Here is a 49872-nt window from a genome sequence, read left to right as displayed (position 1 = left end):
ACGGGGAAGAGAAGACATGGTCGGTCGCTGACACGGTCGTTGACCTGGGCTTGAACGCCACGAAGAAGACGGGGGAAGTCTTCAGTATCCGCCAGATTAGCCGGATCGTGGGCACCACTGGTGGTGGCACCCGGCAAATCCACATCCTCACCACCGATCATGACCTTCCCTCCGGCGAAGCCGTGTATCGGATGGGCAATAGGTGGCGGCAGGAAAATCAGTTCCGCTACGCCCGTATGCACTTCGCCCTGGACTCCCATGACTCCTACACCAGCACCGATGACAACGAGGACCGTTTGGTGCCTGAACCGGCGAAGGCCCGCGCTTACCAAAAGGTTGTTGCTGCCCGGCGCCATCACGCAGAAGCATCAGCCGTGGCTGATCTGAACCTGCTGGCGTTGAAAACCCCGGCCCAGGGCACGGATGAAGTCACGGTCACCAGCGCCATGCACAACCACGTCATGGCACCAGTATGGGAAGCAGAAACCGCTTTGGTTACTGCTGAAAAGATTCATCAGCGAATTCCGACGAAGATCCGCCTCGGTGACCTGAATCCCGGCCAGCAAGTCCTCGATACCGAGGTGAAGATGATCCACACCGGCATCCGTATGGCCGCCTACAACACAGCGATGACCCTCGCCCGCGAGATCCGCACCAACACCGGCTACAAACGCGCGAACCAGGAAGCCCACGCCCTCATGCGCCAGATGTTCCATCAGAGCGGCGACATCACCACCACCGAGCCCGGATACCTGACCATCACCTTGGACCCGCTACCGACCACAGCGAAAACTGCGGCCGCCGCCCAGCTATGCGAGCACCTCACCAACACCACTACCTACTATCCCGGAACCAACCTGATCCTCAAATACGCCATCAAAACCAAGACCCCGGCTCTTATCAATTAAATCGTGATGTCAGGAGTCCTGAGCCCTTTGACGCTCGAAATTATCGGCCGGCTGACAACGCTCAGTCAAAGCACTCACGAAGGCGGCGGTACGTGCCTCATCGAAAAAATGCTCGGGAAACCTGGCCCGCGATGTGCGCAAGAACCGGAGTTGCTCACCAATTCTCCGGATCCCACCTAGCCGGCATTCAACCTATCCGGGTGAGTACTGCCCCTGGCCCGCTAGCGGGGGCATTTAGCTGCGAGTTGACCTCCACGCTGCTTCTATTCCAATGGCGGAATAATAGTGTCAGCTTTCAGGAACGGTCTTCTGATTGCACATAGTCCAAAAATGGACCGTGAGCGTCTGTCAGGTGAACGTATTAGAGTTTCTAGCCCCTTCGGAGATCATTGAGGAGGGAAGCCAGCGAAGGGAATCCTTGTGATCAAGCGCCTCCTGCAGTAATCCAGGAAGCCGCAGAGTGGTGATTCGCATTGACTGCGATCATTCATTCCTCAGGGAGTCAGACACTTTTCATCACGTCGATGATGTACCCACCTAAGACGGGGCAGAAAACCCAACTCGCAGAGACGATCAGCACCAGAGGACCCCGTTCCCAAGGTCACCTAGAACGTTATTTGCTCTTCGACTTCCACATCTGAAACCGAGAACCAGTCTTTTCAGTGTGTTGATTTGCGGCCTTGCGCACACTACGGGTCTGCTTTGGCTGTGATTTTTCCCTAGAAGCTTTTAGGAACGCCTCTTTGTCGGCAACTATTTGAGCACGCCACCGCGGCATCATATGGCTGTTCGATGTTGACACTACCCTTTGCACCTCCGTTGTCGTTCTGGAACCATCGTCTCATACTCCCCTTGCTCATCGAGGTATCCACAGAGCAAATTTGCACTCTGTATCATCTGTGCGACGAGTTCGATGACATCGGCATCCACAGCAGTCAGCGCATTGGGGCGAGTCGCATTAATGGTCAAGAGCCCTGCTGGCTGATCATCTGAGCTGAAAATGGGAGTCGTCATAAATGTTGCATGCTTGTGTTTCGCAAACCGTCTCCAACCATATGGCTTGTCACCCCAAAGTGGAGCCCGCCACGTCAAATTCTTGTATGCTCGAGTCAAATTATGTTCTGCTGCTGTCCATACTTCGCCAGCGACAGGATCGGCAAAACCTCCATCAGCATTTTTCAAGTTCGAAAAGTGCTTCTTTGAACCTGGTTTCTTGTTGGAATAACGAGAGACAAAGTGACTGTGCCCATTGTGTCGGCAAGCAACAAATATCTGAGCTTCCACCACACCAGCCCTCCCCGCCAAACTTGCAATATAGTGAGGGACTTGGACGAGCATCGTTTGAAAACGCTCGAGCCGTTGTTTTTCGAGCCTCTCAGGGGAGCCCAGACTCTCGTCAATATTCTGATCTGAAGCCGAGTCTTGGATTACTGAAAACTCAAATACGTCGAGCAAATCATCGATAAGATAACGAATACCCTCTTCAAGAGTTTTCCGGAGCTCTTCCATATCTCTTTTGAGACTTCTAGCCAAGAAACCCTTCAAAAGAACTGCCAGGAACCACATGTAGGCGCCGTATTTTATCCACGGCAGGTCGTCCCAGTCCAAGCCCAACAGGGCCGGTAGGTTGACCCCCAATGCAAGCGGGAACAAATAGACATAGGCACCAAGCAGGCGAGCAACGACAATACCTCTGGGTTTTCTCCGTTCACGCGACATTGTGAGATTTTATCAGCCCAAATAAGATTCGTGACAATAATCTGCGAATATCATTCAAGACTACGCATACCGTCGCCGGAAACGGACTGGATCAGACCCATTTATTGTGAATTAGTGTTCCCCATGCGGAAATCGACACAACTACAATCCTAACCGGTCTTGTCAGCCATCGTGACTGGTTCAGATCGGTGCAGAACTCCCACACCTTGCTGCCCTAGCGTCCGGACTAAAGCAACCATTGCTGCCCTAGCGTCCGGAGAAAAGACACCATTGCTGCGCTAGCGTCCGAAGGTGCGGTGTGGGTTAGCGGAGGCCGACCTTGCGGTTTAGCGCCAGCTGCAGCAGCTCATCGATCAGGTCCGGGTAACTCAGTCCCGAGGCCTGCCACATCTGCGGGTACATGGAACTGGGCGTGAAACCGGGCATGGTGTTGATCTCGTTGATGATCAGCTCACCAGCTTCGGTGTAGAAGAAGTCCACGCGAGAAAGGCCCTCGGCACCGACAGCGTCAAACGCCACCCCTGCCAACTCACGGACCCGCTCAATATCAGCCGCCGGCATGTCCGCCGGGCAGCTCAAGTTCACGGCGTTGCCCTGAACGTACTTCGCCTCAAAGTCATAGAACGCGTGCTCGTCATTGGCCATGGCAATCTCTCCAGGCAGCGAGACGCGCGGAGCGTCACTCCCCTGGCCTTCAAGCACAGCAACTTCAATTTCCCGGCCTACGATCCCAGCCTCAATCACCAGCTTTAGATCATGCTCGCGGGCCTCAGCAATGGCGGCATCCAGCTCGGCCAGCGAATCCACCTTGGAGATGCCCATGGAAGAGCCGGCACGGGCCGGCTTCACAAACACGGGGAAACCCAATGCTGCAACGCGTTCGCGCACCTTCGCCGGGTCTACAGTCCACTCGCGATCGGTCACGGCAACATAAGGCCCAACAGCCAACCCAGCGGACTCAAAGACCACCTTCATGAAGTGCTTGTCCATGCCAATAGCGGATGCCAGCACACCTGCGCCAACGTAGCGGGTATCGCTGAGTTCCAGCATTCCCTGCAGAGTTCCGTCCTCACCCCACGGGCCGTGCAATAGCGGGAACACCACATCCACGGCGCCCAGTTCCTGCGGCAACTTGCCGGCCTCGGACAGCACCAGCTGGTGCCCGCCACCTAGGTGAGCCAGCGAAACAGTCTGCTCCCCAGGGGTTACCTCCGGCAGGGCACCGCCCGAAAGGGACCAGCCAGCGATGTCCTCAGCAGCCAAAACCCACTGGCCGTTTTTCGCAATACCCAAGGGAACGACGTCGTACTTGGTCCTGTCAATGGCACCCAGCACACCGGCTGCCGTCACACAGCTCACGGCATGCTCGCTGGAGCGCCCGCCGAAGAGGATGGCCACACGGATGGGCGCAGTTGTAGCGGGGGAATCGGTAGTCACGCGTTAATCGCCTTCGGATTTCAATTGGCGGGCCAGCAGCAGCGGCCCCAGTTCATCGACAGTCAGTTTACCTTCAAGGACGCCCACCACGGCGTTGGTGATGGGCATATCCACACCCATCTTCGCGGCGAGGTCCGAGACCGCGCGCCCGGACTTGATGCCCTCGGCGGTCTGCGTCATGCGGTTGTTGACCTCATCCAGGGTGAGGCCTTCGCCCAACATGCGCCCGGCGGTGTGGTTGCGGCTCAACGAGGACGAGCACGTAGCAACAAGGTCGCCCAGGCCCGCGAGCCCGGCCATGGTCTCGGCCTTACCGCCCAGAGCAAGAGCCAGCCGCGTGGTCTCGGCGAGCCCGCGCGTGATGACCGAGGCTTTGGTGTTGTCCCCCACCTTCTGGCCTTCACAAATACCCACGCACAGCGCGATCACATTCTTGACGATCCCGCCGATCTCCACGCCCACCACATCATCGACGGTGTACGGGCGGAAGTACTTGGGCTTGCACACGTTCGCAACCCACTTGGCCGTATTCTCATCCGCGCACGCCACCACCGAGGCAGTGGGTTCTTGGCGCGCAATTTCCATGGCCAGGTTCGGTCCGGAGACCACCACCACGCGGTCAGGCCCGATCCCCAATTCCTGCTCGATGACCTGGGACATGCGCTGGTCCGTGCCGAGCTCCAGCCCCTTCATCAAACTGACGACCACGGCATCCTTGGCTATGAACCCGGCCAGCCCACGCAGTTGCTCGCGCAAAGTCTGGGCGGGAACAGCCAGCACCACCAGTTCGGCGTCCTTGAGGACTTCTTGGACGTCTACGGAAGCGGAGATGTTCTTGGGGAGCTCAGTGGTGGAGAGGTAGCGCGGGTTGCGGTGGAGATTATTGATCTGATCCACCACTTCTTGGCGCCGGCCCCAGAGTACGATACTGCGGTCGGTGCCTGCTGCGGCGTCGCCGAGGATCTTGGCGAAGGTGGTTCCCCAGCTGCCAGCACCCAAGACGGCAATCTTTTCCGGCGCCAAACCATCCACAATACTCACGAAAGATCCCCTGTTTCTGTTGTGCCGGAAGCGTTCTTGGTGTCTTGGTTCTTTGGGTCTTGGTTCTTTGGGTCTTGGTTCTTGGTGCTGGCCGTAGATCCGCGCTCCACGAAACGGCCGTGGCTGGACTGCTGATGCGCGGAAGGATCCCAGCGCACGGCGGGGGCCTTTTCTCCACGGAGTTCCTCAACCATGCCGGTGATCGCCACCATAATGATTTCAGTCATGGCCTCGAGCGTGGCCTTATCGCCAGTGCGGCCCTTGAATTCGCTGAGGTCAATGGGATCGCCAACCACCACTTTGACACGCTTACGCGGGAAGATTTGGAAGCCCTTGCCGTAGCGGGGAAAGACCTCGTGGGCGCCCCAATGAACCACCGGAATGACCTTGGCACCGGTACCCAAGGCGAGCCTGGCCGCTCCGGTGCGGCCCTTCATGGGCCACAATTCGGGATCACGGGTGAGCGTTCCCTCGGGGTAGATTACTACCGCGCCGCCGCCGTCGAGCACGGTCTGAGCGGCAACGAGAGACTTGCCAGCACCGGCGCCACTGCGCTCCACGGGAATCTGCTGAGCACCCCGCAGGGCGGTGCCCACCACGGGAACTTTGAACAACCCATCCTTAGCCAAAAAGTGCGGCATGATGTTTTGGTTATACAGCAGATGGCCCACCACGATCGGGTCAATTTCCGTGGTGTGGTTGGGCACCACAATGAAGCCTTCGTCCCGGGGCAGCTTCTGTAGGCCGTGCCATTCCTTGCCGATAATGACGTTCATGACGGACCGGGCAATCCCTGCCACGAGCGTAAAGAACATGCGCGTCTTGTGGCTCATGCCACGGGGCTTGAAGGGCCGCTTGTGCGGGGGCTTGCCAGTCTCGTCAGCGCTCATGGCTCCTAGCCTACGAACTTATTGGAATCGTGCACGTCGAAGTCGGCGCCCAGTCCCTGCAGCTTGGTGGTAAAGCGTTCGTAGCCGCGGCTGATGACGTCAATGCCGGTCACGGTGGAGGTGCCCTCGGCGGCAAGAGCTGCGATCATGTGGCTGAATCCGCCGCGTAGATCGGGGACGTTAATTTTGGCGCCCTTTAGGGGCGTTGAGCCAGAAATAACGGCTGAGTGAACAAAGTTGCGCTGCCCGAAACGGCACGGAATGCTACCTAGGCATTCACGGTGGAGCTGAATGTTAGCGCCCATCCGATTCAGTGCCTTGGTGAAGCCGAAGCGGTTCTCATACACGGTTTCGTGGACGATCGAAACGCCCTCGGCCTGCGTGAGTGCCACCACCAGTGGCTGCTGCCAATCGGTCATGAAGCCGGGGTGAACATCGGTTTCCAGAACCAGCGGCTTCAGTTCCCCGCCTTTGTGGAAGAAGCGAATGCCGTCATCTTGAATGTCCATGCCGCCACCAATTTTGCGGAAGGTGTTCACGAACGTCATCATGTCGCGCTGGCTAGCGCCTTCAACGTAGATATCACCACCGGTGACGAGTGCTGCCGAGGCCCAGGAGGCGGATTCGTTGCGGTCCGGCAGAGCGGTGTGATCGTAGCCGGCGAGCTCGGCAACGCCCTCAATGCGGATTGTCCTATCCGTCTGCACGGAGATGATGGCACCCATTTTTTGCAAGATGGCGATCAAGTCAATGATCTCGGGCTCAGTAGCGGCACCCGAAAGTTCGGTGATTCCCTCGGCACGGGTGGCGGAAAGCAGTACCTGTTCGGTAGCACCTACGCTGGGGTACGGCAGGGAGATCTTGGTGCCTTGGAGTCCGTTGGGTGCGGTGATGGAGATGCCGCCTCCGGTCTTCTCAACAACAGCGCCAAACTTGCGCAGCACATCCAGGTGGTAGTCGATGGGACGGTCCCCGATCTTACAACCGCCCAGATCCGGAATGAAGGCGTGTCCGATCGAGTGAATCAAGGGTCCGCACAACAGGATCGGAATGCGTGAGTCACCGGCGTGAGTGTTGATCTCGGCGGTGTTGGCCTTTTTGGCGTTGGCCGGGTCCAGTGTCAGGTCCCCTGTGATGGGGTCCTTCTCCACCGTGATCCCGTGAATCTGGAGCAGCGAAGTGACAACTTCAACATCCTTGATTTCCGGCACGTTGCGTAGCGTTGAGGGACTGTTTCCCAGCAACGCGGCCACCATCGCCTTAGGCACAAGGTTCTTGGCACCGCGCACTTGTACGCGTCCCTTCAGCGGAACCCCGCCACGGACTGTCAGAATGCCGCTCATCTTCACCTAATCCTCTGTTACAACTTTTTTTCGCGCGGCGTCCGGGGTTGTCCCATACCAACCGGGCGCCTCCCGGTACACGCCGGGGCTTCAGTCAAGCATAGTTTCTTCGCTACGGATGCTGAAATGAGCGGTATCGCATTAGCTGCCCAGACTTGCTCGGCCACACCGAGTCACATCCACACGAGTTGGCGTTCTCGCACTGCTGGCCGCTGGTCACAGTGGCGGCCCAAATCTCGGCAATGTCCAACGAACAGAATCTCTCCCTGGATTTCGAAACCGTGGGAGTTGTTGCTCGATCCGGCCAGTCCGGAGACTCAGGAAGTCCAAGGACAGAACAATGGTCACCTGCTAGTGACATTTCACTAGCAGGTGACCATTGCTCTGTCCTGCAGAATTGGGCGGAAAGTTAGACCTTCGCCGGCAGCGTCCGCGGCTTAATGGCCGGGCGCTTAGCCTCGAATGCTGTGATGTCTGGCTCATTGCGCAGCGTCAGACCAATGTCGTCCAGACCTTCCAGCAGGCGCCAGCGGGTGTAATCGTCAATCTGGAACGGGGCCACCACAGTGCCGGCCGTGACCATCTTGGCCACCAGGTCAACAGTGACTTCGGTGCCCGGAGCGTTTTCCAGGACCTTCCAGATCAGCTCGATGTCATCCTGCGCAACCTCAGCGGCCACGAGCCCCTGCTTGCCGGAGTTGCCGCGGAAGATATCGGCGAACCGTGAGGACAGCACAGCCTTGAAGCCGTAGTCCTTCAGCGCCCAAACGGCGTGCTCACGCGAAGAACCCGTGCCGAAGTCGGCGCCAGCAACCAGCACAGAACCAGCCGAGTATGGCTCCTGGTTCAGGATGAATTCCGGGTCCTTGCGCCAGCTCGAGAACAACGCGTCCTCGAAGCCGGTGCGGGTGATCCGCTTGAGGTAAACGGCGGGGATGATCTGGTCCGTGTCAACGTTGCTCTGGCGCAGCGGGACACCAATACCGGTGTGGGTGGAGAACTTTTCCATGGTGTGAGCTCCTTACGCTACGGTGCTTGTGGCAACAGGTGAGAGGTCCGACGGTGAGCTGAGGGTTCCGCGAATAGCGGTAGCAGCTGCTACAACAGGAGAGACCAGGTGGGTGCGGCCACCCTTGCCCTGCCGGCCTTCGAAGTTACGGTTTGAGGTGGACGCGCAACGCTCCCCCGGTTCCAGCTGATCCGGGTTCATGCCCAAGCACATGGAGCAGCCGGCGAACCGCCACTCAGCACCGAAGTCCAAGAACACCTTGTCCAGTCCTTCAGCTTCGGCTTCCAAACGCACACGTGCGGAGCCGGGAACAACCAGCATGCGGATGTTCGGATCCTTTTCGCGGCCGCGGATAATGTCTGCGGCGATGCGCAGATCCTCGATGCGGGAGTTGGTGCAGGAACCCAGGAACACCGTGTCAACACGGATATCCTTCATGGGAGTGCCAGCTTCCAGATCCATATACGCCAATGCGCGCTCAGCGGCGGCCTTGGCGTTTTCGTCAGCGAAGTCCTCCGGGTTCGGAACGTTCTCACTCAAGGAAACGCCCTGGCCTGGGTTGGTACCCCAGGTGACGAATGGCTCCAGCGTGTTGGCGTCCAGGAAGACCTCGGCGTCGAATTCGGCGTCGTCCTCGGTGGGCAGCGACTTCCAGTACTCCAGGGCGTCATCCCAGTCCTGGCCGACAGGTGCGTGGGCACGGCCCTTGAGGTACTCGAAGGTGATCTCATCGGGGGCGATCATGCCTGCACGGGCGCCGGCCTCGATGGACATATTGCACACGGTCATACGTGCATCCATGGACAGTGCGCGAATGGCCGAGCCACGGTATTCCAGCACGTAGCCCTGGCCTCCACCGGTACCGATCTTGGCAATCACAGCCAAGATGATGTCCTTAGAGGTGACGCCGGGACGCAGCGTTCCTTCAACATTGATGGCCATCGTCTTGAACGGCTTCAGCGGCAATGTCTGGGTCGCCATGACGTGCTCAACCTCAGAGGTACCAATACCAAACGCCAAAGCACCCACGGCGCCATGGGTTGAAGTGTGGGAATCGCCGCACACCACTGTCATACCCGGCTGGGTCAGACCCAGCTGCGGGCCCACCACGTGAACAATGCCCTGTTCGGCGTCGCCCAGTGAGTGCAGCCGTACGCCAAACTCGGCGCAGTTATTGCGCAAGGTCTGGATCTGGGTACGGCTGGTGAGATCAGCGATCGGCTTATCGATGGCCAGCGTAGGAGTGTTGTGATCCTCCGTAGCGATGGTCAGATCGGGGCGACGCAGCGGCCGGCCAGCCAGGCGCAAACCCTCGAAGGCCTGCGGTGAGGTGACTTCGTGGATCAAGTGAAGGTCGATGTAGAGAAGGTCGGGCTGGGCAGCGTCGCCCTCACCTTCACCCTGACGAACAACATGGTCACGCCAGACTTTTTCCGCAAGCGTCTTTGCGGCCCGGCGCGGGGCAACCGGTGCCACCTCTACTGTCTCTACTCCTGTGCTGTCCACAGCTGTGGCATCCATGGCTGTTCCATCCACTGCGTGGGAGGTCATTGACTCGCTCACAGCAGCTCCCTTCACTTATTGAATCACGTGTTAATTCACTGGTTAATCCACTGGCCTAAGCCGTACCGAAGCGGTCCCTTCGCCTAGAATTGAAGGGAACTTCCAGTGGATTCGTAGCTTGTATACCTCTACTGTTCCAGCCCCATCCGGGCGGAAGCCAATTCTTCGATTGGCATCTCACATAATGAGACCGTAATATCATTACATGGACAATTCTAGCGGCGTTGGCGTCATCGACAAAGCGGCTCTTGTGCTTGATGCATTGGAAGCCGGCCCCACCACCTTGGCTCAACTTGTTGCAGCCACAGGTTTAGCACGACCCACAGTGCACAGGTTGGCACTTGCCTTGGTACATCACCGGCTGGTGAGCCGCGATATGCAAGGCCGATTTGTGCTCGGCAGCCGCCTTGTTGAGCTGGCCTCGGCCGCCGGCGAAGACCGGCTCATTGCCGCCGCTGGCCCGGTACTCCTGCAATTGCGCGACTCCACCGGGGAAAGTGCACAAATTTTCCGCCGCCAGGGCGATTCCCGCGTCTGCGTGGCATCGGCCGAACGTCCCATCGGCCTGCGCGACACCATTCCCGTCGGCACACAGCTGACAATGAAAGCCGGCTCCGCCGCTCAGGTGTTGCTGGCCTGGGAAGACCACGAACGCTTGCTCGAGGGCCTGCACAACGCGCGCTTCACACCCACGGTTTTGGCTGGTGTCAGACGCCGCGGTTGGGGCCAGTCCCTCGGCGAACGTGAGCCCGGTGTGGCCTCAGTGTCAGCTCCGGTGCGTGGCCCGTCCGGCCGCGTCATTGCCGCTGTCTCCATCTCCGGCCCGATCGAACGCCTCACCCGCCAGCCCGGCCGCCTGCACGCAGAAATCGTGTGCAACGCTTCCCGCATCCTGACCGAGGCACTGCGCAAGGGCTCTTCCTAGCCCTAACTGGCTGTGATCCGTGGCTTCTCGCTGCGCGTCCCACCACGCCTGCGTTCCATTACGTCCGAACGGGGCGCCACTTTGTGAGTGGCGCCCCGTTCTGCGTTAACCGTCCGCAGCTTCAGCGACATACCCGGGGGCGATAGGATCTGGCATCCTGGCATCTAACTCTCTAGCTCTCTAGCTCTCTAACTCTCTAGCTCTCTAGCTCTCCCCACGCAGGGTAGTGTTTGCGCATGAGCAATTATGCTGTGTTCCTTCGCGGGATTAACGTGGGCGGCGTCAAGGTGAAGATGGCCGAACTCCGCACAGCACTGGCCACCCTCCCCCTGTCAAAAGTCAGAACGCTGCTGGCCTCCGGCAATATTGTGTGCACCGCCGAGCTTGACGCCCCCGAGCTGAAAACCCTGGTAGAGGCCCTACTGCGCGAACGCTTCGGCTACGACGCCTGGGTGGTTGTCATCGCCCAGGCCACGCTGGAATCCATCATCGCCGCCTGCCCCTACCCGGCCGATGACGATTCCACCCACAGCTACATCACGCTCTCCTCGGACCCTGCCACCCTCGACGAACTGGCGCGGCAGGGTGGTGCGATTCCAGGCGTCGAACTTGCCAGGCTCAGCCCCGAAGCCCTCGCGTGGACAGCCGCCATCGGGGGAACTTTGGATAGCCCGTTCAGCAAACTTTCGGCCAAGCCGCGCTATAAAAGTACGACCACGACCCGCAATCTACGCACTCTCGAAAAGTGCCGCGACACCATGGCTGGGTGACAGCGCCACCGGCGGTCTCCCAACGCCTGCCTCCCAACGCCAGCCCCGTGACGAAATCGAGTTGCCACTTAACGTTGATGTTCCGCGAAAACATCAACGTTAAGTGGCAACTCGAAAAATGCCGCGGGGCAGAAATAGGCCCGGGTCGCTCAGCAAGGGCTCAGCGGGTCTGGGCCAGCGCCTCGTGGAAGGCGCGGAAGTGGGCAATCTCAGCCTCGGTAGGATCCACCACGAGCGTCTCCCCCGTGGCGGCAACACTCTCACGCAGCCGCCGCCTGGCCAGTGACGCCCTGCAACTAGCCCCCGCAGCGGCAAGGAACTTCGAGGTGATGGCCAGGAAAATACCCAGCACCACACCCGCGAGCACCATCAACGTGGGCAACGGCCACCCTTCCACCTGAGGCACCTCGGGAACAGGCATCTGGAAATAGGCCAGCGCGGCGAGCACGCCCAACCACACCAATCCGCCCACGGCTACGAGCAGCGCCAGCCACTGAATGACGGAGAACACCGGCCACCACCAAGCGCGAGTGTTCGCCTTCAGATCGGTGCTGGCCACGGCTTGATCCAAAGCATCGGGCAGCTCGGCACGGTTGCTGCGCGCGGCGGCGCGGATGGAAGCGCGCCATGGACCAGATGAGCCTGCACTGGCCGCATCGGCAAAGTCACGGACGCTGGAATCCAGTTGCGCTAATTCTGCAGCCCCGGCTGACGGCAACGAGGTCCGGTTCACCTCGGAGGTGCCCTCGCGGCGCAAACTCAAACGACGCAGCGGGTCCTTGCGGAAGCGTGAAATCCAGCGGGTCACCGGCCAGCCCGTCCGTTTGGTGGCATCCAACTTATAGGACACACGCACCGCTGAGACGACGTTTTCCACGTGGGCAGCGTTGGCAAGCCCGGCGGTCAGCGCCTTACGATCCTGCTGGTGCACCCCGGCTGCTTCGCCTTCACCGGATGCTTCAGCCAGGCGTTGTGCGGCCACGGAAACATCCGCGGCAAGCCGTGCAGATTTAGCAGCTTTCGCCTTGACGACGGTGGCGATACGGGTGCGCAGCTCCGGCACGCCCTGTCCCGTAGTGGCCGAGACGCCGGAGATTTTCACATTGGAAAGCCCATCGCGGTCAAGAATGGATGCCAGCGATTCCAGCACGGGTTTGGCCTCGGCGGGATCCAGCTTGTCGATCTGATTCAGAACCACCAACGTCACATCAGCGTGACTTGAGAAGGCCCGAATGAAATCATTGTGAATGGCTGCATCGGCGTACTTTTGCGGATCCAAGACCCACACCAGAACATCCACCTGCCCGGCCAACCGCTCCACAATGGCCCTGTTACTCAACTGCACCGAATCAAAATCCGGCAGGTCCAGCAGAACCAGTCCTCCGGCGTCGCCCACCAGAGAAGGGACGGGCTTACCTTCGCGACGATCGGCGATCTCCAGCCAGTCCAGCAGCGGCGCACTACCCTCCATTCCCCAGATCATGGCGAGCGGCTCACTGGTGGTGGGCCGGCGCACGGCGACCCGGGCCGCATCGGCGCCAGAGACGGCGTTGAACAACGAGGACTTCCCACTTCCGGTGGCGCCGAAGAAGCCCACCACCGTGTGATCGGCGCTCAGAGAACGCCGTGAGGTGGCGCGTTCCAGGACCCCATAGACGTTCTCCAAGGCTGCTTCATCGAGCCGCCCTTCACCCAATTCGCGGGCCTGATTCAGGGCGGCGAGTTTGCGGTCCAGCGTAGATTCGGTGCGACTTTCGCGGTGCCGACTCATGCCTTGCCCCCCTGCGTTCCGAGCTTTCCGAGCTGTTTGGCGAGTTCATTCAGGCGTTGCGCATCAGCTTGCGCCGGGGCGAGCCTGTCCAGAAAACGCTGTTGCTGCCCGTCCAGAAGGCTTGCGCAACGCCTTTCCAGGGCTGCTTTGGCTTCCTTGGCTAGACGGCGAACGGCGTCCTCGCCGAAGATCGCCTCCAGCAGTTTTTGACCCACGACAGCTGTGCCGCCGGCGATGCCCACCTCGGCTCCAGTCAGCCCCCCGGTGAAGGAGAAAACCACGATCATGAGAATGACGCCCAGCCCGTTGACGCCGAAGGAAAGCCACCGTGCTTGGGAGCGTTTGGAGGCCCCTTCGGAGCGAATGAGTGCCAGCACTTCGCCTTGCCACGCCCGGATTTCCGCCGCCACTTCTGCAGGGAATTCCTCGGTCACGCCGGAGAGATCATCCAGTCCAAGCAATTGGCGTCCGGCGGGATCTGCCCTCCAACGCTGATCTGCATCCTCCGCTGCACGGGCGGCCTGGTCCAGGATGACAGCTTGAAGTCCGGTTTCAATGGCAGTTTCAACCTTGACGGCCGGTGGCGGTTGGCCCTTGAAGAACGCGCCGATCCTGTCGCGGAAGCGGCCAATATTGCTTTCAATGGCTCTGAAGAATTCCCCGGTTCCCACGAAATCCTGCCAGCGGGCCAACACCTCTCCGCGCAGAAGTGTGCCGTCGCTGGTGGACTGGGCAATCCTCGTTGCGGCGTCCGCGAAGGCAGCGTGGACGTCTTCGCCCAACTGGTTGCCGGCGTCGTGCTGGTCTTCGACGGCTTGGGACAACACAGTGAGGCGCTCAGAGAGGGAACGGACGGTGCCGTTGAGCGTTCGGCGGACTATCTCCGCGCGGCCTGTTGCATCCTCGCTGATGTTGGCCAGCCAGGCGTTGATGGGCTGCACAGCCGCCGGCGGGAGCATGCCGAGCTCATTGAGGCTAGCCTCCGGAACCACGAATAGTTGCGCTCCGGCGAGCCCTTCACGGTTCAGCATGGCGTGGAGATCCTCGGCCACTTCTTCCTCGGCGCCGGCAGGGACACGGTCCAAGATGATGGCCACGGTGATGTCACGCGAGGCGGCGTCCAGAAGCAGTTTCCACGGCACCGCGTCGGCATAGCGATTGGCGGTGGTGACGAAGAGCCAAAGATCTGCCGCGGCCAGCAGCTGCCCGGCAAGTTGGCGGTTGTCATCGGAAATGGAGTCCACATCGGGTGCATCCAGGAGAGCCACGCCTTGCGGCACGGCCTGATCAGCAACGAGGACTAGGGACGTCATGGCGCGCGCATCCGGGGCAGCACCGGCGCGGGAGGCGGGTGTGTTCGCCTTGACCAGCTCACCCTGTACACGGCTCAAAGTGGGCAGCACCCTGTTGGAGGTGAACCAGTCAGCGTCCTGGGGATGGTGGAGCAAGATGGGCTGGCGCGTTGTGGGGCGAATGGCGCCGGATCGGGTCACGGGATGGCCCACCAGAGCGTTGACGAGCGTTGATTTTCCGGCGCCGGTGGAGCCACCCACCACTGCCAACAGCGGAGCGTCGAGGCTGCGCCACCGCGGCAGAATGTAGTCATCGAGCTGGCCGAGCGCGTTGGCTGCTGTGATGCGAGCTTCCAGGGCGCCAGGCAACTCAAGGGGTAGCTGCAATGCGGCCAGTTCAGCGCGGGCACTTTCAAGCAGCTCGATGGCTGCGTCCTGTTGCGCCGCGGCGGCTCCGTTGCGTGGGGCGCTCGTCTGTGCTTGGCTCGGGGCGTTGCTGGGAGCTTTGCTCGGGGCTTTGCCGGGGCCGGTGTTGGCGCCAGGGCTAGCAGCGCTATTGGCACCATTGCCATCAGAGCTGCTGCCGGGGTAACTCGAATCGGTGGGTTTCACAAGCCTTATCATGCCAGCCCGGCGCCTCTTTCCGGCACTTTGGCGGTGTTCCGCTACGAAATTGTTGTACGGGGCGTTGTATCAGTGAGGCGCGGAGGATCTTGGCACGCGATTAAGGCTCAACAGCCAAAATGTATATATCGAATCTGACCTTGCAACCTATGGCGAGGCGTGCGGCCGGGGCGGTGGCGATTGATCCGAAAGCTATGGTCGTTTACAGCTGGCAAAACGACTAAAGCTCACGGATGAATGGATGCCGGATCTAGGTTCGAACAGTCAGGCCCGCGGCAGCGTTTGAGACAGCAACTATGGCACTTCCGGGCCCATAGCGCAGGTTAAAACAGCAGATAAAGCGGTCTGCTGGAGCTCCGCCAATTCGAGACTGCGGATGATGCGGTAAAACTTGCCGATTTATCGCCTTAGCTGCAGTTTCGAAGTATCAGGGCTGGCAAAAAGGCGACGGCGCAGCGAAAAGGCCGGAAACCCGTAAGTTTCCGGCCTTGCTTGTGACCCCAGCGGGATTCGAACCCGCGTTACCGCCGTGAGAGGGCAGCGTACTAGGCCGCTATACGATGGGGCCCTAATACATTCGGTTTTTTGTGACCGAACCTCAAGAATAATACTCGAAGAACTTCTCACATGCCAACCGAAAAGCAGCTTATCTAATAAGCGCTGGGATACCAGGACTCGAACCTAGAATGTCGGTACCAGAAACCGATGTGTTGCCAATTACACCATATCCCAATGGCTACGTTCTGCCGTGAAATCCGCGGGTTTCCCCGGTCTTTCTGCGGCCCTCGCGCCGGGATAAAACTATACCTGAGAGTTTCCGGATCGCCAAAACGAAAAGGATCTTTTAGCGTGCGTCCTGCATCACATTGCCCGAACGGTCGACGGAAGCCCCAAAAACACTCCAACGTCAGCCAGTGTCAGCACTTCTTCAATACTGCCCAGAACGTCAGAGCCAACGCCAGGCGCCTCAGGAACCGGATTGGATTGCCTGTTCAACCACACACTGGACAGGCCCGCACTGGCGGAACCAACGCCGTCGATCATAAAGTTGTCCCCCACGTAAAGGGTTTCCTGCGGCGCGGTGCCCAGCTGGCGGCATCCCTCCAGGAAAATCGCGGGGTCTGGCTTGGCCACACCCACGGTATCGATGCCCACCAGAACTGCGATGCGAGCCAGCCCCGCCTGATCCAGCTTGGCGCGCTGATAGTCGTGCACGTTGTTGCTGACAGCGCCGTAGGGAATCCGGGCCGCGTCTAGAGTGTCGAGTAGCGGCACCACGTCGGCGAACGCCCGGATGGAGCGCGGCTGGGCCGATTCAAACTCAACGATCCACTGCGCCTCGGCTTCTGCGGAAAAGGCCACACCGAGCTTGTCGAAGACAACCCTGGCCCGCAGGCCCCGCTGCTCGTGGAACGTGAACTCGCCGGCAACATAACGATCGTAGTAGCGCTGCGGATCAGCCATATACAAGGCTGCGAAGTCATCCCACCCCGCGTCTGTGAAACCGGGCAACAGTGCGTAGGAGGCGAACTTCATGGCCTCCTTCATGGCCGCTACGAGGTCCACCAAAGTTTCATCGATATCAAACAAAACACCGCTGACCCGCCCAGCAAAACGGGCGGATTCAGCGGTGTGGTTTGCTGCACTGAGCGTCAAAGCGTTTAGCCCTTGAACGCGCGCAGGCGGGTCAGCGAGGACTCCTTGCCCAGAATCACCATGGATTCGAACAGCGGCGGAGAAATCTTGCGGCCGGACAGCGCCGTGCGGACAGGGCCGAAGGCGAAGCGCGGCTTGATACCAAGGCCCTCAACCAGCGCCGACTTCAACGCGATCTGGATGGACTCGGCATCCCAGACCGGAAGCGGTTCCAGAGCCGCAATGGCAGCGTCCAGAACCTCGGTGAGGTTCTCCGGCATGCCTTTGAGGGAATCCTCGGCGACGTCAACGGCGTCGTCCTTCTTGAAAAGGAAGGCGATCATCTCAGGCGCCTCGCCCAGCAAGGTGATGCGTTCTTGGACCAGAGGGGCGGCCTCGGTGAGGATTTCCTCCTCGCGTGGCGTCAACACATCCCCCACCAGACCGGCGGCCTGCAGGTACGGGACCAGGCGATTGCGGAAATCCGCGGCTTCCAAAAGGCGCACGTGCGTGCCGTTGATGGCCTCGGCTTTCTTGATGTCGAAGCGTGCCGGGTTACCCAGAACATCGTGGACATCAAACTTCTCCACAAGCGTTTCCACTGTGAAGATGTCCTCATCGGCCGAAAGTGACCAGCCCAGCAGCGACAGGTAGTTCAGCAGGCCCTCGGGGATGAATCCGCGGTCGCGGTGCAGGAACAGGCTCGACTCGGGATCGCGCTTGGAAAGCTTCTTGTTGCCGGCGCCCATGACGTAGGGGAGGTGGCCGAACAGCGGCATGTACTCAGCAACGCCCACCGCGTACAGGGCCTCATAGAGGGCCACCTGGCGGGGTGTGGAAGAGAGTAGATCTTCGCCGCGCAACACGTGCGTGACGCCCATGAGGGCATCATCGACGGGGTTCACCAGCGTGTACAACGGCGCACCGTTGGGGCGGACAATTGCGTAGTCCGGGACTGATCCTGCCTTAAAGGTGATCTCGCCCCGGACCAAGTCGTTGAACGTTATGTCGGTATCCGGCATACGCAAGCGCAGCGCCGGTTGGCGACCCTCGGCCTTGAAAGCAGCAATCTGCTCAGCGGTGAGGTCACGGTCAAAGTTGTCGTATCCAAGCTTAACGTCCCGGCCGGCAGCCTTGTGACGCTCTTCAACCTCTTCGGGTGTGGAATAGGACTCATATGCGTGCCCGCCAGCAACCAGCTTGGCAATGACGTCGGTGTAGATGTCCCCGCGCTGCGACTGGCGGTACGGCTCGTGCGGGCCACCCACTTCAACGCCTTCATCCCAGGTGATGCCGAGCCATTTCAGGGCATCGAGCAGCTGGTGGTAGCTCTCTTCGCTGTCGCGCTTGGCGTCGGTGTCTTCAATGCGGAAGATCATCTTGCCGCCGGTGTGGCGGGCGTAGGCCCAGTTGAACAGGGCCGTGCGGATCAGCCCAACGTGGGGCGTTCCGGTGGGCGACGGACAAAACCGTACCCGGACAGGGGTTTCAGCGGTGACAGTGGGGATCTCAGTGCGGATCGAGGCAGCATTAGTCATGATGGTTTCTAGTTTAGTCTTCCCCGGCGCCTACGCGAACTGAGTCCCATTGGCCCCGGTTTTGCGCCTTTCCACGTACGACGGCGGCAGCCCCGTTTCGCCGTCGCCCTCCCCTGGCGTGTGCGCGAGTGGGTGCACCGCAGGACGCTGGCTGCCGCTCTGCGAAAGTTGCACTTATTTGCGCGAAAAGACTCTTGACGCGTCATTCCGCCTAGGGGTAATCTACAACCAAATGGTTGTAGATCAGCTCAGTGCATCAGAAATGGACCGCGTATTTCAGGCTTTGGCCGATGCCACGCGGCGAGACATTGTGCACAAGGTGACTCTTGCCGAGTACACGGTCTCCGGGCTTGCCAACTACTACGCCATGAGTTTCGCAGCGGTCCAAAAGCATGTGGCCGTACTGGAGCGCGCCTCCCTGGTCACCAAGGAGAAACGCGGAAGGGAGCAGGTAGTGCGCGCCAATCACGATGGTTTGCACAAGGCACAGCGCCTGCTCGATCAATACGAGGCAATCTGGCGCCAGCGCGCCGACCGGATCGCCACCATCCTGGCCGAAGAATCCCTGGATGAACCATAAGGAAAGGCAGTCCCATGACAGTCACCGACACCACCACAAGCACCCAGAACCTCACCCTGCGCATCACCTCAGAGTTTGCCGCCGCCGTCGAACGCGTCTGGCAGATTTGGGCGGATCCGCGCCAGCTGGAACGCTGGTGGGGCCCGCCAACGTGGCCGGCAACGTTTGAGCAGTTCGATTTTGAACCCGGCGGCCAGGCTAGCTATTACATGACAGGACCAGACGGATCGAGGGGGCGAGGTTGGTGGGAGTTTATTACCATCACGGCCCCTAGCCACTTGGTTTTGCAGGACGGCTTTGCCGACGACAACGGTGATCGCGTGGTTGAGATGGGCGCCGCAACCATGACCGTCACACTAGAGGATCTCGGCGGGCGAACCCGCATGAGCGTGGAAACAACGTTCGCCTCCCAGGAGCAGATGGAGAAGATGATTGCCATGGGCATGGAGGAAGGAATGCGCCAGGCCATGGGCCAAATTGACGCCATTCTGGCCGAATGAGAGTTCCGGAGGGGCAACCCACGTTGGCTCTCTGAACTTGATGCAAAAATGACGCTGATCCCGCTTTATGACCCTGAAATTTCGAGGTCCTGAAGCGGGATCGGCGTCACTTATCGCGCGGGCGTGCCAGGCGAGGCGTGCCGGCCCGCCGCCTAGCTGAACAACGCGTTCTTCGGTTCGTTCTTCTTCACGAACTGCCACCCGAACCAGAGCGCAACCGCCAGTACCGGAATGGTGCAGAGCGTCCACAACCCCAGCAAATACTCGCTGCCGTCTGGCTTGGTCATCGTGTCAAAGCCAATCAGGACAGTAATAATGAGCAGCGCGCCTAGTCCGATCCAACTAGTCCACGGTGATCCCGGCATGGGCAGGCTGGAAACCTTGCCCCTCTTGCGCCGGAGCATGATCTGGCACGCAAAGATGGATCCCCAGGTAAAGATCACGCCAATCGAGGCCATATTCAGGGCCAGATCGAAAGCGTTAGAGCCACCGAGCCAAACGTTGGCCATCACGCCCCCGGCGTAAACGCCGGCAATGCTCAGAATCGCCGCGTACGGCACATGCCGGCCGGACATTTTGGTCAGCCACCACGGCGCGTGCCCATTGTTGGCCATGGTTCGGAAAATCCTGCCAATGGAGTACAGCCCGGAATTACAGGAGGACAGGGCCGCGGTGATGACCACAAAGTTCATGACCGAGCCCACGCAGTCCAGACCCATCATGGCGAACACCGTCACGAAGGGGCTCTCCCCAGATTTGTACTGATCTGAGGGCATCAGCATGGCCAACAGCGAAACTGAACCAATATAGAAGACAACAATTCGAAGCACCACCGCGCGAATCGCCTTGGGGACTTCGCGTTCGGGATTCTTCATCTCACCAGCGGTAATGCCCACCAGCTCGATGGCGTTATAGGCGAAGATTACCGCGTTCAAGGCAAGAATCATGACCAGCCCGCCCTGGGGGAACATGCCTCCGCCGTGGAAGAGATTAGTAACCGAGGCGGTCGACTCCCCCACCCGCGTGTTCATGAGTACCATCACCGTGCCCACGATCAGGAAGATCACAATGGCACCGACCTTCAAGCAGGCCGCCCAGAATTCAAACTCGCCGAAGGCCTTGACGCTCAGCAGATTCACGCCCACCAACAGCGCCAACGCGCACATCGCACTGACCTCCACGGGCACGCCGGGGAAGAAATATTGGAAGTAGAGCCCAATGGCAATGAGTTCTGCAATGCCGGTCATGGCCCAGTTGATGAAGTACATCCACCCCGAAAGGTAGGCGCCTTTTCTGCCAAAGAGCTCGCCCGCGTAGGAAACAAAGGAGCCCGAGGTCTGGCGATACATGATCAGCTCACCCAGTGCCCGCATGAGCAGGTAGGCGATCACACCGGCAATGGCGTAGGAGAAAATCAGTGCCGGTCCCGTTGAGGCCAGCCGCCCGCCGGCCCCCATGAAGAGTCCGACGCCGATAGCCCCACCCATGGCGATCATGGTTACATGCCTACGGGAGAGTGTCTGCTGGTACCCCTCGGCCGAAATCTTGTTTGCTGTGGGCACGTGTGATTCTGTGTCCGTGACGTCTTGTGACACGTAAAATCCTTCAATGATCGATCTGCCCTGTGCGCTCGCTCCCCGGAATTTCGCGTCATACAGCGGAAAGTCTTGGTTTAGGGGAGAAAGGACCTGTCGATTCTACTCCTGTCAACCTTGAGCGAGAGCCGCTAGGGTCCAGTGGTTCTCGCGGGGAGCCACGAACGTGCACTCCCACGTTCGCGCATCTTTGTCTCCGGGAACTTTGTCTCCGCCGCCGAGTCGGCGCGAATCAGTGGCGCGAATCCCGAAACAGCAGCGCCGCCTGCACCCTGTTCTCCAGCCCCAACTTCGCCAGAATCCGCGACATGTGCGTCTTCACGGTCCCCTCGCTGAGGAACAGGTGCCGGGCGATCCCATCATTACTCATCCCCTGCGCCACCGCGTCAAGCACCTCCGCCTCACGCGCGGTCAACAGTTCCAGCCGCTCCACAGCAGCGTTCGACTTCGCTGCCGCAGCCCGCTCACGAGTCCGCTCAATCAACCGCCGCGTCACGGTCGGCGCCAGCATCCCCTCCCCCGCGGCCACGGCCCGGATGGCATGAAAGAGCCGCTCAGGGTCCGTGTCCTTGAGCAGAAATCCAGCTGCACCGGCCTCCAGCGCAGCAAAAACATAGTCATCCAGGTCAAAGGTGGTCAGCACCAGCACCTGCGGCGGCTGCGGCAACCCGCGCAACTGTGCCGTGGCCGCGATACCGTCCCCGCCGGGCATTTGCACATCCATAAGTACGACGTCGGACCGTTGGGTTTGCGCGCATCTCACCGCCTGCGGCCCATTGGCAGCCTCAGCCACCACCTCCATATCGGGGCGGGAATTGACCATCTTGACCAGGGCAGCACGGATGAGTTGCTCGTCCTCGGCCACAATGACGCGGATCTTCTCCACTAGGATGCCACGTCGTTAGAGCGTGCGTGGAATGGTTCTTGGAATGGAATGACTGCACTCAATTCAAAACCGGATGCTGTTGGGCCATGTTCCAAGACTCCGCTTAAAAGTTGAACCCGTTCGGCCAGTCCGATCAGGCCCAAGCCGGCTCCCACCGCAGGTTCTGCCGATCCGCCAAGACCGTTGACAACGGAGACGAAAAGTTCGGTTTCAGCTGAATCACTGGCACGAAGCTCAAGTGTCACCACCGCATGCGCCTCGGGCGCATGGCGTGCAACATTTGTCAGCCCCTCCTGCACCACGCGGTAGGCAGCCCGGCTGGGTGCGTCGGCAATCCCCACAGTCAGTTTGGGGTTGGGCATGTAGTGGATAGTCAGACCAGCCTGCCGCCATTCGGCGACAAGTCCAGCTACTTGTTCGATCCCGGACGGCGCAGTGCGGGCATCCGCAGTTCCTCCTGCCGCAGTGCCTGTGCCTGTCCTTCTCCCATCTTCGTGCAATACACCCAGCACATCACGGAGTTCACCGAGGGCAGCGTGCGCAGTCTCCCGAATGATCTTGGCCGCGCTGGCGGTTTCGGCATCGGGCGCATCCACTTGAAGCGCGGCGGCCTGAACAGCGACCAGGGACATGCGGTGGGCAAGAGTGTCGTGCATTTCGCGGGCAATGCGGTGGCGCTCGGCAATTCGGCTGCGGTCCGCCTCAGCCCTGCGTTCCGACTCGGCCCGGTCAGCCCGCTCCTTCAACGAATCGACTCGAGATTCGAGCAGCCGGGCACGTTGTCCCCGGTACGCGGCCCACGACGCAATCGCGGCAAGTACTACCATTCCCAGCAGGATGCCGTCCCAGCCGAGGGGTTCGATCCCTAAGAACTGCTCCCCGACGAGGACCAACACGATCAATCCGGCAACCCACCAGTCCAGACGCCGCTTAGCCAGCAGGTAGAGGGCCACGATGAAGGCAATACCGCTGAAGGACAGGGCACCCATGATGGCCGCGACGACGGCCACTAGCCGAGGAAAGCGGCGGCGCCAGATCAGTGCCACTGCGCCGAGTGGGGCAAGTACGGGCATGCCCGCATAACGAATGAACTCGAGGGCGTCCGGATCATTCGGAACAGTGCCGCTGTCCAACCCCATCCCGAGGTTCATCAAGGACAGCAGGACATCCGCCGCGGCTACGAGGGCCACCAGCAGTACGGTGCGCCAACGGCTACCAACTGAGAGCGTTTTTATGTTCATACTTTGAGCCTAAAAGCCGCACAGGTGCAGGCACATCTAACTAAAGTTGTCTTCTTGGCGGCCGTTTCCCAGTCAGCCACCATCGGCGTAGCTTGATCCAGAAGCTAACTGCCGCCAGGACTACGGCGATGCTGATCAAGATTCGAGCCAGCAGCATTGGCCCGTCAGTGAGGTAGATGAGCCGGGCAGCGACACCGAAAATTGCGGCGGCCGCAAAAATCCATCCGGCCAACGCTTTGGGCGGCGGATTTTTCAGACGGCGTCGCGCCGCCTCATTCATCGCCTGAGTGAAGCCACGCCCGAAGGCGCGCTGCCCTCTCATGCCAAGTCCCGGCGTCGTACTTCCACGGCGCCGGGACAGTGAATCTCAATCACCGCAACTAGCGGCGGACTACCGGGTTGGAGAGGCGGCCGATGCCCTCGATTTCGACGTCGTAACGGTCGCCAGCTGCCAGGAGGTCCACGCCGGCGGGGGTGCCGGTCATGATGACGTCGCCGGGGAGCAGCGTGAAGGCTTGGGAGACGAGCGAGACGAGTTCGCGGACGCTGCGCACCATCTGGTTGGTGCTGCCGTCTTGGCGGAGTTCGCCGTTGAGGAAGCCCTTGATGGAGAGATCGTCGGGGTCCAAGTCGGTTTCGATCCACGGGCCTAGGGGCGCTGAGGTGTCGAAGCCCTTGGCGCGGGCCCACTGACCGTCGGTGGCCTGAACGTCTCGGGCGGTGAGATCGTTGCCGCAGGTGTAGCCGAAGATGACCTCGTCGACGCGCTCTTCGGGGACGTCCTTGCAGATGCGGCCGATGACCACGCACAGCTCTGCTTCATAGGAAACTTCTTCGGAGAATTCCGGCAGCACGATCGGCTCGTTCGGGCCAACCACGCTTGTGTTGGGCTTGAGGAACATCAACGGGCTTTCGGGGACCTCGTTGCCCAGTTCGCGCGCGTGATCGGCAAAGTTACGGCCGATGCCGATGACCTTGCTGCGCGGAATGATCGGCGCGACGAGGCGCACATCGATCAGTGGGTGCTTGACGGCGGTTCGTTCCACACCGTTAAAGAAGGGATCGCCCTTGATGACAGTGACAATTTCACTGCCGGTCTCCCCTTCCACAATGCCGTACATGGGGTCATTATCAACAACAAATCGGGCTATACGCATGTGTTTTAGTGTATCGGCAAAGTTCTCTTGGGCCTGCGTTGGGCGGCGGCGGTGTCTTGCGATCGAGCTCACTACTATGCGGACTTATCGGCTGCGGCGCTTACTTTCCTTTTATGAGCTGAATCTTCCAGTTGGCATGATCCACTTCCGGGTGGAGAGTGTCGAGGTAATCGCGCACTTGGGACGCCGCTTTTGCGAGGTTACGGACTTGGGTGATGTTCGCTGGGTCAATTTCCAGTTCCCAGCCGCCGTCCCAGCGGGTAGCGGTTACGGTGATGCGATTCATGGTTTTCAGCCTTCCGCTTCTATAGGCCAGTCTTGCACTCCCTAAGGAGTTCTCGATAGTGGGATCCAAGAGCAATAGTGCAAGACTCCTCATGACCAAACTCCTCGTATATGCGGGTTGGTTTCGTGGGGCGAGGCTGAGGTGAGGAACCCGCCGTCGTTCTTGGGATGCTCACAGGAGCACTGACAGGGAAATCTCGGACCACCTTGGCATTGACCTTACTCCCAGAGTCCTCTGTCAAGATCGAATGATGGATTCACTGGAAACTAGCATCATGCCCATACTGGCCATTGTGTCTGCTATCGTCGCCGCACTTGTGCTGACCTTTCTCCTCAGGTTCGCCGCCAACCAAGCCTTCCGCAAGATCCCCGACTTCAAGCAGCGCTCGCAGCTGGCCAAGGCTCCTGTGTTCGTCGTCCTGCTGTGCTTGGGGCTGCGGGTTGCGCTGGGAGCAACGTCAACCGGTTACCTATGGTTTGAGCCAGTTGACTTTGTCCTGATGGTCGGCCTCATTGCAGCGCTGTGCTGGCTGGTGTTGGCGGCTCTTGTGGTGGCGGAACGGCTGGTGCTACGCCACTTCACCCGACGTGTCACCGATAGCAAACGCCGCCGCCGACTCACCACTCAGATCAGCCTGGGCCGCCGCGTCATCAGCGCGCTGGTGATCACGCTGGCTGTGGCCGGACTGCTGCTGACCATTCCGGAGGTCAGGGCGCTGGGAACTGGAATTCTGGCCTCCGCCGGTCTGATCTCAATCGTCGCCGGCCTGGCCGTGCAAAGCTCGCTCTCGAACGTTTTTGCCGGCGTTCAACTGGCCTTTACCGACGCCCTCCGCATTGATGACGTGGTTGTGGTGGAGGGCCTGTGGGGCCGCGTTGAGGAAATCACCATGACCTATGTGGTGGTGCGTGTGTGGGATGAGCGGATGTTGATTCTACCCTCCACCTATTTCACCAGCACACCGTTTGAAAACTGGACCAGAAACAGTCCCAAGATCATGGGCAGCGTGGAGTTCGACGTCGATTGGCAGGCTCCTGTGGGACAGCTCCGCCAGCACCTAGCGGAGCTCTTATCCGGCACCCCGCTGTGGGACGGGCGCACCGGAAAGCTGGAGGTGACCGACGCCGTCAACGGTATGGTCCGGCTCCGGGTAGTAGTCAGTGCCAATGACAGCGGCGATCTTTGGGATTTGCGCTGCCTGGTGCGTGAATCGATGCTCACACAGATTCAAAGCCTGCACTCAAGCTCCATCCCGCGCCAGCGTTGGGAATCCGGAAGCCCGTCCGTTTAAAAAACGCTACCGTCCCCCACATCCGCGCCCGTCCATGTGGGGGCGGATGTGGGGGACGGTAGCGGAAGTTGCAGCAACAGGCTCGGGCTAAAGTACCCAGGCCAGAACCTTAGGCCAGGCGGGTCAGCCAGCCGTGGAGGTCCTCGACGGCGCCGGTCTGGATCCCCAGCAGCTGTTCGCGGATAGCGGCGGTGACTTCGCCAATGCCCTTGGCCGGTGAGGCGATGGTGCCCTCAGCGGTCTTGAGCTCGCCGATCGGGGTGATGACGGCGGCGGTGCCGCAGGCAAACACCTCGGTGATATCGCCCGATGCCACCCCGGAGCGCCACTCGTCGATGGTGATTTTGCGTTCCTGCACAGCCATCCCGCGGTCAACAGCCAGCTGCAGGACCGAGGACCGGGTGATGCCGTGAAGGATGTGGCCGTTGAGCTCCGGAGTGACCAGCGTGCCGTCCTTGAACACGAAGAACACGTTCATGCCGCCGAGTTCTTCCACAGCGTTGTCGTTGAACGGATCCAGGAACAGCACCTGCTTGCAGCCGTTGGCTTCAGCTTCCATCTGGGCGATCAGCGATGCGGCATAGTTGCCACCGCACTTAGCCTCGCCCGTGCCACCGGCGCCAGCGCGGGCGTAGGTGGTGGTCAGCCAGATCGAAACGGGCTTCAATTCCCCGCCAAAGTAATTCCCGGCCGGTGAAGCAATCACACGGTAGGAGACTTCGCGGGCCGGACGCACACCCAGGAACGCCTCGGTAGCGATCATGAACGGGCGCAGGTACAGCGCCTCGCCGTCGCCGGAAGGTACCCACTCCTGATCCACCGACACCAGCTGGCGCAGTGATTCCAAGAACGTCTCCGGCGGCAATTCCGGCAGGGCCAGGCGGCGGGCCGAGGTGTTCAGGCGGGCTGCATTTGCCTCTGCGCGGAACGTCCAAATGGAACCGTCGGCGTGCCGGTAGGCCTTCATGCCCTCGAAAATTTCCTGACCGTAGTGCAGCACAGCCGCCGCCGGGTCCATGAGGATGGGGCCGTAGGGCTCAATGCGCGCGTTCTGCCAGCCACCCTCGCCCTGGGCATCAACCTTGAAGTCCACCACGGCAGTGTGATCCGTAAAGTAGTCACCAAAACCGGGATTGGCCAAAATGGCGTCACGGTCCGCGCTGCTCTTCGGATTCTCATTGAGCCGCTGGGAAAAGCTCAGCTCGCTGGCGTTCTGGGTCATGCTTCCTCCACAAGGTTATTCACGCCCCTGCCACTGCCGGGGCGAGATTTTTGTGCCGCTCTGCGCACATTGTCAGTGCCAGAAACGCTTCAGTTAGTGTGCACTCACTCTATGGGTTAAGCCTACTCCTGCCTAACACCGTTTCCGGGCCACGCCGGGCACCCCATTTACACCACGTACGACGCCGTTAGAGGGCTGCCGCGATAGCGTCACCAATGGCGCTGGTTGTGCGGGGGGACGCCGCATCGCGAGTAGCCACATCTGCTGCCACGGCAGTCTCAATCTTGGCCGCGGCTCCGTGGTGACCCAGGTGGTGCAGCAACAGAGCCGCCGAGAGGATGGCCGCCGTAGGATCCGCTTTCTGCTGTCCGGCAATATCCGGAGCAGAGCCGTGAACCGGCTCAAACATGGAGGGCGCCGTGCGGTCCATGTTGATATTGCCGGATGCTGCAAGACCGATTCCGCCGGTGACCGCTGCTGCCAGGTCGGTAACAATGTCGCCGAACAAATTGTCGGTGACAATGACGTCAAAGCGGGCCGGGTCGGTGACCAGGAAAATCATGGCTGCATCCACATGCAGGTAATCAACACTGACATCCGGGAACTCGGCGGCTACAGCTTCAACTGTGCGCTTCCACAAGTGACCAGCGTAGACCAGCACATTGTGCTTATGGACGTACGTCAGCTTCTTGCGGGGACGCTCATTGGCGCGGCGGAAACCATCGCGCACCACACGCTCCACACCAAAGGCAGTGTTGACGGAAACTTCAGTGGCAACTTCGTGTGGGGTGCCCTTGCGCAGCACGCCACCGTTGCCAACGTAGGGACCCTCGGTGCCCTCGCGGACTACAACGAAATCAATGGTGCCGGGGTTCGCCAAGGGTGAGGCCACGCCGTCGTACAAGAAGGAGGGGCGCAGGTTGACGTAGTGATCCAGGCTAAAGCGCAACTTCAGGAGCATCTCGCGCTCAATCAGGCCGGAGGGGATGGAGGTGTCGCCGGGGGCCGCACCGACGGCGCCGAAGAGGATGGCGTCATGGCCGCGCAGGGCGTCGATGGTGGATTCGGGCAGCGTCTCCCCCGTGGCCAACCAGTGCTCGGCGCCGAGCTTGTAGTCGGTCAGTTTCAGCTCCACGCCCTCCGCGGAGGTAACCTTTTTCAGGACCTTCACGGCCTCTGCCGTTACCTCGGGACCGATGCCGTCGCCGGCAATTACGGCAATGTCAATGCCAGCTGTTTCAATGGTTGCGCTCATGGATTCAGCCTAGCCAAAGTATCCACATGATGGGCAATTCATCTTGCATTATGAGATGGCTTGTGGTCGGGTTAAGTCGCGGTGGGAGCCGCCTTGGTTGGGTCCGTACTGGTGGAGGCACTCTTGATGGAGGCATAGTCCGCCAGTGCGTTCCGCCGGCTCTCTTGTAGATCCACCATGGGTTCGGGGTACTCGGGTGTGGCAATTTCTGGGACCCAAGCCGTCACGTAGCGGGCCATGGGATCAAACTTCTTGGCCTGCGTCACCGGGTTGAAAATGCGGAAATACGGTGAGGCATCGGCCCCCGATCCCGCCACCCACTGCCAATTTGCTGGGTTCGAGGCAGCATCGGCATCCACCAAGGTGTCCCAGAACCACTGCTCCCCCATCCGCCAATCAAAGCCAAGATTCTTGATCAGGAGACTGGCCACCACCATCCTGACTCGGTTGTGCATGGTCCCGGTGTGCCACAATTCGCGCTGCCCGGCGTCCACAAGAGGAATCCCGGTTGTACCGCGCTGCCACGCCGCCAGCTGTTCCGGTGCGAGCTCGTCGGATTCTGCTGTTCGCCACGGGAACGTATCAAACTGCGAGCGCAGATTCACCGTTGCTAAATCTGGGTGGTGGTAGAGCTGGTGCCAGCAAAATTCTCGCCACCCCAGCTCCGAGGCAAACACGGCAGGTCCGTTGGACCCGGCGAGTTCTGACGTGGGCGTGGGCCCAGCGGCGCCCCCACCGACATTTCCCGCACGGCGGGTCTCTGCGAGCGCAGCCCACACTTGGAAGGGGCTGATCTGACCCCACCGTAAATAAGGAGAGAGTCCACTGGTGCCGTGCTGGTCTGGGCGATCGCGAGCCTCCGAGTAGTCACTCACGGGGCCTTGGAGGAAATCGGCCAGCCTCTCATGGGCTGCTGCTGCTGTGGGGCGCCATGTTGCACGCAGGCCGGCGGCCCAATCGGGCTGGGTGGGCAGCAGAGCCCAACTCTCTAGGGTGTCGCTCTCTAGGGTGTCGATTGCAAGGCGGTTGCCGACAGCGCCATCACTGACGACACTGACGTCATCCACTGAAGAATCACCTCGTGGCGATTCCCCGGCGAGGCCCCGTCCGGCGTCGGGCGTCCCTAGGGGTGCCCGGAAATCATGGGTGGAGACGGTTCGCCAGAACGGGGTGAAGACTTGATAGGGGTTCCCGGCTCCCGTGGTGACCGTCCATGGCTCGTGGAGGAGGCTGGCCTGAAAACTCTCGGCATGCAATCCCTGTTCCTGCGCCCACTCCTTGACGGAGCCGTCCACAACACGTTCGGGGCCGCCATAACGGCGGTTCCAATAAATGGCTGTGGCCCCCAACGTGGTGACTACCTCTTGTGCCACTTGGGCTCCCGGGCCGCGGCGCAGAATGAGCTCGATGCCCAATGTTTGCAACTCAGCACGCAGATCTGCCAGCGCATGGTGGAGCCACCATTTGGCAGCCCCACCCAAGGGCCGGATGCCGTCCGATACCTCATCGAGGACGTAGAGTGCCACGGCACCGCCGTCGGCCGTGGCGGCGAGCAAGGCGGGGTTGTCGGCGACTCGCAAGTCATCACGGAACCAGACCACTGAGACGTTCATAGTTGACCTTTCGCGGCACGGGATTGTTGAGGGAGTTGAACGGGTTTATGGGCTGTGGTGTTCAGCCTGTGGGGCGCAGGACCATCCAGATGAAGATCATGGTCACCAAAAATCCGGTCAAGTAGTTCAGCCACAGGAAGCGTTTCCAGGCATCGTTGGCTCGTTCCGAGGTGGCATCATTCAGGCGCAGGGAGGTAGCAATGTTGATCAAGTAGGGAAGGGCCAAGAGAGCTGCAAAGGGAGCTGCCGTTACTAACATCAGCAAACCAGCGCAGGCGTATGCAGCGAACGCAAACCAGACGGTAAAGCGTGCCCCCAGGACTGTGCCGATCGAGGCAATTCCGCCTTCCCTATCAGGAACAATGTCCTGCACTGCCCCGAAAGCTTGGCTGGCCATACCCCAAAGGAAGAACGCCACCAGCACGGCCCAGAGTCCGGCGGTAAAATCTGCCTGGACCAAGACCAGCCCGTAGACGGCAGGAGAGACAAAGTGCGTGGCCGACGTGATGGAATCCAGGAACGGGCGCTCCTTGAAACGCAGCCCCGGTGCGCTGTAGGCAATCACGGCAAAGATGGAGATCGCCAGGACCAGGTTGGCTGCTATCCCACCCTGCGTAGCGAGCACCGCGATGAACGGCACCACCCCAAGGACCGAAGCCCACAGGATAAATCGATGGTGCTTGCGGTCAAGAACGGCACCTTCCACCCCGCCTTTGCGAGCGTTGAGCAGGTCAGATTCGTAGTCGAACACATCATTAATGCCGTACATCAATAAGTTGTAAGGGATCAGAAAAAAGAGCGTCCCCACAACAAAGACCCAATCAATGCGCCCCGTCACCAGAAAATACGCCGCCGCAAAGGGGTAAGCGGTATTGACCCACGACACCGGCCGGGAGGTCACGAACAAGTTTTTCATCGCTTCCCCTTACTAATAAACAAGATCCACAACCCGCTGAGCAAGAGCGCCCCACCCAGTGGATAAGCAAAGTCCTCGATGGGCGCCAACCCCACGCGCAAACCATTGAGCGTATGTCCAGCGTAATCAAAGAGACCTGAAGCGATCATGACGTTGTCGAAGATGACCGTCAGCACAAACAGCACCACCACCGTTGCAACCGTGGCAACTACCATGGCGCCCTTACTCCGGCTCCGCCACAGTCCAGCAAGGAAAACCACGGCCGCAACGGCTAGAAAGATGGCGTTGAGTTGGGCAAAGTTCACAGTTCCCCCTTTCCGTTGGGCCGTCCACGACGGCGGCTCAGCTGCAGAAAGCGTTGGACCCCGGTGAATAAGATCATGGTTTGGTAACACAGGAACAGAAGGAAGAACGCCTCCTCCAAGGGCAGTTGAGGGGCAAGCATAATGCCAGTCATGAGCGGAGAATCGCGGTGCAAGAAGATGCCCAACTCAATGGCCACCACGTCCCAGAGCAGGAAGAACGCGGTGCCCAACAACAGCACCAACGAACCGGCCACGGGGCGGACAAAGAGGAACAGCTTCCATCGCACGTCGATCAAGACCATACAACCCAGAAGCAACAACAGAATCAGCAAATAGATCATAGGGCGGCCGGCTCGGCGAGGGGTCCGGCGCTGCTATCCCCGCGCACCAGTTTGAGCACAATCTCGGCGCTAATCATGCACATGGGGACCCCGATCCCTGGCCGCACAGAACTGCCCGCATAGAACAGCCCCTTGACCTTGGGGTTGACGTTTCCTGGACGCAGAAAAGCACTTTGTGGCAGCGTGTGGGCAAGCCCCAAGGCGCTTCCCTGCCATGCATTGAAATTGTCTTGGAAATCGGCCGGTCCATAGCTGCGCCGGACCACAATACGATCGGCGAGGTCAGGAGTATTGGACCACGCAGCCACCTGGGCGATGGCAGCGTCGGCGACCTTTTCAATCTGAGCCGAGCCGCCGCCGTCGTACCCGCCTTTGCCCCACTGCGGCAAGGCTGGGGAAGGGATCAACAAGAACAGATTTTCACTGCCCTCGGGCGCGACCGAAGAATCGGTGGCGCTGGGCTTACAAACGTAAAGGGATGTGGTGTCTGCGAGCGCCTGTCCGTCGGTGATGCGGGCAAAGTTATCCGCCCAGTCCTCAGTGAACAGAAGATTGTGATGAGCAAGATCGGGCAGGGTGCCCTTGATACCCAAGCACAGCAAGACGGCGCTGATGCCAGGATCGGCCTTCTTCCACTTCTTGGCGCTGTGCATACGTAGAGCCTCAGGAAGCAGGGTGGTTTCTACATGGTGCAGATCCGCGGCCCCCACCACCAGAGTGGCTTCGGTGATGCGGTCCTGCCCACTGCTATCGCGCCAAGCAACAGCCTCGCAGCGGGGGCTGTTCGTGGACTTGCCCAGCCTCAGCTTCAATTCGCTGAATCTCGACTCGACCAAGCTCGGCTTAGCTGGACCCGGCTTAGCTGGCTCCGACTCGACCAAATGGATCTTGGTCGCCGTGGCCTCCGTGATGATCTCTACACCGGCGCCCCGAGCAACTCGCTCCATAGCATCCACCAATGCGGCGAATCCACCCTGTGGATAGAGCACCCCATCCTGCAAATCCAGATGGCTCATGAGGTGATAAATCGAGGGTGCCTTGTACGGGCTGGTGCCCAAGAAGACTGCCGGGTAGCCCAAAATCTTTTGTTGCAGAGGATGACTGAAACGCGATGCCACAAAACTGTTCAGGTTCTGGGTCAATAGTTTCGCCAACCGTGGAGCATGGCGCAGCACGGCCGGGCTGAGGAGTCCGCGCAGGGTTCCGAAGGGGTCGTACAGGAAGTGTTTCTTGGCTAGGTTGTAGGCCAGTTCTGCAGAATCCAAATACTGACCCAGCGTCTCCCCTGAACCCTCTTGCTGTGACTCGAAGAGAGCTTGTGTCTCCCTGCGGCCGGTGCGGACCTCGAGGGAAGCGTCCGGCGCGGAGTTCCACAGTTTGTACGCGGGGTCAAGACGTGTCAGATCCAACTCAGCGGCAGCGCTGGTGCCCATCAGCTTGAACCAATGGTCGATGACCTCAGGCATGAGGTACCAGCTGGGACCGGTGTCGAAGCTGAATCCATCGCGCGAGAAACGGCCAGCACGACCGCCCAGTTGGGCTTCCTTCTCCAAGATGGTCACGCTGTGGCCGTCTTTAGCCAGCAAAGCAGCCGTTGCTAGCCCGGAGATTCCGCCACCAATGACCACAGCCTTCTTCGTTGCGAATCTACTTTTACCGCTCATGAGGAAACCGCTTGGGATAGTTCCTTAGTGGCGCTGGAAGGTCCTGGGTTGGCGAGGACTCGCAAACATATGAGGGCTTTATGCCACCCCGGAACCCGAACCCTCCCCTTCGCTAATTCGCCAGCAGGAACCTTCGCTATCCGCTCCACCAGTGCCAGGAAAAGATCATGGGCAAGCCGCACCGAACGTCGAGCCGGCGGCGCTAGTAACACCATGCCAGCACGGGCTGCTGAAAGATCGTTGCGGATATCGTTGAGAAGTTCGTGTTTGTGACTGTCGTTGAACGCGTTCGGATCAAGGCCGGGGAAGTAGAAACGTCCTAGATCTCCACTGTCAGCGCCTAGATCGCGCAGGAAGTTCACCTTTTGGAACGCTGCTCCCAGGCTGCGTGCCGCATGAACTAGTTGTTCATCGTGGCCGATGGTGGCACCGGGCATACCTTGGAACACCTTCAGAGACATGAGGCCCACTACTTCGGCAGAGCCGTAGATGTAGTCGGCCAAGGTGTCAGCGGAATGTACGGTTTTCAAGACATCGGTACGCATAGATGCAAAGAACGGACGTGTCAGATCCGTGCCAATTCCGGTTTCGCGTGCGGTGAGAGCGAAGGCATGTACCACCATGTTGGTGCTGTAGCCACAGCCCATGGCCCGCTCAGTTTCAGCTTCCAAATTATCTAGCTGCCAGCACACGGCGTCAGTGTTGAGCCCTGCGGCCGCAGCGGCGCCGTCAACCACTTCATCGGCCACCCGCACCAGAGCATAAATGTTCTCTATGTGGCGGCGACTCTTGGTGCCCAAGATCAAGCAAGCCAAGCCGAACGACGTCGAATAGCTGCCAATCACCACGCCGGCACTGCGGGTGGCTGTGTCAGAATAATGTCCCAGTGGATCAAGTCTCATGCTCAGCTACTCCTTGTCAGCACGTAGTCGCACAGAGTGGAAAGTTCCGTATGTAAGGATGCCGGAAGATCAAGTTTCTGAGCCTTGTCCAGGGCGTCTGATACCAAAGATTCAGCCAGCCCCACGGCAAAGTTGGGCGCTCCCAACTGATGCAACACTGTCCGCATGGCGTCAGTATCGACCTGTCCACGCCTAAAAGATTCCGCCATGGAGGCGAACTCTAGCGAACCGGCGGCGAATGTGGTCAAGATGGTTCGCTTGCCCTCGCGCAGATCGGAGTCAACAGATTTTCCCGTCACGGTGGACTCACCAAAGGTGCCCAATACGTCGTCAATAATTTGGTAGGCGATCCCTATATCACGCCCTACAGCTGCCAAGGCGTCAGCCGTTGCAAGTGACTCCCCTGCCAGGAGCGCCCCGGCTCGAAGTGGCATTTCAAAAGAGTAAACGGCCGTTTTTAGCCGTTCCATGTTCAGCACCTCTGGCATTTCTGCCTGCAGCCCGCCCAATGAGAATAGGAGATCATCCAACTCACCGGCTGCCGAGGCAAAGATTGCCTCGTGCATGGTTTCAAGAATGGCGCCACCATGGGTATGGCCCACGGCTGCGGCCATGGCCATGCGCAGTGATCCGGTCAACAATAAGTCCCCGGCGATGATGGCCGCAGAATAGCCAGCGTGATCGGCGTCGTCCGCGGTATGCCCCAGGGCCGCCGCCTTGTCACGATACTCGGCACCTATGGTCGCCATGCCTCGTCGAACAAAATCCCTGTCGATGACGTCGTCGTGCACCAACAGTGCGGCATGGAGCAGCTCAAAGGCTGCGGCCAGGTCCCCACACGCCCGGTGATCAGTTCCACCGAACGCCGAGTACGTCAAGAAAACCAGGCGCGGCCGCATCCACTTCCCGCCACGCGTGGTTTTGGACATGCTCGCCCACAACTGAGCGAAAGCTGGCGAATAGTTTTGAGCCCGAGCACCATGACTGAGGAAATACGTATCGAGCGAGGACTGAATCTGAGTCTTGAACCCGTCCCATTCGAGCGTTTCCGCCTGACGAGCTTCAGGATGGCTCAGAGATTGCTTGATGGATGACATCACTGCTCGCCTTTCACTGTTCCTTGGTTCAGGTGATGGTACTTCATTTCTATCTCGCTCTCGAGGTTGGCAATCCGGTTTGTCATGGAATCGACAACTCCGGAGAGAAAATCAACTATTACGCGCTGCTCGTCGCCTCCATAGCCGCGCACAGCGTGGTCTACATCTAAAACCATCGGCATCAGCATCTCCATGGCTGACTGCACCGAATCTTCACTGGGGCTAATGACCCAACGCCGTCGATCCGTCGGGTGTGGGGTGCGGTGCACATGGCCCTTAGCAACTAAGCGATCAATCACGGTGGTGGTGGCGGCCGGTGTCAGATGCAGCATTTGCGCCAACTCCCCCGGTGACATGGAGCGCAGTTTCAGAAGGTGCTGCATGGCCTGAAAATCGGTTTCATTGATTTCCATCTCGCGTCGCATGATGAACTCCATGGTCTCGTTCAGGACAAGAACCTGCCGCACAAGCACCGACGCTGGGTGCATCGATCCCCGAGTTGGATCTACTTGTTCGCCACTCACATGTATCCCTTTGTTGATAAGTCGCCACGCACGTATATCCAACTGTTGATAATAAGAAAATCTAACTACATAATGGAGGAAGAAAACAGATTTGTCGAGCTGGAGGCGCACCATGGCAAGAATCGCTGTAGCAGGAGCAACTGGTTACATTGGCGGGCGGCTCATTCCGCTACTTCTAGACGCCGGACACGAGGTTCGGGTCTTGAGCCGTAACCTGACAAAACTTAGAGATGTACCGTGGCGAGATCAGGTCACCGCAGTGGAGGGATCCATTCAGGACCTCGAGACGGCTCGTGAGCTCTGCAAGGGCACGGAACTGGTCTACTACTTGGTGCACTCTATGTCTGGCGGCGCCGGTGCAGAGGAGGATTTTGAGCGGGTTGAACGGCTCTGTGCCATGAATCTTGGTCAGGCAGCCCGCGAAGCAGGCGTTCAACGTTTGGTGTATCTATCCGGGCTCCATCCCCAAGGAAAGCTCAGTCGCCATCTGGCCTCACGTACCGAGGTGGGTGACATTCTCATGGCCAGCGGAACACCCACCGTGGTGCTCCAAGCCGGGCTGGTGATCGGATCGGGTTCAGCAAGTTTTGAGATGGTCCGGCACCTGACCGATGTGCTCCCCGTAATGCCGGCTCCCAAATGGGTCCTGAATAAGATTCAGCCCATAGCCATCCGAGATGCCCTCCACTATCTCGTCGGCGCCACTTCTTTACCATCAGGGCTCAACCGCACCTTTGATATTGGCGGGCCCGAAGTTCTACGCTACGCCGACATGATGCGAAGCTATGCACAGGCCGCAGGATTCCGGCCTCCAACCATTATTCCGTTGCCCGTACTCACGCCCTGGCTCGCAGGCCAATGGGTCAATTTAGTCACTCCGGTCCCCCGCAGCCTGGCCATCCCACTGGTGGAATCCCTCCAGCATTCTTGTGTGACCAGCGAGAAGGACATTGCCGCTTACATCCCCGACCCCGACGGCGGACTCACGCCCTACAAGCGCTCTGTGGAATTGGCGCTACACAAGATCGAAGCCGACGCGGTGGAGACAACGTGGGCAACTGCCCACGCCCTGAGCGCACCTGCCGAGCCCTTGCCCAGCGATCCGGACTGGGCCGGGTTGACTGTTTTCACCGATGAACGCAAAAAAACCACGAAGATCCCTGCTCACCAAGTATGGGCCGTGGTGGAAGGAATAGGCGGAGAGAACGGCTATTACTCTCTTCCGTTCGCGTGGACTGTGCGCGGCTGGATGGACAAGCTCGCCGGTGGGGTCGGCTTGATCCGAGGCCGACGCAGCCCCAATTCTCTCCAACTCAACGACACCGTTGACTGGTGGCGCGTGGAAACCTTGGACCGGGGCCGTCTGCTGCGCCTGCGTGCGGAGATGATTGTTCCTGGCAGGGCCTGGCTTGAATTTGAAGTCACGGATCTTGGGGAAGGCAAAGGAAGCGAGTTCCGGCAACGGGCCATTTTCTTTCCGCGGGGACTCTGGGGGCGGCTGTACTGGTTGGCTGTTTTGCCGTTCCATGGAGCAATCTTCAAAAATATGGCCAGTCGTATCACGGACGCCGCCGCACTCCGAGGCGTAGCGGAGTAGCGGTAGCGGCGGCGGAACCCGCAGCAGGCCGCCGCTGTAAATCTCCACCCTGGGCAGGAGGCTATTGGCGGCGGTAGCTAATAGGGTGGATACGTGATCATGCATTCCCTCTACGACTGGTTCAGTCGGCACCGCTTCGCCGTAGACTTCGTTTTGATGTCGGTACTGGGACTCATGGCCTTGCCCTTCAGTATTGCCGACGGCGGATACAGCCGAACTGCTCAAGAAATGCTGGTGGCGGGACTCTTCGCCGCGGCGTTGATTTTCCCCTTGGCGTGGCGGCGTACACGCACAGTTATGGCGGGTTCCATCATTGCCGGCGTTGCCATCGTGCAGTGGGGGCTGAATGTGGAGCCCATGGCGGCCAATATTTCTGTGCCGCTCATTGTCTACGCGCTGGCGGCGTTTGGCCCACGCTGGGCATCGCTGAGCGGGCTGGGATTGGCCATGCTGGGCTCCATCATGCTGGTGACTCGCTACTTTTACGAGCTCACCATGGTCACCTTGGCCGATCTGCCCTACACCATGGTCTTGATTCTCATGGTCTGGGTTCTGGTCCTTTTCAGCTGGACAGCCGGTGATCTGACTCGCACTAAACGGCTCCGCGAGCAAGCCCTCTCCGAGCGCGCCCACCGGCTGGAAATTGAGGCCCAGCACGAACGTGATCTCGCCGCCAGTGATGAGCGCGCCCACATTGCTCGGGAGATGCACGACATTGTGGCGCACTCCCTCTCCGTCATCATCACCCAGGCCGACGGCGCCCGCTACGCCGCAGCGGCCACCCCTGAAATCGCGCCGCAAACACTGGCTACGATTGCCGCCACGGGCCGCTCGTCCCTACAGGAAATGCGCCGCCTGCTAGGCGTTTTGCGCGGCGGCGACGAGGCCTCCACCCGGCCCCTCCCCGGCCTCGCGGACCTAGATGAACTGCTGTTGGGCACCCGTGCAACGGGCCTTCCTGTGGAGTTCACGGTCACGGGAACGGCCCGCCGCCAACTCCCACCGGGTGCGGAACTGACCGCCTACCGCACGGTCCAAGAGGGCCTCACCAACGTCATGAAGCACGCCGGCCCCAACGTCCAATCCACCGTCCACCTCGCCTGGAACGCGCGCGGCCTAGACATCACCGTGCGCGACGACGGCCACGGCGCCACCGCCGCCCTCTCCACCAACCCCGTCCCGGTGCTGCCCACAAAGTCCCCAACGATTCCCACCCAGATAAGGAACGACGTCGTTCCTCACCGCAGCGGACGGCCCACCACCGGGTCCCTCAAGACTGTGCCAACCAAACCCACGCTGCCTCCTTCCGGGGCTTCGGCCGCAACGTCAGCAGACTCAGTAGGCTCCACATCCGGCGGCTCAGCCGGCGGTAATGGGCTGCGCGGCATGGCCGAGCGCGTGAAACTCTACGACGGTCAGCTTTCTGCCGGACCGCTGCCTGGTGGCGGTTTCGGCATCAACGCATTCATCCCCTACACGGAGCAATAATCATGACGTCCCTCTCCCCCATCCGAGTGGCCCTTGTTGACGACCAGCAGCTGGTGCGTTCCGGCTTTGGCATGCTCATCAATTCCCAGCCTGATCTGAGCGTGGTGCTGCAGGCTGGCAATGGCATCGAGGCACTGGCCGGGCTCTCGGCAACAGCGGCCGATGTGGTCCTCATGGACGTGCGCATGCCCGGCATGGACGGGCTCGAGACCACGCGCCGGCTCATGGACCGCACCAAGGCGGCACCGGCAGGATCATGGTTGTCGGAGTTGAAGATCGTGGTGCTGACTACGTTTGACCTCGATGAATATGCTTTGGCAGCGATTCAGGCAGGGGCCAGCGGCTTCTTGCTAAAGGACGCGCCCCCAGAAGAACTACTCGGCGCAATCCGCACAGTTTTCGCCGGCGACGCCGTCATTGCCCCGTCCACCACGCGCCGGCTGCTGGATCACGTGGCGCCCATGCTCTCAGCTCCGAGTGCAGCGAATGATGCCCATGCCGAGGCCGTGTCCCGGCTCACGGCGCGCGAACATGAAGTGTTTGTGCTGATTGCCAACGGGCTCTCCAACCCGGAAATTGCCGCCCAGCTCTTCGTTTCTGAGGCGACCGTCAAAACCCATGTGGGGCACATCTTGGCCAAGCTCAACGCCCGCGATCGGGTTCAGGTTGTGGTCATCGCTTATGAGACCGGAATCGTCTCCCCAGGCTGACTTACGACCCGCCCCTCCCCGACCCGCCCCGGCCCTTTCATGACGCTATCGCAGCAATGGTGTGTTTTTCGGCGACGCTATCTCACTTGAGAGGGATAGCGTCGCCGAAATTGCAACCATTGCTGCGATAGCGTTGGAAACGGGAGCTTCTTCGCATTGACGGTTCCAGGCCGCTGTCGCACTTGAAAGCGCAGAATCAGCCCTTGACGGCACCTGCGGTGAGACCTTGAACGATGAATTTGCTGGCGAAGGCGAAGATCACCAGGGTCGGGATGACGGTCAGGACTGCGGCTGCGGACATGGAGCCCCAATCGATGTTGAAGCTGGAGATGAACCCGGCCAGCGCCGTCGGAATGGTCTTGTTCTCGTCGCTGTTCATCAGTGTCACGGACAGGAAAAGTTCATTCCAGCAGTTGACGAAATTGAAGATGAAGCTGGCGGCGATTCCCGGCATCATGACGGGTACTAAGACGCGGAAGAGTGCACTCAGACGAGAGCAGCCGTCAATCATTGCGGCCTCCTCCAACGCATCGGGCACGTTCTCGAAGAAGCCGCGGAGCATGATGGTGCAAAAGGGGATGCAAATGGCGATATAGACCAGGATCAAGCCTGTTTTTGAATCGACCAGATCGAAGTTGCTCATCATCATGTACAACGGACCCAGCGCAATGAAGCCCGGGATCATCTGGGTGAGCAGGAACGCCGCCATAACGGCGCCGCGGCCGGCAAATTGGAAACGCGCCAAGACGTAGGCAGAGAGCAGCGAGATGAGTGTTGCCACGGTGGCGGCGACCGTGGCAACCACCAGGCTGTTGATCATGTACCGGCCGAAGTCGGACTTCGTGAACAGGCCAATGTAGTTCTCGAAGGAAATCTCACTGGGCCAGTATTTCAGCGGCAGCTCATAAATGGCCCCGGGCGCCTTGAGCGAGGTGATGACGATCCAGTAGAGCGGGAAAACGGTCACGATCAAGCAAATGGCCAGAAAAACGATCTTGAAGGTGCGGCCCCAGGTACTCTGTTTGTCAATCATCGGTTGGCCTTTCGGGGACGCATCGCCATCAGATAGAAAACGGCGAACAACAGCAGGGTGAAGACCACTATGAGTCCCAGCGCTGAGGCCTGGCCATAGTCACCTTCCTGCGTAATCTTGATCATGTAGGTGGTGATGATGTGGGTCTGGTCGGCGGGTCCACCACCGGTCATAGCCCAAATAACGTCGGGGAAGTTGAAGATCCAAATCACGCGCAGCAAGATCGTCAAGCCCAGCGTGACGGCAATGGCAGGCAGCGTAATGCTGAACAGGGTACGTACTTTGCCGGCTCCGTCAATGGCGGCGGCCTCATACATCTCATCCGAGACGGATTGCAGGGCGGCCAAAATCATGATGGCAAAGAAGGTAACCCCGTACCAAATGTTGGCGATAATGATGGCCGTCATGGCAAAGCCGGGCTCAGCCAACCACGGGATGGGAGTGTCGATCAACCCAGCCTTCATCAGCAGATCGTTCACCACACCGAATTCGGCGTTGAACATCCAGCGGAAGAGCATGCCAATGAGAAAGCCTGACACGGCCCAGGGGAAGAAAATTAATGCTTGGTAGCCACTGCGGAATTTGAACCTGCGTTTCAGGAACAACGCCAGCGCGAAGCCGATGACAACCTGGGGCACCAGCGAGCCAACCACCCAGACCACCGTGTTGCGCACTATGGTGCCAAACTCCGGGTTCTCAAAGAGGGTGCGGAAGTTGCCCCAGCCGATCCAGGACGTGTCCGAAAGATCGTTCAGGTTCCAGTTCCGGAATGCCATCTGTGATCCAGAAATCATAGGGTAGTACGTGAAGATTGCCACGAAGATCGCTGCCGGCGCCATGAATCCCGCCAGGGTCCACGCGGTCCGTGCGTTGAAGCGCTTCTTGTGTCTGTAGTCCTTGGGTAGCTCCGGTGGCGCGCTCACCGTTTCCGATGTGCGCGCCACTTTCTGCTGTGATTCAAAAGCCACGGTGGATTATCCCGCCATCTTTTCAACCCAGTAGCTATCCCAGCTGGTGAGTAGCTCCTGAGTAGTCATCTTGCCGGTCAGGACCCGCTGCAGTTCGCCGTCGGACTTCTTGATCCATTCGGTCCACCAAGCCACACCGCGCGGCTGGACAGCCGAGATGTACGTTTCAGGGTTCTCGGTCATGGTTACGTATGCGGCCCAAGGACCAGTGCTATAGAACGGGTCATCTGCGGCCGACGTCAGGATCGGAACCAGGCTGTTTTCCTTGCTGAAGGTGGTGGCCGGTTCACCCTGGGCCAGGTACTTGATCAGCTTCACGGCTTCGGGCTTGTGCTCGCTGCTCTCCGCGATTCCCCATCCAGCCGATGCCACAGGCTGAATGGCCTTGCCGGTGGGACCAACTAGTAGCGGGGCAACGTTCCACGGGTCTTCCTTGACCGAGGTTGATTCCTTAATGGTGGCAATAACCTCGGGGTCCTGAAGCAGGAAAGCGGTAGAACCATTGCTGAAGCCCTGCACCATTTCGGGGTATCCCCAGGCAACAGACGACGGCGGCGAGCCCTTCTTGAACAGCTCAAGGTAATCGTCCATGGCCGTCTGCGCCTCGGGGGCGGAGAAGATGGTCTTGCCATTGGTCAGCAGGAACGCGTTTTCCTTGTCGATCTGATCCGCGGTGTAGGCCTCGATGACGGCCACGGCGTTTGAGTTGGCGTTAGGGCCGCCGCGGAAGGCGTAGCCGAACTTGTTAGCTGAGGGATCATTGAGTTTCTCTGCCTGGGTCAGTAGCTCACCCCAGCTCTTCGGCGGGCCGTCGAAACCGGCATCCTTGACCAGATCTGTGCGGTAGAACAGCGACAGCCCGTAGAAACCATAGGGGATGTAGTAGGTCTTGCCGTCTTGCTTGGAGTAGTTGACGGCGTTGTCGGTCAGATCCTCCCAGCCTTCCCAGCCATCCAAATCTCCGGTCATGTCGTAGAGCCACTTGTTGGCACCGAACGAGCCAACTGTGATGTCTCGTGCTTCCACAACGTCGATGCCTTTGCCAGACTGGAGCATCTGCTGGATTTTCTGATCTGCGGAATCCGTGGGCGGGGAGATGAGATCAACCTTGATATTCGGATTCTCTTTTTCAAATCCGGCAAGGAGGTTCTTGATGGTGTCAGTGCGGGTGGGGTTGGTAAGGCTTTCCACCATCTTCAGCGTGACTTGGCCGTCCGCGGAGTCGTCACCAGCGCCTCCGCCACAGCCGGAGAGTGCCAGCACGGCGGCAACACCCAGTGCGGTTATGGTCGTGAGTTTCGATTTCATTATTGACCTTTCAAGTGGTGTAGGGCAGAAATTTTTTGTTCAGAGAAGAATCTGGGTCACATATCAGCTCATCGCTGCTGAGCAAGCCTGACCAGCCAGGGAACGGCTCGTTCGGCAAAAGCTTCGTAGTCAGCCGCGGTGTTGTAGAGGTGAGTGGAGAGTCTGAGATAACCTGCTCCACGAAACGTTGTGATGGCCGTTTCAAAGTCCAGTTCCGAGGAAATGAGTCCTCGTACCAGGTGGGAGTCTTCGTGCGTGGTGGCCAACCCTTGGGGCAGCCGGATCAAACGCAGCGGGTCAACCGGCATGCCGACATCCACCGATGCGTCTTGTCCTGTCGAAGCAGAGAAGGCCTGCTGCACTATGTGCTGGCCGTAGTCGCCCAGCGATGCTGCGTACTCGCGGTAGTTGTCCCAGCCGAACCGCTCCTCGATCGAGTCAAACGCAGTCTTAGCTGCCATCCAGGATGTGATGTCTTGGGTGCCTACATGGTCAAAGCTCTCCGGAAACGTGTAGGGGAAACCCCAAGAGTCAATCAACGGTGTCAGGTAGCGCCGCAACGGCCCGCGGGCCACCAGCGCGGCCGTACCTCGGGGTGCGCAGCCGAACTTGTGAAGATTGCCAACCCAGAGCCCTTCAAAATCGGGGACAGGGTTTGCCAGCACACCCGGGGCGTGGGCGCCGTCAACGAGCACCGGCACCCCCAGCTTTTCGGCGGCCGCGGCAATCTGGACAACGGGGAAACTGCGCGCCGTGGCGGAGGTGATCTGATCAATGACAATCAATGCCGTGCGTTCGTTGACTTCAGCCATGACGAGCTCAACTACCAGCGCCGCGTCAGCGTCGAGTGGCACCGAGGCTATACGGACTTTGCCATTGTGCTTGCGGGCAATACGCTGCGCACCCTCGAGCACCGCACCATAGGTGTGGTCTGTGGTGACGATTTCGGCGCCGTCAGCAAACGGCAAGGAGTTATAGACCGCGGTGATACCGGCACTGGCATTGATCACCATGGCCATGTCCGCGGGTGCCACCTTCAAGAATTCCGCGATCCCCACCCGCACTCCGGCCACCACGTCCGCTTGACCCATAAACCATGGGCAGGGGTTCAAATCCATCTCAGCTTTGAGCCGTAGCTGTTGCTGCTGCGCCGCGATCGGAACTGCACCGTAGGAACCATGGTTGAGGTGGACTTTACTCGCAGTCATGGACCAGTCCGACATTGCTGGAGCACCCTCAGGGGTGAGCATGACCGGTGGCGCTTTGAGGGCGTTCGGGGCAGAGATTGACACGTCTAACCTTCTGTTGAATCTATATGAATTACATGTAAGCTACCTCACGCTCACGACAAAGACAAGACCTTACTGCCGATATTCATAGGATGACTTTGCGCTGTTATCGGACTGAAATGTACTTTCAGCCGAAAATTACTCGAATCTGTCCGATGACTTTCTGAACACCTATGATGAATTTAGTCGTCGGCGACAGCGCCCGCGCTTAAACTAAGGAGCTCAACTGTGAGCGCAGTGGAAACAGCCATGCAGGGGCTGCGGGCCAAGATCGCCTCCGGTGAGTTGGCCCCTGGTCAAAAATGTCCCCCTGAAGGAGAACTTGCGGCACAGCTGGGTGTCTCCAGGAGCTCATTACGTGAAGCGATCAGAGCGATGTCAGCCCTGGGCGTCATGGAGGCCAGACATGGTTCCGGTACCTACGTCTCCTCGCTGGAACCCGCGGAGATACTTAAAGGTTTTGCCCTGTTGGTGGATCTCTTCCCCTTTGACAGCGTTCTGGAACTCTTTGAAATACGCCGTGCCCTCGAATCACACGCGGCAGCAGGAGCCGCGGCAAAGTGCACGCCTGAACTCCTTGCCGAATTGGATGAGCTGACCTCCAAAATGGAAGCCACTGAGGATTCCGGAGATATTTCTGATCTGGATGCGCGCTTCCACGAAGCCATCTGCACCGCGGGCGGAAATTCCACCTTGACCGGCCTCATGGGCTTGTTCCGTTCCCGAGGACGCCACTTCAACATCTTCGACAGTGTTGAAGGCGCTACCGTGCGCGAGGTCAGCAACAGGGGCCACCGCGATATCCTTGAGGCCATCCGCAATAGGGACCCGGCCTCAGCTGCAACGGCCACTGCTGCCCACATTGCCCAAAGCGAGTTTTGGCTCAAGAAGTTCCGGCCCGCGCCTCAAATCGACATCGGCTGAGCTAGCCGATCTCGATTAGCCGATGAGGCGATAGAAACGGAACACGGAAAAGTCTTCGATAGGCAACTGCTCCACGGCGCTAAAACCAGCATCTTTGGCATACTGCTCAAGGATGGCGGGCCGCATAAGAGTTCCTGTCCCCGCTGAGCCTGGACTCGAGAGACTGTCGGGCAGACATATGAGCAGGCTGTAGCCGTACATGAGCCGCTCAAGATCGTCCCCCGGCGGATCAAATTTATCTGCGATGGCCTCATCCATCACCACCACGACGCCGTCGGGCTTGACCATGCGCCGGATCGATGCCAAGACCCGGACGGGGAACGGCATGTCATGCAAGGCCTCGAAAATGAACACGGCATCTGCGCTGCCTGGAAGCTGCCAACCGGCAGCATCGGCGTGTTCGAAACTTACCCGTTGGTTGAGCCCATATTCAGCCGCCAGAATGCGAGCGTTCGCAATGGAGGGCTGATCAATGTCAAAGCCCACCACAGTGGCGGTGGGATAAGCCTGGGCCAGAGCCAACGTGGAGAATCCGTAACCGGCACCAAGATCAACTACGCGCGCTCCATCGCGGGAGAGAACGTCATGAATTTCTGGCACTGATGCTAAGGCTGCGGCGAGCCTCGTTTCAAACCACAGTTTGTTGCCGCGAGCTTGGGAGTCTCTGACCGCGTCCCCCATGGTGGACCAAGAGACGCCGCCACCATGCCGATAGGCGTGTTCCAGCTCGCTAAGGTGCTCCACTCCGGCCATGAGCATTCTGATCATTGGCACAAGGTTTTCCAGCGATCCTTGGTCCACCAGAACGGCCTCCGCCCCCTCGGGTAAATTGAAGCGCCATTCGTTCGCAGTGTTGCAGTTGGCCCTCAAGATCCCCGAAGTGGCTTGCTGCTCCAACCACTCTCGCGCATAACGAGGATCAGTATCGGTTCGCTGGGCCAACTCCTGCGCGGTAAGCCCGTCACTGTCAGACTTGGCCAAGGCCGCATACCATCCCAACCGCTCCCCCAACGCCATGCTGACCATGTCAATGAAGCCCTCGGTTGCGGCAATAACTTTGCCGGAAAACTCTTCCACACCCCCTGAGGTGCTAGCTGAAGTGCTTGCTGAGGTGCTTGCTGGAGTCGGCTCCGCTGCGTTCATCTGCTCATTCTCCTCCCCAGACCTCCTCTAGGGAATGCTGCCTGAATCGCAATTTCCTGCCTGACTCCAAACGTTCTCCCACCACGGTAGGAGGGCCCGTCGTCGAACATTGCACGGATCTCCACCCACAAGCCGATCCGCGCCGCTCCACCCGAAATTAGGCTGAAGCCATGACCATCACAACACAGCACAATCAACGCACATTGGCGGTTCAGGCCCGCGGTTTGCGCAAAACCTACGGCAAGGGCGATACCGAGGTGACCGCGCTCAAGGGCGTGGACTTGGAGTTCCCGGCCGGCCAATTCACCGCCATCATGGGACCCTCAGGTTCCGGGAAATCTACGCTCATGCACTGCTTGGCAGGCCTCGATTCGGTCACCAGCGGCACCATCCACCTGGGCGACACCGAGTTGACCGGCCTCAACGACAAGGATTTAACACAACTGCGCCGCGACCGGATCGGCTTCGTCTTCCAGGCCTTCAACCTAGTCCCTACACTCACGGCCGAAGCCAACATCACCCTCCCCGTGGCCTTGGCCGGCGGTACCGTGGATAAAGAATGGTTCACGTTCGTCACCAAGACGCTGGGCCTGGTAGACCGCCTGAAGCACAAGCCGCACGAGCTCTCCGGCGGCCAGCAGCAACGCGTCGCCGTGGCCCGCGCCCTCCTCACCCGCCCCGATGTGATCTTCGGCGACGAGCCCACCGGCAACCTCGATTCTCGCTCCGGCGCGGAAGTGCTCGGCATGTTGCGCCGCTCCTCCCGCGACATGGGCCAGTCCATCATCATGGTCACCCACGACCCGGTAGCCGCCTCCTACGCCGACCGCGTGGTCCTCATGAACGACGGCGCCTTGGTGGGCGAACTTGAGAATCCCACCGCCGAATCCGTGCTGGCATCGCTGGCCTCTTTGGGGGTCTAGGCCATGTTGCACGTTGCCCTGAGCCAGCTCAAAACTCACTCCAGACGGTTCATAGCCATCACCTTAGCGGTGCTATTGGCCGTCGCCTTCCTCTCCGCCACCCTGATGGTCAACGCCTCCACGCAAGCATCACTTAAGGCCAGCATCGGGCAGGCCTACGCCTCGGCTGACCTGGTTGTCTCCCCCATAGGCTACGATCCACTCACGACGGCGGCCGCGGCTTCCGTGGCTGGATCACCTCTCGTCGTGGAATCCTATGCGCAGCGTTCCTTGTATGTTCAGACCGATCTGGGCAGCGCCTCCGTTGCCGCGTTCATCCGCAATATGCCGGCCTTCCCGTCCTTGGAGCCGGTCAAGCTAGTCTCCGGCGCATGGCCTTCAACCGCCCAAGAAGTGGTGGTTGACGCCAAAACTGCCGAGCGTAATTCCCTCGTTGTGGGTAGCAAAACCACACTCACCGGGCAGCCTGTCGCGGACACAGCCAGCCCGACAGGCTGGGGCGATGCGCCGAAACTCAGCGCCACCGTCTCCGGCATCATGGCCGCCTCCACTGACCCGCTGTCTTCAGGCATGGCGCAATTTGTCGGCATCCCCGCGGCCGTTGATTCGCTCAGCGCCCCGGACGCCGGTTTCAGCACCATCTCGGTAAACCTCAAGCCCGGTATTTCCCTTGCTACGGCACAGGCGGCTCTGGCTACCGCTCTTGATCAGCCGGTGACCACTGTATTGACCCCTGATGAGAAGACCACCGCCGATGTCGCCAAGTTCACCGGCGGAACTGACCAGCTGACCATTGTGCTGCTGGCGTTTGCCGCTGTGGCTTTACTCGTTGCGGCTCTGGTTGTTTCCAACACCTTCTCGGTTCTTGTGGCCCAACGAACGCGCGAACTGGCCCTGCTGCGCTGCATTGGGGCCAGCCGCAAACAAATCCGCAGCTCCGTCATCGTGGAAGCTCTGATCGTTGGCTTTATTGCCTCCATAGTGGGTGTGCTGGTGGCGACGGGAACCATGGCATTGGTTTTGACCCTACTGCGCCAAAATCCCGACTTCAGCTTCGCCACGTTGGCGGTGCCGCCGTCGGCCATCATTGCTGGAATCCTGATCGGTACCCTGCTGACGGTGCTGGCAGCCCTGGTCCCGGCGCGCGCCGCAACAGCTGTGGCTCCGCTGGCCGCGCTGCGTCCCGCGGACGATGCCACCGTGCACACCACCGGCGGGCGGGTGCGCCTGATCATTGGCGTTGTGCTCGTGCTGGCAGGCGGCGTGGGATTGATTGTTGGAGGGATCTCCGCGAATCTGCTGCTGGCACTTCCTTCGGGGGCTGCCTCATTTGTTGGCTTCCTGATGGCCGCCACGCTGTTCGTGCCCAAGCTGGTTTCATTCGCCGGAACGTTGGCGCGTCCAGCAGGTGTGCCGGGCAAGATGGCGGCTGCGAATGCCGTCCGCAATCCGCGCCGCACCACCGCGACCGCCTCCGCCCTGCTCATTGGCGTCACGCTCGTGACCATGATGATGACCGGCGCCGCCACAGCACGGCACGCCTTCGACGCTGAACTCGACGGGGTCTACCCGGTGGATATCACGGCGCAGTCGTACGCCGATGAGGGCACTATTACAGATTCCCAGGTGGCCACGGCGGAAGCGCTTCCGGGAGTTGAGCACATTGCCCGGCTCCAGTTGGTGGGGTTGGTGAACGTGGGCGATACTCAGATAACTGCTTACGGGATATCCGATGCCGATGCATCCGCGGTTCTGGCCAACCCTGCGAACCGACCAACTCCGACGTCGGCCGTGTTGCCCAAGGGCCTGATCCCCACGGACACCTCTAGCACCTCAGCCAGCCTCGTTGCGGGTACGCAGACGACGAACCTCACGGGAACCGCGGCAACCACCGACGGCACTTATGCGCTCGTGTCCTTGGACGCGTTCGGGCCCGTGGCTGCCGATGATCCCCTGCGTATGCAGCAACCTCATCCGTTGTGGATCAAGGTGGATCCATCCTTGGGCTCCACCGAGTTGTTGGATCTGCGCACGTCCCTCGCCACGACTTTGGGGCTCGAGGAGTATCAAGTCTCCGGAGCTGTGCTGGAAAAGGTCACGTTTGGCCAGGTCATCGACATGTTGCTGCTGGTGGTCACCGGGCTGCTGGCCGTGGCCGTTTTCATTGCACTGATCGGCGTGGCCAATACCCTGTCCTTGTCAGTAATGGAACGGACCCGTGAAAACTCGCTACTGCGGGCTCTGGGACTGACCCGTGGACAGCTTCGCGGCATGCTGGCGCTAGAAGCGGTCCTGATCGCGGGGGTGGCGGCCATCATCGGATCGGTTCTCGGCACCGTTTATGGCTGGGCGGGCGCGCAATCTGCGCTGGGGTCCTTCGCCTCCGTCACCGCAGTTATTCCGTGGGGTCAGATTCTGGCCGTGGTTGGAGTTGCCGCTGTGGCCGGGCTCCTCGCCTCCGTAGTGCCAGCGCGCCGCGCGGCGAAACTCTCCCCCGTTGCAGGGCTGACCATGGAGTAACGGCTGCGGCCCGGTTGTTGGTGGAACCGGGACCGGGACCGGATTCGGACCTGGATTCGGACCTGAATTCGGGACCGGGACCGGATTCGGACGGCGCTTGCGGGAAAAGACGGTCGTCTACAACCGTCT

General features: G+C 59.9%; 44 protein-coding genes and 2 tRNA genes. 12 read left to right on the top strand and 34 right to left on the bottom strand.

Annotated elements, in window-relative coordinates:
• The coding region (locus tag ACX80D_RS14815) for a putative transposase (protein ID WP_459323636.1) at window positions 1-908 on the top strand (908 nt) is incomplete at its 5' end.
• Window positions 909-1709: 801 nt separating this feature from the next.
• Here ACX80D_RS14815 and ACX80D_RS14810 read toward each other — a convergent pair.
• From ACX80D_RS14810 to leuC, 7 genes are all read right to left on the bottom strand, one after another.
• Window positions 1710-2627: a hypothetical protein gene (locus tag ACX80D_RS14810; RefSeq protein WP_459323635.1), complete on the bottom strand. Its 918-nt coding sequence runs from the start codon at window positions 2625-2627 to the stop codon at window positions 1710-1712.
• Between the two features lie 303 nt (window positions 2628-2930).
• Window positions 2931-4064 carry a D-alanine--D-alanine ligase family protein gene (locus ACX80D_RS14805; RefSeq protein WP_459323634.1) on the bottom strand — a complete coding sequence of 378 codons (1134 nt, stop codon included), beginning with the start codon at window positions 4062-4064 and terminating at the stop codon, window positions 2931-2933.
• A gap of 3 nt (window positions 4065-4067) precedes the next feature.
• The gene (locus tag ACX80D_RS14800; RefSeq protein WP_459323633.1) at window positions 4068-5105 is read right to left on the bottom strand and encodes an NAD(P)H-dependent glycerol-3-phosphate dehydrogenase; all 1038 of its coding nucleotides are present in this window, start codon (window positions 5103-5105) and stop codon (window positions 4068-4070) included.
• On the bottom strand, window positions 5102-5995 hold the full coding sequence (locus tag ACX80D_RS14795; RefSeq protein ID WP_459323632.1) for a lysophospholipid acyltransferase family protein: 894 nt from the start codon (window positions 5993-5995) through the stop codon (window positions 5102-5104). The genes ACX80D_RS14800 and ACX80D_RS14795 overlap by 4 nt, the downstream gene beginning before the upstream one ends.
• A gap of 5 nt (window positions 5996-6000) precedes the next feature.
• Complete coding sequence (gene murA / locus ACX80D_RS14790) at window positions 6001-7338, bottom strand: UDP-N-acetylglucosamine 1-carboxyvinyltransferase (protein ID WP_459323631.1); 1338 nt, start codon at window positions 7336-7338, stop codon at window positions 6001-6003.
• Window positions 7339-7747: 409 nt separating this feature from the next.
• Window positions 7748-8347 (bottom strand): 3-isopropylmalate dehydratase small subunit, encoded by a 600-nt coding sequence (gene leuD / locus ACX80D_RS14785; RefSeq protein ID WP_459323630.1) that lies wholly within the window; start codon window positions 8345-8347, stop codon window positions 7748-7750.
• A gap of 12 nt (window positions 8348-8359) precedes the next feature.
• The gene (gene leuC / locus ACX80D_RS14780; RefSeq protein WP_459323629.1) at window positions 8360-9910 is read right to left on the bottom strand and encodes a 3-isopropylmalate dehydratase large subunit; all 1551 of its coding nucleotides are present in this window, start codon (window positions 9908-9910) and stop codon (window positions 8360-8362) included.
• Window positions 9911-10115: 205 nt separating this feature from the next.
• Between leuC and ACX80D_RS14775 the strand changes: the two genes are divergently transcribed.
• Together ACX80D_RS14775 and ACX80D_RS14770 are read left to right on the top strand one after the other, a co-directional pair.
• Window positions 10116-10835, top strand: coding sequence for an IclR family transcriptional regulator (locus ACX80D_RS14775; protein ID WP_459323628.1), 720 nt, complete (start codon window positions 10116-10118; stop codon window positions 10833-10835).
• Between the two features lie 236 nt (window positions 10836-11071).
• Window positions 11072-11605 carry a DUF1697 domain-containing protein gene (locus ACX80D_RS14770; RefSeq protein ID WP_459323627.1) on the top strand — a complete coding sequence of 178 codons (534 nt, stop codon included), beginning with the start codon at window positions 11072-11074 and terminating at the stop codon, window positions 11603-11605.
• Window positions 11606-11765: 160 nt separating this feature from the next.
• On the opposite strand, the gene ACX80D_RS14765 is transcribed toward ACX80D_RS14770, so the two are convergent.
• The 6 genes from ACX80D_RS14765 to gltX all read right to left on the bottom strand — a co-directional run bounded on the left by ACX80D_RS14765 (window position 11766) and on the right by gltX (window position 18465).
• Entirely contained in the window at window positions 11766-13376 is a 1611-nt protein-coding gene (locus tag ACX80D_RS14765; protein WP_459323626.1) for a GTPase, read from the bottom strand.
• On the bottom strand, window positions 13373-15292 hold the full coding sequence (locus ACX80D_RS14760; protein WP_459323625.1) for a dynamin family protein: 1920 nt from the start codon (window positions 15290-15292) through the stop codon (window positions 13373-13375). The genes ACX80D_RS14765 and ACX80D_RS14760 overlap by 4 nt, the downstream gene beginning before the upstream one ends.
• Before the next feature lie 495 nt (window positions 15293-15787).
• A tRNA-Glu gene (locus tag ACX80D_RS14755) sits at window positions 15788-15860 on the bottom strand.
• A 92-nt stretch (window positions 15861-15952) separates the two neighbouring features.
• Window positions 15953-16024 (bottom strand) — tRNA-Gln (locus tag ACX80D_RS14750).
• Window positions 16025-16153: 129 nt separating this feature from the next.
• Window positions 16154-16948, bottom strand: a complete 795-nt coding sequence (locus ACX80D_RS14745) for an HAD family hydrolase (protein ID WP_459323624.1) — start codon at window positions 16946-16948, stop codon at window positions 16154-16156.
• Between the two features lie 5 nt (window positions 16949-16953).
• A complete protein-coding gene (gltX, locus tag ACX80D_RS14740) occupies window positions 16954-18465 on the bottom strand; it encodes a glutamate--tRNA ligase (RefSeq protein WP_459323623.1) in 1512 nt (503 codons plus the stop codon).
• A 232-nt stretch (window positions 18466-18697) separates the two neighbouring features.
• On the opposite strand from gltX, the gene ACX80D_RS14735 reads away from it, so the two are divergent.
• Window positions 18698-19045, top strand: a complete 348-nt coding sequence (locus ACX80D_RS14735) for an ArsR/SmtB family transcription factor (protein ID WP_459323622.1) — start codon at window positions 18698-18700, stop codon at window positions 19043-19045.
• Window positions 19046-19059: 14 nt separating this feature from the next.
• The gene (locus ACX80D_RS14730) at window positions 19060-19545 is read left to right on the top strand and encodes an SRPBCC family protein (RefSeq protein WP_459323621.1); all 486 of its coding nucleotides are present in this window, start codon (window positions 19060-19062) and stop codon (window positions 19543-19545) included.
• Between the two features lie 152 nt (window positions 19546-19697).
• Here the strand turns inward: ACX80D_RS14730 and ACX80D_RS14725 are convergent, their stop codons facing one another.
• The 6 genes from ACX80D_RS14725 to ACX80D_RS14700 form a co-directional block, all read right to left on the bottom strand.
• Window positions 19698-21140, bottom strand: a complete 1443-nt coding sequence (locus ACX80D_RS14725) for an amino acid permease (protein ID WP_459323620.1) — start codon at window positions 21138-21140, stop codon at window positions 19698-19700.
• 232 nt (window positions 21141-21372) lie between these two features.
• A complete protein-coding gene (locus ACX80D_RS14720; protein WP_459323619.1) occupies window positions 21373-22026 on the bottom strand; it encodes a response regulator in 654 nt (217 codons plus the stop codon).
• Complete coding sequence (locus ACX80D_RS14715) at window positions 22026-23267, bottom strand: sensor histidine kinase (protein ID WP_459323618.1); 1242 nt, start codon at window positions 23265-23267, stop codon at window positions 22026-22028. The genes ACX80D_RS14720 and ACX80D_RS14715 overlap by 1 nt, the downstream gene beginning before the upstream one ends.
• Before the next feature lie 40 nt (window positions 23268-23307).
• On the bottom strand, window positions 23308-23547 hold the full coding sequence (locus ACX80D_RS14710) for a hypothetical protein (protein ID WP_459323617.1): 240 nt from the start codon (window positions 23545-23547) through the stop codon (window positions 23308-23310).
• A 100-nt stretch (window positions 23548-23647) separates the two neighbouring features.
• Window positions 23648-24424, bottom strand: a complete 777-nt coding sequence (locus ACX80D_RS14705; protein WP_459323616.1) for a fumarylacetoacetate hydrolase family protein — start codon at window positions 24422-24424, stop codon at window positions 23648-23650.
• A gap of 100 nt (window positions 24425-24524) precedes the next feature.
• The gene (locus ACX80D_RS14700; RefSeq protein ID WP_459323615.1) at window positions 24525-24710 is read right to left on the bottom strand and encodes a hypothetical protein; all 186 of its coding nucleotides are present in this window, start codon (window positions 24708-24710) and stop codon (window positions 24525-24527) included.
• 274 nt (window positions 24711-24984) lie between these two features.
• On the opposite strand from ACX80D_RS14700, the gene ACX80D_RS14695 reads away from it, so the two are divergent.
• On the top strand, window positions 24985-26001 hold the full coding sequence (locus tag ACX80D_RS14695; protein ID WP_459323614.1) for a mechanosensitive ion channel family protein: 1017 nt from the start codon (window positions 24985-24987) through the stop codon (window positions 25999-26001).
• Between the two features lie 109 nt (window positions 26002-26110).
• On the opposite strand, the gene ACX80D_RS14690 is transcribed toward ACX80D_RS14695, so the two are convergent.
• From ACX80D_RS14690 to ACX80D_RS14645, 10 genes are all read right to left on the bottom strand, one after another.
• Entirely contained in the window at window positions 26111-27223 is a 1113-nt protein-coding gene (locus tag ACX80D_RS14690) for a branched-chain amino acid aminotransferase (protein WP_459323613.1), read from the bottom strand.
• Between the two features lie 187 nt (window positions 27224-27410).
• Complete coding sequence (locus ACX80D_RS14685) at window positions 27411-28478, bottom strand: 3-isopropylmalate dehydrogenase (protein WP_459323612.1); 1068 nt, start codon at window positions 28476-28478, stop codon at window positions 27411-27413.
• Between the two features lie 71 nt (window positions 28479-28549).
• Complete coding sequence (locus ACX80D_RS14680; RefSeq protein ID WP_459323611.1) at window positions 28550-30091, bottom strand: cryptochrome/photolyase family protein; 1542 nt, start codon at window positions 30089-30091, stop codon at window positions 28550-28552.
• A 61-nt stretch (window positions 30092-30152) separates the two neighbouring features.
• On the bottom strand, window positions 30153-31007 hold the full coding sequence (locus ACX80D_RS14675; protein WP_459323610.1) for a prenyltransferase: 855 nt from the start codon (window positions 31005-31007) through the stop codon (window positions 30153-30155).
• Entirely contained in the window at window positions 31004-31312 is a 309-nt protein-coding gene (locus ACX80D_RS14670) for a lycopene cyclase domain-containing protein (RefSeq protein WP_459323609.1), read from the bottom strand. Before ACX80D_RS14670 ends, ACX80D_RS14675 begins: the two co-directional genes overlap by 4 nt.
• Window positions 31309-31653 carry a lycopene cyclase domain-containing protein gene (locus ACX80D_RS14665; protein ID WP_459323608.1) on the bottom strand — a complete coding sequence of 115 codons (345 nt, stop codon included), beginning with the start codon at window positions 31651-31653 and terminating at the stop codon, window positions 31309-31311. Before ACX80D_RS14665 ends, ACX80D_RS14670 begins: the two co-directional genes overlap by 4 nt.
• Window positions 31650-33317: a phytoene desaturase family protein gene (gene crtI, locus ACX80D_RS14660; protein WP_459323607.1), complete on the bottom strand. Its 1668-nt coding sequence runs from the start codon at window positions 33315-33317 to the stop codon at window positions 31650-31652. Before crtI ends, ACX80D_RS14665 begins: the two co-directional genes overlap by 4 nt.
• The gene (locus ACX80D_RS14655) at window positions 33314-34219 is read right to left on the bottom strand and encodes a phytoene/squalene synthase family protein (RefSeq protein WP_459323606.1); all 906 of its coding nucleotides are present in this window, start codon (window positions 34217-34219) and stop codon (window positions 33314-33316) included. Before ACX80D_RS14655 ends, crtI begins: the two co-directional genes overlap by 4 nt.
• A gap of 2 nt (window positions 34220-34221) precedes the next feature.
• Window positions 34222-35316, bottom strand: coding sequence for a polyprenyl synthetase family protein (locus tag ACX80D_RS14650; RefSeq protein WP_459323605.1), 1095 nt, complete (start codon window positions 35314-35316; stop codon window positions 34222-34224).
• Entirely contained in the window at window positions 35316-35954 is a 639-nt protein-coding gene (locus ACX80D_RS14645) for a MarR family winged helix-turn-helix transcriptional regulator (protein ID WP_459323604.1), read from the bottom strand. Before ACX80D_RS14645 ends, ACX80D_RS14650 begins: the two co-directional genes overlap by 1 nt.
• Between ACX80D_RS14645 and ACX80D_RS14640 the strand changes: the two genes are divergently transcribed.
• The 3 genes from ACX80D_RS14640 to ACX80D_RS14630 all read left to right on the top strand — a co-directional run bounded on the left by ACX80D_RS14640 (window position 35953) and on the right by ACX80D_RS14630 (window position 39635).
• Entirely contained in the window at window positions 35953-37437 is a 1485-nt protein-coding gene (locus ACX80D_RS14640; protein ID WP_459323603.1) for an SDR family oxidoreductase, read from the top strand. The genes ACX80D_RS14645 and ACX80D_RS14640 overlap by 2 nt on opposite strands.
• 99 nt (window positions 37438-37536) lie before the next feature.
• Window positions 37537-38925, top strand: coding sequence for a sensor histidine kinase (locus tag ACX80D_RS14635; RefSeq protein WP_459323637.1), 1389 nt, complete (start codon window positions 37537-37539; stop codon window positions 38923-38925).
• Between the two features lie 2 nt (window positions 38926-38927).
• Window positions 38928-39635, top strand: coding sequence for a response regulator (locus ACX80D_RS14630; RefSeq protein WP_459323602.1), 708 nt, complete (start codon window positions 38928-38930; stop codon window positions 39633-39635).
• A 196-nt stretch (window positions 39636-39831) separates the two neighbouring features.
• On the opposite strand, the gene ACX80D_RS14625 is transcribed toward ACX80D_RS14630, so the two are convergent.
• The 4 genes from ACX80D_RS14625 to ACX80D_RS14610 all read right to left on the bottom strand — a co-directional run bounded on the left by ACX80D_RS14625 (window position 39832) and on the right by ACX80D_RS14610 (window position 44236).
• Entirely contained in the window at window positions 39832-40668 is an 837-nt protein-coding gene (locus tag ACX80D_RS14625) for a carbohydrate ABC transporter permease (RefSeq protein ID WP_459323601.1), read from the bottom strand.
• Window positions 40665-41636, bottom strand: a complete 972-nt coding sequence (locus ACX80D_RS14620) for a carbohydrate ABC transporter permease (protein WP_459323600.1) — start codon at window positions 41634-41636, stop codon at window positions 40665-40667. The genes ACX80D_RS14625 and ACX80D_RS14620 overlap by 4 nt, the downstream gene beginning before the upstream one ends.
• 6 nt (window positions 41637-41642) lie before the next feature.
• Entirely contained in the window at window positions 41643-42944 is a 1302-nt protein-coding gene (locus tag ACX80D_RS14615) for an ABC transporter substrate-binding protein (protein ID WP_459323599.1), read from the bottom strand.
• A gap of 68 nt (window positions 42945-43012) precedes the next feature.
• Window positions 43013-44236, bottom strand: coding sequence for an aminotransferase class V-fold PLP-dependent enzyme (locus ACX80D_RS14610; protein ID WP_459323598.1), 1224 nt, complete (start codon window positions 44234-44236; stop codon window positions 43013-43015).
• A gap of 225 nt (window positions 44237-44461) precedes the next feature.
• On the opposite strand from ACX80D_RS14610, the gene ACX80D_RS14605 reads away from it, so the two are divergent.
• Complete coding sequence (locus ACX80D_RS14605) at window positions 44462-45157, top strand: FadR/GntR family transcriptional regulator (protein WP_459323597.1); 696 nt, start codon at window positions 44462-44464, stop codon at window positions 45155-45157.
• Window positions 45158-45172: 15 nt separating this feature from the next.
• On the opposite strand, the gene ACX80D_RS14600 is transcribed toward ACX80D_RS14605, so the two are convergent.
• Window positions 45173-46300 carry a class I SAM-dependent methyltransferase gene (locus ACX80D_RS14600; RefSeq protein ID WP_459323596.1) on the bottom strand — a complete coding sequence of 376 codons (1128 nt, stop codon included), beginning with the start codon at window positions 46298-46300 and terminating at the stop codon, window positions 45173-45175.
• Between the two features lie 170 nt (window positions 46301-46470).
• Between ACX80D_RS14600 and ACX80D_RS14595 the strand changes: the two genes are divergently transcribed.
• Window positions 46471-47223, top strand: a complete 753-nt coding sequence (locus ACX80D_RS14595; protein WP_459323595.1) for an ABC transporter ATP-binding protein — start codon at window positions 46471-46473, stop codon at window positions 47221-47223.
• 3 nt (window positions 47224-47226) lie between these two features.
• The gene (locus ACX80D_RS14590; RefSeq protein WP_459323594.1) at window positions 47227-49743 is read left to right on the top strand and encodes an ABC transporter permease; all 2517 of its coding nucleotides are present in this window, start codon (window positions 47227-47229) and stop codon (window positions 49741-49743) included.
• The last annotated feature ends 129 nt before the right edge of the window (window positions 49744-49872 follow it).

It is taken from the genome of Arthrobacter sp. Sr24 (assembly GCF_054511175.1).
This window is presented reverse-complemented; position numbering and strand designations above follow the sequence as displayed.

Coding starts and splice junctions, on each gene's coding strand:
- ACX80D_RS14810 (WP_459323635.1), bottom strand. CDS start 2,627: ATGTCGCGTGAACGGAGAAAACCCAGAGGTATTGTCGTTGCTCGCCTG.
- ACX80D_RS14795 (WP_459323632.1), bottom strand. CDS start 5,995: ATGAGCGCTGACGAGACTGGCAAGCCCCCGCACAAGCGGCCCTTCAAG.
- murA (WP_459323631.1), bottom strand. CDS start 7,338: ATGAGCGGCATTCTGACAGTCCGTGGCGGGGTTCCGCTGAAGGGACGC.
- leuD (WP_459323630.1), bottom strand. CDS start 8,347: ATGGAAAAGTTCTCCACCCACACCGGTATTGGTGTCCCGCTGCGCCAG.
- ACX80D_RS14775 (WP_459323628.1), top strand. CDS start 10,116: ATGGACAATTCTAGCGGCGTTGGCGTCATCGACAAAGCGGCTCTTGTG.
- ACX80D_RS14770 (WP_459323627.1), top strand. CDS start 11,072: ATGAGCAATTATGCTGTGTTCCTTCGCGGGATTAACGTGGGCGGCGTC.
- ACX80D_RS14765 (WP_459323626.1), bottom strand. CDS start 13,376: ATGAGTCGGCACCGCGAAAGTCGCACCGAATCTACGCTGGACCGCAAA.
- ACX80D_RS14760 (WP_459323625.1), bottom strand. CDS start 15,292: ATGATAAGGCTTGTGAAACCCACCGATTCGAGTTACCCCGGCAGCAGC.
- gltX (WP_459323623.1), bottom strand. CDS start 18,465: ATGACTAATGCTGCCTCGATCCGCACTGAGATCCCCACTGTCACCGCT.
- ACX80D_RS14735 (WP_459323622.1), top strand. CDS start 18,698: ATGGTTGTAGATCAGCTCAGTGCATCAGAAATGGACCGCGTATTTCAG.
- ACX80D_RS14730 (WP_459323621.1), top strand. CDS start 19,060: ATGACAGTCACCGACACCACCACAAGCACCCAGAACCTCACCCTGCGC.
- ACX80D_RS14715 (WP_459323618.1), bottom strand. CDS start 23,267: ATGAACATAAAAACGCTCTCAGTTGGTAGCCGTTGGCGCACCGTACTG.
- ACX80D_RS14710 (WP_459323617.1), bottom strand. CDS start 23,547: ATGAATGAGGCGGCGCGACGCCGTCTGAAAAATCCGCCGCCCAAAGCG.
- ACX80D_RS14705 (WP_459323616.1), bottom strand. CDS start 24,424: ATGCGTATAGCCCGATTTGTTGTTGATAATGACCCCATGTACGGCATT.
- ACX80D_RS14700 (WP_459323615.1), bottom strand. CDS start 24,710: ATGAATCGCATCACCGTAACCGCTACCCGCTGGGACGGCGGCTGGGAA.
- ACX80D_RS14695 (WP_459323614.1), top strand. CDS start 24,985: ATGCCCATACTGGCCATTGTGTCTGCTATCGTCGCCGCACTTGTGCTG.
- ACX80D_RS14690 (WP_459323613.1), bottom strand. CDS start 27,223: ATGACCCAGAACGCCAGCGAGCTGAGCTTTTCCCAGCGGCTCAATGAG.
- ACX80D_RS14685 (WP_459323612.1), bottom strand. CDS start 28,478: ATGAGCGCAACCATTGAAACAGCTGGCATTGACATTGCCGTAATTGCC.
- ACX80D_RS14680 (WP_459323611.1), bottom strand. CDS start 30,091: ATGAACGTCTCAGTGGTCTGGTTCCGTGATGACTTGCGAGTCGCCGAC.
- ACX80D_RS14675 (WP_459323610.1), bottom strand. CDS start 31,007: ATGAAAAACTTGTTCGTGACCTCCCGGCCGGTGTCGTGGGTCAATACC.
- ACX80D_RS14665 (WP_459323608.1), bottom strand. CDS start 31,653: ATGATCTATTTGCTGATTCTGTTGTTGCTTCTGGGTTGTATGGTCTTG.
- crtI (WP_459323607.1), bottom strand. CDS start 33,317: ATGAGCGGTAAAAGTAGATTCGCAACGAAGAAGGCTGTGGTCATTGGT.
- ACX80D_RS14655 (WP_459323606.1), bottom strand. CDS start 34,219: ATGAGACTTGATCCACTGGGACATTATTCTGACACAGCCACCCGCAGT.
- ACX80D_RS14650 (WP_459323605.1), bottom strand. CDS start 35,316: ATGTCATCCATCAAGCAATCTCTGAGCCATCCTGAAGCTCGTCAGGCG.
- ACX80D_RS14640 (WP_459323603.1), top strand. CDS start 35,953: ATGGCAAGAATCGCTGTAGCAGGAGCAACTGGTTACATTGGCGGGCGG.
- ACX80D_RS14645 (WP_459323604.1), bottom strand. CDS start 35,954: ATGGTGCGCCTCCAGCTCGACAAATCTGTTTTCTTCCTCCATTATGTA.
- ACX80D_RS14635 (WP_459323637.1), top strand. CDS start 37,537: ATGCATTCCCTCTACGACTGGTTCAGTCGGCACCGCTTCGCCGTAGAC.
- ACX80D_RS14630 (WP_459323602.1), top strand. CDS start 38,928: ATGACGTCCCTCTCCCCCATCCGAGTGGCCCTTGTTGACGACCAGCAG.
- ACX80D_RS14625 (WP_459323601.1), bottom strand. CDS start 40,668: ATGATTGACAAACAGAGTACCTGGGGCCGCACCTTCAAGATCGTTTTT.
- ACX80D_RS14615 (WP_459323599.1), bottom strand. CDS start 42,944: ATGAAATCGAAACTCACGACCATAACCGCACTGGGTGTTGCCGCCGTG.
- ACX80D_RS14600 (WP_459323596.1), bottom strand. CDS start 46,300: ATGAACGCAGCGGAGCCGACTCCAGCAAGCACCTCAGCAAGCACTTCA.
- ACX80D_RS14595 (WP_459323595.1), top strand. CDS start 46,471: ATGACCATCACAACACAGCACAATCAACGCACATTGGCGGTTCAGGCC.
- ACX80D_RS14590 (WP_459323594.1), top strand. CDS start 47,227: ATGTTGCACGTTGCCCTGAGCCAGCTCAAAACTCACTCCAGACGGTTC.